Source organism: Bradyrhizobium sp. UFLA05-153 (assembly GCF_054185185.1).
Genome location: NZ_JBBIAM010000080.1, coordinates 1 through 45,461, shown reverse-complemented (window position 1 = coordinate 45,461; position 45,461 = coordinate 1). Strand labels below are relative to the sequence as shown.

General features: G+C 63.1%; 44 protein-coding genes and 2 pseudogenes. 30 read left to right on the top strand and 16 right to left on the bottom strand.

All coding sequences use genetic code 11. The features are described from left to right. The first annotated feature begins 428 nt into the window (after window positions 1-428). Both Q2941_RS34650 and ltrA read left to right on the top strand, forming a co-directional pair. Window positions 429-1,301 (top strand): phytanoyl-CoA dioxygenase family protein, encoded by an 873-nt coding sequence (locus Q2941_RS34650; RefSeq protein ID WP_458195238.1) that lies wholly within the window; start codon window positions 429-431, stop codon window positions 1,299-1,301. A gap of 572 nt (window positions 1,302-1,873) precedes the next feature. After that, a complete protein-coding gene (ltrA, locus tag Q2941_RS34645) occupies window positions 1,874-3,424 on the top strand; it encodes a group II intron reverse transcriptase/maturase (RefSeq protein ID WP_458195237.1) in 1,551 nt (516 codons plus the stop codon). A 59-nt stretch (window positions 3,425-3,483) separates the two neighbouring features. On the opposite strand, the gene Q2941_RS34640 is transcribed toward ltrA, so the two are convergent. Further along, window positions 3,484-3,873, bottom strand: a complete 390-nt coding sequence (locus tag Q2941_RS34640) for a hypothetical protein (RefSeq protein ID WP_027526227.1) — start codon at window positions 3,871-3,873, stop codon at window positions 3,484-3,486. A gap of 169 nt (window positions 3,874-4,042) precedes the next feature. Between Q2941_RS34640 and Q2941_RS34635 the strand changes: the two are divergent. From Q2941_RS34635 to Q2941_RS34620, 4 genes and pseudogenes are all read left to right on the top strand, one after another. Next, window positions 4,043-4,180 (top strand): annotated as a pseudogene (locus tag Q2941_RS34635) (IS5/IS1182 family transposase); the annotation flags it as partial. 275 nt (window positions 4,181-4,455) lie between these two features. Continuing rightward, window positions 4,456-5,295, top strand: coding sequence for a shikimate dehydrogenase (locus Q2941_RS34630; RefSeq protein WP_254108227.1), 840 nt, complete (start codon window positions 4,456-4,458; stop codon window positions 5,293-5,295). Between the two features lie 13 nt (window positions 5,296-5,308). Continuing rightward, window positions 5,309-6,151, top strand: coding sequence for an amidohydrolase family protein (locus Q2941_RS34625; protein WP_458195236.1), 843 nt, complete (start codon window positions 5,309-5,311; stop codon window positions 6,149-6,151). 22 nt (window positions 6,152-6,173) lie between these two features. Further along, entirely contained in the window at window positions 6,174-7,325 is a 1,152-nt protein-coding gene (locus Q2941_RS34620) for an ABC transporter substrate-binding protein (RefSeq protein ID WP_254108225.1), read from the top strand. 29 nt (window positions 7,326-7,354) lie between these two features. Here the strand turns inward: Q2941_RS34620 and Q2941_RS34615 are convergent, their stop codons facing one another. From Q2941_RS34615 to Q2941_RS34600, 4 genes are read right to left on the bottom strand one after another with little or no spacing between them, the layout of a single operon-like run. Beyond that, window positions 7,355-7,882, bottom strand: a complete 528-nt coding sequence (locus Q2941_RS34615) for a DoxX family protein (RefSeq protein ID WP_458195235.1) — start codon at window positions 7,880-7,882, stop codon at window positions 7,355-7,357. Continuing rightward, window positions 7,879-8,670: an HvfC/BufC N-terminal domain-containing protein gene (locus Q2941_RS34610; RefSeq protein ID WP_458195234.1), complete on the bottom strand. Its 792-nt coding sequence runs from the start codon at window positions 8,668-8,670 to the stop codon at window positions 7,879-7,881. The genes Q2941_RS34615 and Q2941_RS34610 overlap by 4 nt, the downstream gene beginning before the upstream one ends. Further along, window positions 8,660-9,577 (bottom strand): MNIO family bufferin maturase, encoded by a 918-nt coding sequence (gene bufB, locus Q2941_RS34605; protein ID WP_458195233.1) that lies wholly within the window; start codon window positions 9,575-9,577, stop codon window positions 8,660-8,662. The genes Q2941_RS34610 and bufB overlap by 11 nt, the downstream gene beginning before the upstream one ends. 41 nt (window positions 9,578-9,618) lie before the next feature. Beyond that, entirely contained in the window at window positions 9,619-9,924 is a 306-nt protein-coding gene (locus Q2941_RS34600; protein WP_027526234.1) for a BufA1 family periplasmic bufferin-type metallophore, read from the bottom strand. 323 nt (window positions 9,925-10,247) lie between these two features. On the opposite strand from Q2941_RS34600, the gene Q2941_RS34595 reads away from it, so the two are divergent. Both Q2941_RS34595 and Q2941_RS34590 read left to right on the top strand, forming a co-directional pair. After that, window positions 10,248-12,359: an adenylate/guanylate cyclase domain-containing protein gene (locus tag Q2941_RS34595; RefSeq protein ID WP_027526235.1), complete on the top strand. Its 2,112-nt coding sequence runs from the start codon at window positions 10,248-10,250 to the stop codon at window positions 12,357-12,359. Between the two features lie 121 nt (window positions 12,360-12,480). Further along, window positions 12,481-13,425, top strand: a complete 945-nt coding sequence (locus Q2941_RS34590; protein WP_458195232.1) for a DUF6492 family protein — start codon at window positions 12,481-12,483, stop codon at window positions 13,423-13,425. Window positions 13,426-13,436: 11 nt separating this feature from the next. Here Q2941_RS34590 and Q2941_RS34585 read toward each other — a convergent pair whose 3' ends face one another. Together Q2941_RS34585 and Q2941_RS34580 are read right to left on the bottom strand one after the other, a co-directional pair. Beyond that, entirely contained in the window at window positions 13,437-14,501 is a 1,065-nt protein-coding gene (locus Q2941_RS34585) for an endo-1,4-beta-xylanase (protein WP_458195231.1), read from the bottom strand. An 11-nt stretch (window positions 14,502-14,512) separates the two neighbouring features. Then, entirely contained in the window at window positions 14,513-15,502 is a 990-nt protein-coding gene (locus Q2941_RS34580; RefSeq protein WP_051390018.1) for a glycosyltransferase, read from the bottom strand. 387 nt (window positions 15,503-15,889) lie between these two features. Between Q2941_RS34580 and Q2941_RS34575 the strand changes: the two genes are divergently transcribed. Further along, on the top strand, window positions 15,890-17,326 hold the full coding sequence (locus Q2941_RS34575; protein WP_458195230.1) for a lipopolysaccharide biosynthesis protein: 1,437 nt from the start codon (window positions 15,890-15,892) through the stop codon (window positions 17,324-17,326). A 9-nt stretch (window positions 17,327-17,335) separates the two neighbouring features. Here Q2941_RS34575 and Q2941_RS34570 read toward each other — a convergent pair whose 3' ends face one another. Next, window positions 17,336-19,009 (bottom strand): Na/Pi cotransporter family protein, encoded by a 1,674-nt coding sequence (locus Q2941_RS34570; protein WP_027526239.1) that lies wholly within the window; start codon window positions 19,007-19,009, stop codon window positions 17,336-17,338. A 528-nt stretch (window positions 19,010-19,537) separates the two neighbouring features. Here Q2941_RS34570 and Q2941_RS34565 point away from each other — a divergent pair. The 13 genes from Q2941_RS34565 (at window position 19,538) to Q2941_RS34505 (ending at window position 30,899) form a co-directional block, all read left to right on the top strand. Continuing rightward, a complete protein-coding gene (locus Q2941_RS34565; protein ID WP_458195229.1) occupies window positions 19,538-20,896 on the top strand; it encodes an ABC transporter substrate-binding protein in 1,359 nt (452 codons plus the stop codon). A 72-nt stretch (window positions 20,897-20,968) separates the two neighbouring features. Beyond that, window positions 20,969-21,943, top strand: a complete 975-nt coding sequence (locus tag Q2941_RS34560; protein ID WP_458195228.1) for a carbohydrate ABC transporter permease — start codon at window positions 20,969-20,971, stop codon at window positions 21,941-21,943. After that, window positions 21,940-22,902, top strand: a complete 963-nt coding sequence (locus Q2941_RS34555) for a carbohydrate ABC transporter permease (protein WP_254108215.1) — start codon at window positions 21,940-21,942, stop codon at window positions 22,900-22,902. The genes Q2941_RS34560 and Q2941_RS34555 overlap by 4 nt, the downstream gene beginning before the upstream one ends. After that, on the top strand, window positions 22,899-23,099 hold the full coding sequence (locus Q2941_RS34550) for a hypothetical protein (protein WP_458195227.1): 201 nt from the start codon (window positions 22,899-22,901) through the stop codon (window positions 23,097-23,099). Before Q2941_RS34555 ends, Q2941_RS34550 begins: the two co-directional genes overlap by 4 nt. A 10-nt stretch (window positions 23,100-23,109) precedes the next feature. Then, the gene (locus Q2941_RS34545; RefSeq protein ID WP_458195226.1) at window positions 23,110-24,207 is read left to right on the top strand and encodes an ABC transporter ATP-binding protein; all 1,098 of its coding nucleotides are present in this window, start codon (window positions 23,110-23,112) and stop codon (window positions 24,205-24,207) included. After that, a complete protein-coding gene (locus Q2941_RS34540) occupies window positions 24,200-25,225 on the top strand; it encodes an ABC transporter ATP-binding protein (protein WP_027526245.1) in 1,026 nt (341 codons plus the stop codon). Before Q2941_RS34545 ends, Q2941_RS34540 begins: the two co-directional genes overlap by 8 nt. A gap of 10 nt (window positions 25,226-25,235) precedes the next feature. Continuing rightward, window positions 25,236-25,859 (top strand): dihydroxyacetone kinase subunit DhaL, encoded by a 624-nt coding sequence (gene dhaL / locus Q2941_RS34535; protein WP_027526246.1) that lies wholly within the window; start codon window positions 25,236-25,238, stop codon window positions 25,857-25,859. Next, window positions 25,856-26,248, top strand: coding sequence for a dihydroxyacetone kinase phosphoryl donor subunit DhaM (gene dhaM / locus Q2941_RS34530; protein WP_027526247.1), 393 nt, complete (start codon window positions 25,856-25,858; stop codon window positions 26,246-26,248). The genes dhaL and dhaM overlap by 4 nt, the downstream gene beginning before the upstream one ends. Window positions 26,249-26,282: 34 nt before the next feature. Then, on the top strand, window positions 26,283-26,591 hold the full coding sequence (locus Q2941_RS34525; RefSeq protein ID WP_063621770.1) for an HPr family phosphocarrier protein: 309 nt from the start codon (window positions 26,283-26,285) through the stop codon (window positions 26,589-26,591). Window position 26,592: 1 nt separating this feature from the next. Further along, window positions 26,593-28,203 carry a phosphoenolpyruvate--protein phosphotransferase gene (gene ptsP, locus Q2941_RS34520; protein ID WP_458195225.1) on the top strand — a complete coding sequence of 537 codons (1,611 nt, stop codon included), beginning with the start codon at window positions 26,593-26,595 and terminating at the stop codon, window positions 28,201-28,203. Next, a complete protein-coding gene (locus Q2941_RS34515; RefSeq protein WP_027526250.1) occupies window positions 28,200-28,625 on the top strand; it encodes a hypothetical protein in 426 nt (141 codons plus the stop codon). The genes ptsP and Q2941_RS34515 overlap by 4 nt, the downstream gene beginning before the upstream one ends. A 24-nt stretch (window positions 28,626-28,649) precedes the next feature. Beyond that, window positions 28,650-29,633: a dihydroxyacetone kinase subunit DhaK gene (gene dhaK / locus Q2941_RS34510; RefSeq protein WP_027526251.1), complete on the top strand. Its 984-nt coding sequence runs from the start codon at window positions 28,650-28,652 to the stop codon at window positions 29,631-29,633. Between the two features lie 363 nt (window positions 29,634-29,996). Then, the gene (locus Q2941_RS34505; protein WP_458195224.1) at window positions 29,997-30,899 is read left to right on the top strand and encodes an N-acetylmuramic acid 6-phosphate etherase; all 903 of its coding nucleotides are present in this window, start codon (window positions 29,997-29,999) and stop codon (window positions 30,897-30,899) included. Window positions 30,900-30,950: 51 nt separating this feature from the next. On the opposite strand, the gene Q2941_RS34500 is transcribed toward Q2941_RS34505, so the two are convergent. From Q2941_RS34500 to Q2941_RS34490, 3 genes are all read right to left on the bottom strand, one after another. Continuing rightward, window positions 30,951-31,535: a hypothetical protein gene (locus tag Q2941_RS34500; RefSeq protein ID WP_084801660.1), complete on the bottom strand. Its 585-nt coding sequence runs from the start codon at window positions 31,533-31,535 to the stop codon at window positions 30,951-30,953. Between the two features lie 448 nt (window positions 31,536-31,983). After that, a complete protein-coding gene (locus Q2941_RS34495) occupies window positions 31,984-32,832 on the bottom strand; it encodes an IclR family transcriptional regulator (RefSeq protein WP_027526254.1) in 849 nt (282 codons plus the stop codon). Beyond that, window positions 32,829-33,248: an acyl-CoA thioesterase gene (locus Q2941_RS34490; protein WP_458195223.1), complete on the bottom strand. Its 420-nt coding sequence runs from the start codon at window positions 33,246-33,248 to the stop codon at window positions 32,829-32,831. The genes Q2941_RS34495 and Q2941_RS34490 overlap by 4 nt, the downstream gene beginning before the upstream one ends. A 149-nt stretch (window positions 33,249-33,397) precedes the next feature. On the opposite strand from Q2941_RS34490, the gene Q2941_RS34485 reads away from it, so the two are divergent. The 5 genes from Q2941_RS34485 (at window position 33,398) to Q2941_RS34465 (ending at window position 39,442) form a co-directional block, all read left to right on the top strand. Then, the gene (locus Q2941_RS34485) at window positions 33,398-34,546 is read left to right on the top strand and encodes an FAD-dependent monooxygenase (protein ID WP_458195222.1); all 1,149 of its coding nucleotides are present in this window, start codon (window positions 33,398-33,400) and stop codon (window positions 34,544-34,546) included. Window positions 34,547-34,567: 21 nt separating this feature from the next. Next, window positions 34,568-36,220, top strand: a complete 1,653-nt coding sequence (locus tag Q2941_RS34480) for a benzoate-CoA ligase family protein (protein WP_254108205.1) — start codon at window positions 34,568-34,570, stop codon at window positions 36,218-36,220. Window positions 36,221-36,295: 75 nt separating this feature from the next. Further along, on the top strand, window positions 36,296-37,651 hold the full coding sequence (locus tag Q2941_RS34475) for an MFS transporter (protein WP_458195221.1): 1,356 nt from the start codon (window positions 36,296-36,298) through the stop codon (window positions 37,649-37,651). Between the two features lie 32 nt (window positions 37,652-37,683). After that, window positions 37,684-38,742, top strand: a complete 1,059-nt coding sequence (gene gtdA, locus Q2941_RS34470) for a gentisate 1,2-dioxygenase (protein WP_458195240.1) — start codon at window positions 37,684-37,686, stop codon at window positions 38,740-38,742. Continuing rightward, window positions 38,735-39,442: a fumarylacetoacetate hydrolase family protein gene (locus Q2941_RS34465; RefSeq protein ID WP_254108202.1), complete on the top strand. Its 708-nt coding sequence runs from the start codon at window positions 38,735-38,737 to the stop codon at window positions 39,440-39,442. The genes gtdA and Q2941_RS34465 overlap by 8 nt, the downstream gene beginning before the upstream one ends. 352 nt (window positions 39,443-39,794) lie before the next feature. On the opposite strand, the gene Q2941_RS34460 is transcribed toward Q2941_RS34465, so the two are convergent. The 3 genes and pseudogenes from Q2941_RS34460 to Q2941_RS34450 all read right to left on the bottom strand — a co-directional run. Next, window positions 39,795-39,920, bottom strand: a complete 126-nt coding sequence (locus Q2941_RS34460) for a hypothetical protein (protein ID WP_458195239.1) — start codon at window positions 39,918-39,920, stop codon at window positions 39,795-39,797. A 53-nt stretch (window positions 39,921-39,973) separates the two neighbouring features. Next, window positions 39,974-40,300: an ABC transporter permease gene (locus tag Q2941_RS34455; protein WP_458195220.1), complete on the bottom strand. Its 327-nt coding sequence runs from the start codon at window positions 40,298-40,300 to the stop codon at window positions 39,974-39,976. A gap of 85 nt (window positions 40,301-40,385) precedes the next feature. After that, a pseudogene (locus Q2941_RS34450) lies at window positions 40,386-40,565 on the bottom strand (ABC transporter permease); the annotation flags it as partial. 49 nt (window positions 40,566-40,614) lie between these two features. On the opposite strand from Q2941_RS34450, the gene Q2941_RS34445 reads away from it, so the two are divergent. Then, window positions 40,615-41,460 (top strand): FkbM family methyltransferase, encoded by an 846-nt coding sequence (locus Q2941_RS34445; RefSeq protein ID WP_027526261.1) that lies wholly within the window; start codon window positions 40,615-40,617, stop codon window positions 41,458-41,460. A 145-nt stretch (window positions 41,461-41,605) separates the two neighbouring features. On the opposite strand, the gene Q2941_RS34440 is transcribed toward Q2941_RS34445, so the two are convergent. Next, entirely contained in the window at window positions 41,606-43,492 is a 1,887-nt protein-coding gene (locus tag Q2941_RS34440; RefSeq protein WP_458195219.1) for a tetratricopeptide repeat protein, read from the bottom strand. 291 nt (window positions 43,493-43,783) lie between these two features. Here Q2941_RS34440 and Q2941_RS34435 point away from each other — a divergent pair, with 291 nt between their 5' ends. Beyond that, window positions 43,784-44,044: a hypothetical protein gene (locus Q2941_RS34435; protein WP_458195218.1), complete on the top strand. Its 261-nt coding sequence runs from the start codon at window positions 43,784-43,786 to the stop codon at window positions 44,042-44,044. Window positions 44,045-44,484: 440 nt separating this feature from the next. Here Q2941_RS34435 and Q2941_RS34430 read toward each other — a convergent pair whose 3' ends face one another. Beyond that, a complete protein-coding gene (locus Q2941_RS34430; RefSeq protein WP_371932929.1) occupies window positions 44,485-44,988 on the bottom strand; it encodes a DUF1214 domain-containing protein in 504 nt (167 codons plus the stop codon). A gap of 191 nt (window positions 44,989-45,179) precedes the next feature. On the opposite strand from Q2941_RS34430, the gene Q2941_RS34425 reads away from it, so the two are divergent. Continuing rightward, on the top strand, window positions 45,180-45,461 hold a 282-nt coding region (locus Q2941_RS34425), incomplete at its 3' end, for a transposase (protein WP_458195217.1).

Here is a 45,461-nt window from a genome sequence, read left to right as displayed (position 1 = left end):
CTCCCTTAAGTGGTGCTCAACACGTCCACTTTGGCACATCGATGCCGTCGGGCGGGGCGTCCACCCCATCATAAATCTTCGTCGATGTCCGGTTCGCCCCGACACCGACCGCCTTTGTACAACCGCAGCAAGTGTCGCGATGGGCCAGATGCGGACTCTTGATCTTTGGTCTTGCACCTATTGTCGGCCTCAAGTCGTGCATTGATCCTTCACCCTATCTGTGCCAAGCTGAATTATCATGATGATCCGCGCATCCGATATCGCTTCGGTCTTCTTCCTGAGCCGTTAACGGCGCCTGCTTCGAGCGGGCGGAAGACGAGAGCGTGCTGGGCAGCCGCCTAGCCGTCCCATCTTACATTACTGGACCAATAGGTCGCACCAACGTTGCATCGCGCAGCGATAGGTGACCAGCCTAGAGCGATATGAGGATGATCTTCATGCCTGCTGATGAGATGCGCGCGCTCAGCGACGATCAGATACAGCGATTCGTTCGCGACGGATTCGTCCGCATCGACCGAGCCTTTCCGCGCGAACTTGCCGATGAAGCCCGCGCCATCCTGTGGCGCGATACCGGCTGCGATCCTCACGATCCGGGGACATGGACAAAGCCGGTGATCCGGCTTTCCGGCTACAAGGACCCGCCGTTCCTGAAGGCCGAACGCACACCGGTGCTGCACGCCGCGTTCGACCAAATCGCCGGCAAGGGTCGCTGGCGCCTGGGGTCGCTGGGCTTCGGGGGCACGTTTGTGGTGCGCTTCCCGCATCCGGATGCGCCCGGCGACGACGGCTGGCACATTGATACAAGCTTTTCCCCCGATGGCGGCGATCCGAACGAGCGGCGCGCGAACGTGAGGTCGCGCGGCCGCACCCTGTTGATGCTGTTCCTGTTCTCCGACGTCGGCCCGCACGACGCCCCGACGTGCATACGGGTGGGATCGCACATCGACATGGCGCGCCACCTTGCGACGGCCGGCGAGGCGGGGATGTCACATGAAGATATGATGCTGGACCAGATGGGTGCCGACCGGCCCGAAGCGCTGGCGACCGGCGAGGCCGGCGATGTCTACCTGTGCCATCCCTTCCTCGTCCACGCCGGGCAACGGCATCAGGGGACGACACCGCGGTTCATGGCGCAGCCGCCGCTGCATCCGCATCCGCAGGACCCTGTCCGGCTCGACCGCGAGAACGGTGATTACTCGCCGGTCGAGATTGCGATCCGGCAGGTTCTTCAGGGAGAGGGGCTTAACGACCCAGGTCCGACCGGACCCGAAACGTCGGCCGGCGGCCAAATGAATCGCTGAGAGGCTGACTTTCCCACTGGTGCGAACTTCTTCAATTTCGCACCAGTACCGGAGCGAAGGGCGAGGTCCGCCTCGGGTGTGCGCCGTGACAAGGCGGCGCTTTCCGGTGGGTGCAAGCCCCACCCGGCAAACGCTCCAGCCGGAAGCAATCGGAGCAGTCATGGAGGTAACGAAGTGGCTGAAGCCTTCGATTAGCGTGTCACGAATTGGTGACAGCGCGAGTGTGCAGGCCGTAATGCGAGTGAACGCCGAGCAAGCCTCGAAAAGGACGATGCGCAGGCCGACCCGACGACCCTTTCGGGGAAGGCTGACACGGCTGGAGGAAGTGAGCGAAGCAGTACCTCCAGTCGCTGCGCCGGGGTAGTGGCGACAGCATGTACACAAGGAAAGCGTATGCAACACGGGAGGCCCCACGACGTGGTCAGGGATGACCAACCGGACGCCCGCGAGGGACAGGCCGGGCGCCGTGGGGATGCGGAGAGGTTCGCAGTACCGGTGAAGCCGGGTAACGCCGGGGGAGGGAAGGGGCCTCAGTTCAAGACGAACGCAAGACGTAGTGAGGGACCTGGGGATTGGGCAACCTATCAACTCCGAAGAGTGTTCAGAAACTGCAGACGGCGTTGCACGCGAAAGCGAAGGCAGAAGCCGGCTACCGCTTTTACGCTCTGTACGACAAGATTAGCCGGGAAGACATCTTGGCCCATGCCTATGCTCAATGCCGCTCCAACAAGGGCGCACCGGGTGTGGACGGCCAGGACTTCGCGGACATCGAAGTGTACGGGGTGCAGCGATGGCTTGGCGAACTGGCGCTTGCGCTCAGGCAGGAGACGTATCGACCGGACCCTATCAGACGAGTGTACATACCGAAGGCCAATGGCAAACTCAGGCCATTGGGCATCTCAACCTTGCGCGATCGAGTCTGCATGACAGCAGCAATGCTGGTGCTGGAACCGATCTTTGAGGCCGATCTTCCACCAGAGCAATATGCCTACCGCCCCGGGCGAAATGCCCAACAGGCGGTGGTCGAGGTGGAAGCGCAGCTGTTTCGAGGCCACCCGGAAGTCGTAGACGCCGACCTCGCGGACTACTTCGGAAGCATTCCGCATGCCGACCTTCTCAAGTCGGTGGCGCGCCGGATTGTTGATCGGCGCGTGCTGCATCTGATCAAGATGTGGCTGGAATGTCCCGTGGAAGAAACCGACGATCGAGGAAGGAAGAAACGGACGACGGAGGCCCGGGACAAGCGGCGCGGCATCCCGCAAGGCTCACCGATCTCACCACTGCTGGCGAACCTCTACATGCGCCGGTTTGTGCTGGGATGGAAGATGCTCGGGTTGGAGCGAAGCCTCGGCTCTCGCATCGTGACCTATGCCGATGACCTCGTAATCCTGTGCAGGCGGGGCAAAGCTGAAGAAGCCTTGCGACAACTGCGCGTGATCATGGGAAAGCTGAAGCTGACGGTCAACGAGGAGAAGACACGAATCTGTAAGGTGCCGGAAGGAGAGCTCGACTTCCTGGACTACTCGTTCGGGCGGATGTACTCAGCGAGAACCGGCCAGGCGCGCCTGGGGTACCGGCCATCGAAGAAAAGCATCAAGCGCATGGTGGAGACCATTCATGCGCTGACGGCTCGAACCGGGTTAGGGCAAGACACCACAGAGCTGGTGGCGAAGTTGAACCTCACGCTGCGCGGATGGGCGAACTACTTCAATGTGGGCACCGTCATCAAAGCGTATCGGGCGATCGACAACTACACCGCCGTGCGGTTGCGCCGGTGGTTACGCAGCAAGCACAAGGTCAGGCGACGCAGGGGGCGGGACCTATCCACTCTCGCACCTCTACGGGCACTTCGGGCTCGTACGTCTAACCGCGCTTGGGCGCGACCTTCCGTGGGTGAAGGCGTGAGGTCTTGTCCGAGAGCCGGATGCGGGAGATCTGCCTGTCCGGTTCGACGAGCGGGATGTGGAAACGGAGTCACGGCTGCACCACTAAGGCACCGCCAGACGAAAGAGGCGGAAACAGATATGTGCAGCCTAAAGCCACCGCGCCACATCTCGACTCTACCATCCTCGACGCTTCTGCCCGGGCCGGCAAGGCTGCCCATTTCTCCAGCACCTCGATAGCGGCCACGGGCGAGCGCGCAGCAAGGCGAACTTGGTCGGCTGCCCGATCGCTGCCTTCCTCAGCCGTTCATGTAGGCCTTGTAAGACAGGAAAGCCCCGATCACGAGAAACACGACGGCCTCTCCCACAATAAGCCCCGTGCTGAGGCTGAGGGTCGCAGCCATTCCAGCGAGCCAGATCGGAAACAGCATGCGAACCAGGCCGCCGATCAGCAGAAGCCAGCCGAAGATCGTGACAAGAACCGCCCAGTCTGCGGCCCAGTGATTGTGCACGCGCACGACAGCGAGCCCGGCCACGAAGGAAACGACCCCTGAGACCAGCACGACCGCCGGATCGCGCGAGACTGCCTCGACCAGTGCCGACATCGAGCCCAGATTGATGAGCAACGCGGCCGCAAGCGCGATCAGAGACGGGCCGATTAGACCAGCGATCGCTTTTGAGTTTGCCATGGGTAGTCTCCCGGCGCGGCGCCGTTGTGCACCGGTCCTGACAAAAAAACACACAGCGCGAAGCAATCCGCTCCGCCCCAGCATGATAGCCCAAAAAGCTCGGCGCCGAGGAGGCGACATACCAGTGTGGGCGGCAGCCTGTGCAGGATTTCGATCCGACCAATGTCGTCCGTATCTCCACCGCGCCCGCAACCGGGTCGAGCGGTTCTTCAACAGGATCAAACAATGTCGGCGTGTGGCGACACGCTATGACAGGCTCGCCGTAAATTACCTCGCGTTCGTACAGCTTGCTTCAATCCGGCTGTAGCTGTGTCTTAATGACTCCGCGTCCTAGCGCTTCCACGGCATTGCTCAGGGCCTGCCGAGGGACGGCTAGAGCCGGCGCTCGCCCGTATCTCACAATATGCGCGATACGCGGCCGGGCTTTGGGCCCGAGATTCAGATTGCCTGCGATTGGCGTTCCGCCTAATAGTCTTGTACAGTTGACCAAGAACAGAGATCCGCCGGCCGCTCTTCGCGCCGGCAAGGGCCGGCCGATGCGCGGAGAGCGCGTATCGCGCCAACGGAGGATGGATCGAAAGCATGTCCGCAAACGGCTTTGGACTCGCCGGTATCATCGGAATGCCGGTCGCGCATTCGCGCTCGCCGGTGATTCACAATTATTGGCTGAATGCCCACGGCATCCGCGGCGTCTATGTGCCGCTCGCGGTTCAGCCCGAGCGGCTGAAGGACGCGCTGCCGGGTCTCGTCGCGCTCGGCTTCCGCGGCTGCAACGTCACCATGCCTCACAAGCAGACGGCGATGGCGCTGCTCGCCCGCGTCAACGACACCGCGCGCCGCATCGGTGCCGTCAACACCATCGTCGTCGAAGAGGACGGCACGCTCTCAGGCTTCAACAATGATGGCAACGGTTTTGTGCAGAGCCTGCGCGATGCGCGTGAGGACTGGCGTGCCGACGAGGGACCGATTCTGCTGCTCGGCGCCGGTGGAGCCTCACGTGCGGTGGTCGTGGCGCTGCTCGAAAACGGCGCGCGCGAGATCCTGATCGCCAACCGCACGGCGGACAAGGCGGAAGCCTTGGCGAAAGAGTTCGGCGCAAATGTCCGCACCGTCGCCTGGGCGGACCGCAGCGCTGCGGTCGCCGACAAGGCGCTGGTCGTCAACTGCACCGATCGCGGCATGGTCGGCAAGGATGCACTCGAGATCGACCTGTCGCGGCTGAAGCCGTCGACCCTGGTTGCCGATCTCATCTACACGCCGCTCGAGACGCGGTTCCTGGCTGAGGCCCGCACGCGCGGCTGCAAGACCGTGAACGGGCTCGGCCTGCTGCTCAACCAGGCACGGATCGCCTTCAAGGCCTGGTTCGGCGTCATGCCCGACGTGACGCCCGATCTCATCAAGGCCATCGAAGCGACCTTCTAGAAGTTTTTCCGCCATGACCATCCCGGCGTGTCCCAAGATCGATTGCCACATCCACGCCATTGATCCCGCGCGGTTTCCGTACGTGTCCACAACGCCCTATCGGCCGAGCGGGCAGGAGATCGCGCCGGCCGCGCAGCTTCTCAGCGTGTTCGACGTCTTCGACGTCAGGCACGCGCTCGTCGTCGCCACCAACACCGGCTATGGCAGCGACAGCCGCATCCTGCTCGACACGCTCGCGCAAGGGAAAGGCCGCTTCAGGGGCGTCGCGGTCGTCGAGAACGACGTCGATGTGAGGGAGCTCGAGCGCCTGAGGGCGGCCGGCGTGATCGGCGTTGCCTTCAACGTCCCGTTCCACGGCGCCGAATACTATCGCAACACCGCGCCGCTGCTGACGAAGCTGACCGATCTTGGCCTGTTCCTCCAGATCCAGGTCGAGCAGGATCAACTGCTCGCTTTGCTGCCGCTGATCGAAAAATCGAACGTCAAGCTGGTGATTGATCATTGCGGGCGGCCGCCGGTCGAGCAGGGCCTGAACGGCAAGGCCTTCCAGGCGTTGCTGGCGATCGGCCGCACGCGCGATGCGCACATCAAGCTGTCGGGCTACTACAAATTCTCGCAGCGGCCGCATCCTTACGAAGACGCCTGGCCGTTCATCGCAGCGCTGGTCGACGCCTTCACGCTCGATCGCTGCGTCTGGGGCTCGGACTATCCGTTCCTGCGTGCCCAGGAGCGGCTGGATTACGGGCCGCTGCTCGCGGTGCTGAGCCGGCTGTTTCCCGATCCGGCCGATCAGCACAGCCTGTTGTGGCGAACGCCGACAAGGCTGCTCGGCTTCGACCCAGATCAATCAGCATAACGAGAAATAGAGGGAGGACGTCATGAAGGCCTTGGGAAAATGGGGTGGCATCGTCGCTGCTGCGTCGCTGTGGGCGGGCCTCGCGCAGGCGCAGACGACGGTCTACATCCCAGATGTCGTCGAGCTGTCCGGCCCCGGCGCGGTCTCCGGCACCAACTGGCGCGACGGCGTTGCGCTTGCGATCGACGAGATCAACGCCTCCGGCGGCATTCTGGGCCGCAAGATCGAAACCGAGCATCTCGACACCCAGAGCAATCCCGGCGTCTCTCGCGCCCAGGTGCAGAAGGTTTTGGACAAGGACCCGTATGTGGTGCTCGGCCCGATCTACTCCGGCTCGGTCAAGGTCAACATGGCGCTGACCCAGGCGGCCGAGATTCCGCAGATCGTCGGCGCCGAAGCCGCCGACATCACCACGCAGGGCAATCCGTTCGTCTTCCGCACCGCCTTCGGCCAGCAGTTCTCCATGCCGAAGATCGCCAACTATCTGCACGACAAGCTCAAGGTGAAGACGGTCGCGCTGGTCTGGGTCAACAATGATTTCGGCAAGGGCGGCCACGACAATTTTCTGAAGGAGATGAAGGCGCGCAACATCGACATCGCGGCCGATATCTCGACCGAGCAGGGCCAAGTCGATTTCGGCTCCGACGTCATCAAGCTGAAGAGCGCCAAGGCCGATGCCGTGTTCGTCTACACCAACGAGGAGGAGAGCGCGCGCTTTCTGATCGAGGCAAGGCGGCAGGGCCTGTCGACGCCGCTGTTCGGCGAGACCACGCTGCTCAGCCAGAAGGTCGTCGAGCTCGCCGGCCCCGCCGCCAACGGCGTGCGCGGCCATGTCGGCCTTTCCGCCGATGCGCCGGTGCCTGCGATCCAGGACTTCGCCAGGAAATTCAGCGCGCGCTACAAATACTGGCCCGACCACAACGGCATCAAGGGCTATACGGCGGTCTATCTCGTCAAGTACGTTACCGAAAAGATTGGCAAATTCGACAGCAAGGCTTTCGGTGCGGCCATGAAAGGCCTGACGCTGACGCCGGACAAGGCGCCTGGCATGCTGATGGAAGCGAGCTGGGACCAGAATGGCGACATCGACCGCGCGAGCTTCCTCGCCGAGATCGTCGACGGCAAGCAGAAGATCGTTGAGACGCTGCCGAAGTTGAAGGGCGGGAGGGAGTGAAGGGGCTGACGCGTTTTGCGTCCTTGCCGTTACTCCCCTGAGTGCGCGGTCTTGGTCACCCGAACTGCGCGGCTCACCAGATGATCCAGCGAAATCGGCCCAGGTCCGTACGCCATGATTGCGAGGGCCATCGCAGCCCAGGTGATGTGCACCGGCCATCCGTCCGGCACCGTGAGCTCGACGATCACGGTCATGAACAGGAGGCCGAGCGCTGCGAACCGGGTGCCGAGGCCGAGCACGAGCAGGATCGGAAGCAGGATCTCGCCAGATCCAGACAGGAAGGCCATCACCGTCGGCGCCGGGAAATGATAGGGCCCGCCCGGCAGGTGCAGCATGAACTCATCGCTGAACAGCGTCACGGCCGTGTCGTTGAGCCTCAGAAAGCCGCCCCATTTGAGGATGCCCGAGCGCCAGAACGGCACCGCCAGCGCGACGCGCAAGACGAGCTGGACGAGAGAGGGCGATGCGATCGCCTGCACCAGATGATCGGCCTTGCAGGCGAGATGTCCGAGAGAAGGCAGAGTGTTCCCCGCTGCAATATCTTGGTTCGTGATCATCGTCCGTCTCCGAAAGTCGCTGGCGCGATAGAGGTGAATGCACCGGCCTCGATCAGACCGGCGATATTCGCGGCAATATCGAATGTGGGCGCCTGCTTGAGCGCCATAGCTGCGGCTTCGCCGAGCGGACATCCCGCCATCAGGCACGAGATGAAGATCGCGCCACCCGGCGGGAGCTGCCGCACCACGACCTCGACATCCGGTCGCGTGATCAATGCGTCCTCGGGCGTTGACGCATCGATGCGGCCGACGGGCTCCGCACTGCGGTTGGCGGCAAAGATCGTGACGGCTGAATAGGGCGAGCGCACCAGCCGCGTTGCCGGATGCGCGGCAAAGACGAGGCTGGCAAGCCGTTCCGGCGCGATCCTCGCCAGAGCGTGCGGCGCAAGCGGCACCGCATCGGCGGCATGATAGGCATCGAGCCAGGCGCGTTCGACGCGCGCGACATCGGCGAGCCAGGGCAAAGACTGCGCGTATTCGTAGCGTTTGATGAACGCCGGAAAGTCGCGGCCATATTCGAACAGCAGCGGCGATCGTGGCGGGCTGCTGCGGATGTAGAAGCGCGCCATGGCACGGAAGAAGTCGTTGCCCGTGATACGCAGCACGGCCGCATAGATCGCCGCGAGCGCCTCGATCAGGCTGACCGTGACGTTGTTGCGGTAGACGCCGAGGCGTTTCTCGGTCGCCTTGCCGTTCGGTCCGATGACGACGGTCGGCACAGCGCGCGTCGGATCGAGCAGCGCAGGAGCGATGGCGGCTGCGTAAGATGTGGAGGGCTCAGGCGGCATGACGATCATCCGAAACTGCGGCGGCGTGGGCACGATCCAGGATCGCCTGCGCCCGCGCGGCTTCGGCTTTGAGGACCGGCCAGTCGGGAATGCTGCTGTCCCACTCGATCAGTGTCGGAACCGGACCGCGGCGCTGGATGACGATTTCGAACAGCTTCCACACGGCATCCGCGACCGGGCCGTCATGGCTGTCGATCAGCAGCGGATCACCCTCGTCGTCACTCTGCTCCACGTGCCCGGCAAGGTGGATCTCGCCGACCCGCGACAATGGGAAGTCGGCCAGATATTCGAGCGCCGCGAAGCCGTGATTGGTGGCGGTGACGAACACGTTATTGATGTCGAGCAGCAGGCCGCACCCTGTGCGGTCCGCCACGCTGCGAATGAAATCCGTCTCGCTCATCGTTGAGGTGGCAAAGGCGACATAGGTCGACGGATTTTCCAGGAGGATGGGCCGCCGGATCGTCTCCTGCACCTCGTCGATGTGATCGCAGACGTGCTGAAGCGTCGCCGCGGTGTAGGGCAGGGGCAAAAGATCGTTGAAAAAGCCGGTCTCATGCGTCGACCAGGCGAGATGCTCCGACACCAGCGCCGGCTGGTAGCGCGCGACGAGGCCGCGAAAGCGCGCAAGGTGTGTCCGGTCGAGCGCTCGCGGGCCACCGATCGACATGCACACGCCATGCAGCGACAACGGATGATCGCGGCGCATGGCCTCGAGCGCGCGATGAGGAGCGCCGCCGGCGCCCATGTAGTTCTCGGCATGGACTTCGAAGAAGCCGCGCTGCGGCCCTTCGGCAAGGATCGCGGCGAGATGCTCGTGCTTGAAGCTGGTGCCGGCGAGCCCGCCGATCGGCGGCGAAAAGCGGAGAGGCATGGTCGCAGGCGCATCTAGCCTGATCGCAATGGTCATGATGCTCCTCCGCTCTCTGTTGTCATGATGAGCTGGCTGCCTCAGATCGGCTTGAGCGAGCCGTGCTTGCCGTTCGGCAGCTCGATATTGGCGCAGGTGCCGCCCTGGACGAATTTCCAGGCATTGCCTTGGAAGTCGGCCGTCGACGTGCCCTGACAGGTCGTGCCCGGTCCCGCGGCGCAATCGTTCTGGCCTTTCAGTGCAACGCCAAAACACTTCTCCTTCTTGGCGGCGACGGCAGCATCGGCCTCCGCCTTGGTGAGTGGTGCGGCCGCGGCGAGCGTCGCGAGCGCGGTCGAGACCGCGCCGGCGAGCATGAGCGAGCTGACTAGGGTCTTGGCAGACATGAAATTCTCCTCTCGAGGGTTGCTCCGCTTGGCAAGCGAAGGTGCATGACTTCATTCGTCGCGGCGGCCTCCGTTGTTACGGGCAACGCCGCTCACGAGTCCGTGAAACCGTTTCGATATCGCGCACGACGTCGTACGCTTGGGACGCGATTAGCGAGGAAGCGGCGGGGCAAATCCAATGCCTTGTTCCTATCGCCACATTAGCCGGCGGGCATTGGCCGGGTGCCGAGACATTTGCGAGACGTAACGGACGGCGCAGGCCCTGCGTATGTCGATATCAGCCGGCGCAATGCGCCGCGCATGGCTCGAGGGCAGAACCAAGGATGATCGCGAATCCTGGACGATATCGTCGACCGACGTCCCTGTCGGCCCTCAACCGGCTCACCGTCAGCATTCGTCTCGCGGTGTCGGCGCTGGTGCTGACCGCAATCCTTCTCACCGCCGCGCTCTCGAGCCTGTTGTGGTGGCGCACGGCGGAAGCGACCAGCCGGCAGCTCGCCAGCACCATCAACGAACAGATCGTGGCCGCCGTTCGCAAGGAAGTGTCGGCGATCGTGGATGAGGCGCGCGCCGCCCATACCGCCATTCGCACGCTGTTCCTGCAAAACGTGCTCGACACCCGCGAGGCGGACAAGCGCGAATTCGTGTTCCTGTCCCAATTGCAGTCGCAGGCGACGATCTCCTGGGCGGCGTTCGGCTGGCCCGACGGCTCGTTCTTCGCCGCCCACAAGCTCGGCGACCGCCATCTGGAGATGATGGAGATTTCGCTGACCGATCATCCCGGCCAGCGGCGGGTCGACGAGTATGAGGTGGTGCCGGGCGACATCGAGTTCACGCATCGCCGCTTCGAGCCGACCGATTTTCGCGTCGCCGAGCGCGACTGGTTCAAGACCGGCATGGCCGCGGAGCAGCCGCAATGGTTCAAGGTGACCGACTACCCGATCGGCGAGCGGCCGTCGATCGCCTTTGCCGGGCCGATCGACGTCTACCAGGAACGCCAGGGCGTTCTTGCCATCGTCATCGAATACACCCGGCTTGCGAGGTTCCTGGCGCAGCTCGAGGTCGGCCGCACAGGCACTGCCTTCATCTTCGACGGCAGCGGCGAACTGGTCGCCGCGCCCGACAAGGACGCCGACGAACTGCATCCCGTGCATGGCGAGCAGCCGCTGCTGCCGTTGGCGCGGACGGCGCTGGCGAAAGCCAGCGAGGAAGGCGGGAAGGATGCATGGCGAAGCCGACTCGCCGCCGGCGGCGCGGCCTATGAAGTCGCGCTCACGCCGCTGCCGTTTCCAGGCTGGCGACTTGCGACCGTGATTCCCGAGGCGGAGTTTCTGGGTCCCGTCGAGACGACGTTGCGACGCCTCATCGTCGGTCTCGCGGTGGGAGCGGTGCTGGCGGCGCTCGCGTCGGCCGTGCTGGCGCGGTCGGTGATCGCAGCGCCCCTATCCCGCGTCGTGGGCGAGCTCCGCCACGTCGAAAGCTTTGCGTTGGAGCAGGTTCGGCGGCATCCCTCGCGGCTGAAGGAGATTGCGAGCCTGTCGGGCGCAATCGCCGAGATGGCCGCGGGCCTGTCCGCCTTCCGCAAGTTCATTCCGGCCGATCTCGTCCGCTCGCTCCTGCGCCAGGGTGTCGAAGCAAAACCCGGCGGCTCCATTCAGGAGCTGACCGTGATGTTCATCGACGTTGCCGGCTTCACACGACTCTCTGAACGCATGGGCGACCGCGTCGTGCCGCTGCTGTCAAGCTATCTCGATCTTGCCTCCGAGATCATCGTCGCTCACGGCGGGACCATCGACAAGTTTATCGGCGATGCCGTGATGGCGTTCTGGGGCGCGCCCCAGCCGCAGGTGGATCACGCGCTGCTGTGCTGCCGGGCCGCGCTCGCCTGCCGCCGCGCGATCGAGTCCTCCGGTCTCATCGACGATCTCGGCCATCCCCTCCAGATCCGCATCGGAATCAATTCCGGCCTCATGCTGGTCGGCAATATCGGCTCCGAACTGCGCCTCAACTACACCGTCATCGGCGACGCCGTGAACGTCGCAAGCCGCCTGGAGAGTGCCAACAAGCATTACCTGACGCAGATCCTGATCGGCGAGACGACGGCGCGCCTCGCGCGAGGAGACGTCGTGACCCGCGAGATCGACAGCATCGCCGTCTATGGGCGCGAGGAAGGGCTCGCGGTGCATGAACTGGTAGGGCTGACGGGAGAGGCCGACGCGGAGCGTCAGGCGGCGAGCTGGATTGCGCGCTACGAGCAGGGGCTCTCCAAATACCGCGCGCGCGATTTCGCCGGCGCTGCCGCCGATTTCGAAGCGGTGCTCGGGGAACGGCTGCGCGATCGTCCCGCGGAACTGATGCTGGAGCGTTGCCAGCAGTTGCTGCGGTCGGGTCCGGATCAGGCGTGGCGCCCAGTCGCCACGCTGAACTCGAAATAGCCCTCGGTGTCCCCGGGATACAGCGGGGCTTTACCTTGATTTGGAATGTGAGTTCCCCGCCGTAGGCGGCCCCGCTAAGTTGACCCGCGATGCCCCCTGACAACCCGGCCTGAGCGCGTTCATGCATTCTGTTGCACTGCTGACAGCCAGCTACGCCAAGGATATCGAGCGCTTCTCGCTGCTCGCCGAGAGCATCGACACGTGGTTAACGGGATACACCAGGCACTACGTCGTCGTTAACGACGAGGACGTTCCGCTATTCGCGCAGTTCGCCTCCGACAAGCGCGTCATCGTGCCGGTGTCGCGTTATCTGCCGCGATGGTTGTTTGCCGCGCCGTCGTTCCTCCAGCGGGGCAACCGGAAGGTCTGGCTCTCGCTGTTGTCCTCTCCGGTGCATGGCTGGCACATCCAGCAGATCGTCAAGATCGCGGGCGTGCTTGGCGCGTCCGAGCAGCGCGTCTGCATCCTGGATTCCGACAATCTGTTCTTCCGCGAGTTCGACGTCGGCCGATATGCGGGCTCCGCGAAGGCACCGCTGTTCGTTACGCGCGGTGCGATCGGCGCCGAGACGCCGTTGCACTGCCTTTGGCTCCGCACCGTCGATCAACTGCTCGGCATGCCCGATACGCCCTTCCCGGCGGACGACTATGTCGGCAATGCGCTGGTCTGGGATAAGGATTCCGTGCAGGCGATGACCGACGCGATCAAGTCGGCGACGGGAACGAACTGGATTCTGGCGCTGTGCCGCCGCAAGAAATTCTCCGAATACCTGCTCTACGGCCATTTCGTCGCCAGTTCGCCAAAGCATCTGGCGGCGCATGAGATCACCGAAGACAGCATCGCGGTGTCGCATTGGGATGACAGCCGGCTCGATCGCGCGGCGATCGAAGCGATGATGGGCGCCGCTTCGCCCCGGCAGGTCGCGCTGTGCATCCAGTCCTACTCGTCGACCTCGATCGAGGACATCCGCGACGTCTTCCGCCTGCGCTCACGCGCGCCGAGCCTTGCGCCCGGCGATCACGTCGGTGATGGCGCAGGGATCGAAGCGCCGAAAATGGCGCGATAGCCGGTCGCCGCTCAGGCGGGCTTCAGGAATTTGCCCATCACGTCCATCAGCGGCTTCGGCTGAAAGTTGCCGTCGAGCGGCAGCGGCCGGTTCGGCTGCTTGTCGGGTCGCTTGAACGTCCCGTTGATCCAGCTGTAGCGATCCGAGATGCCCCAGCTCAGGATCGAATTGAGCGGGCCGCTCGCGGTGATCGCCGTCAAGAGGTCGTCCACGCGCTTCGCCACGATGGCGTCGCGCTGCGCCGGATCGCCGGGTAGTTTTTGGTCGTCGACGTCGAGCTCGGTGACGAGGATCTCGAGCCCCCACGAGCGCATCTCGGCGACGAAGGCGGCAAGCCCGTCCTTGTCGATCTCGAGCTCGGCATGCAGATGCGACTGCAATCCGACCGCATGCAGCGGAACGCCCTGATCGAGCAGGTCCTGGATCAGGTTGCGGTAGGCCGCGCGCTTGGCGATGAAACTGTCCTTGGCGGACTCGATGTCGTACTCGTTGATCGCGAGCTTCACGAACGGATCGGCGGCCGAGGCGGTGCGGAAGGCGAGGGGAATCCAACGCTCGCCCAGCATGCCCGACCAGTAGCAGTCGCGCCGATCGGTGATCTTGCGCGGATTGTCGGGGATCGGCTCGTTGACGACGTCCCACGAGGTCAACTTGTCCTTGTAGTAGGCGACGACGGTCGAGATGTGATCGACGAAGGCCCGCTCGGCCGCCTTCGTCTCCTTGATCTGCTTCGTCCAGTCCGGGATGTCGTGGTACCAGGCGAGCGCGTGGCCGCGCATGGTCAGGTCATTTTGCCGCGCGAAATCCAGGATCGCATCGGCGCGCTCGAACGCGAAGGTGTGCGGATCCGGCCGCAGCATCGGCCATTTCAGTTCGAGGACCGGAACGACCTGCGTGCAATACGTGCTGATGGCCTCGCCGAGCCGCGGGTCGGCCTGCAAATCCCACAACGTGGCCGCGGCGCCATAGCCGGGGCGGCGGCTGAGCTGCCTTGAGGTCTGGGCGCCGGCCGTGGAGCGAGCCGCGATCGCCGCTGTCGCGCCCAGAAGAAATTCGCGTCTGTCGAGGCTCGCCATGCCGCGTAGTCCTAACGCGCCGATAGACGCTGCATCACGGCTTGTGCGATCTCGTAGTAGTGCAGCGCCCCTTTCTCGAGCGTGAGATTGTCGAGGACGTAATCGCGGGGCTTGAAGTCGCCGGCTTCGCTGTGTGCCCAGAACTCCGCCCAGCGCGACTTGAAACCTTCCGCGTTGGCGAACTTCATGCCGCAGCGCTCGTCCCAATAGGGCACCGAGGTGACGCCGCCTTCAAAGCGGACCTTGTGCGGAAAATAGCCGGGGTCCTGCCACGCGCCGCCGCGCTCCCAGGCGAGGACGGGAACGTTGCTCGCGAGTGCCTGCTGGCAGGCGATGCCCTGGCTCTCGTGCTCGCAGAGGAAGATCATGGTCCGGCAGCGCGCGAGCGCGGCCTTGTAGTCGTCCTCCTTGTAGCTGCCGTAGCGAACCTCCTCGAAGGAAAGACCGCTCGCCTTCAGATGCGCGCGGATCGGCTCGATCAGTTCGGTCTCGTAGCGGTCGTGCTCCCAGCGGACCTTGTCGTAGAGCAGCACGTCGACGCTCTTTTGTTCAGCAGGCAGCGACGTCCAGACATCGGTGTCGATGCCGACCGGCCAGGCCTCGACATTCGGCCAGCCCGGCCGGCACATCTCGACATACCACTGGCAGGGCACCACGATGTGCTTGATCGGCGCGCGCTTCAACAGGTCCGGATCGTCGATCGGGTGATTGTACATGGCAACGCCGAGCAGGATCGGATTCTTCCACGCGATGCGATCGAGCACGAAAGGCCGCCCGATGATGCAGGCGAGTTCCTCGGGGTGCTTGCGAATGTGGCGATAGTCGTTGACGCGATAGCGGATGCCGAGCCTGTCGAGCCCTGCGCACAGATTGAGGAACACGCGTTCCTGCCCGCTGATCCACGGCTTGCCGAACAAGAGGCGCCTGAGTAGCGGCCGCAGATGCCGGTCGCCGCGAAACCAGCGATCGTCCCTCTCCTCGAAGAAGAGGTTGAGCACCATCCGCTCGCCGCGCGCGATTTCCGGCTGTATCGGGGGCAACGCTGCACTCTTGCTCTGGCCGGCTCCCCTGCGGCCAGCCTCGGAGAGGCACACATCGGCCCGAGCACGTTCAACAACTTCCATGTCAGTCGGATCCACACCTGGCGACGATCGGCGACGCTCGAAACCACTGTTTCTATTGGGTGATCGAGCCTACGAGTTCAAGGCAACCGCAAATTTAACGCTAACGTACGAAATAGAGCCTAACGGGGAATTCGCCGGTCCGATTAGCCCGTTTATGTGAGTATTCTCGGACATGCTGCGGCGCAGTCGTCAACATAGCCCAACCAAGGTCCGACTGATTAACGAAGCGTTAATTGGCTGGAACAGTCACGCTCCCGTGCTCGCATGCTGAATCGCCATTTCTCCATCTATCTCGCGGCCTACATCCTGCCGGCGGCCGTCGGCTTTTTCGCGATCACGACCTACACGCGGCTCCTGAGCCCGGCGGAATATGGCGTCTACGTCGTAGGCCTCAGCATCGCCAGCATCCTGGGCGCGATCTTCTTCGCCTGGATCAAGCTGTCGGTCTCGCGCTACCAGGCGATGTCGCCGGAGGTGGATTTTCGCGGCACGGCGATGGTTGCCTTCGCGCTGACCGTCTCCGCTCTCTGCGCCACGGCGCCGCTGACGTTCCTCTTCCATCGCGACGTCAGCTTCGAGTTGCTGCTCGCCAGCGTGTTCGTTGCCATCACCGCGAATGCGGTCGATGTCGGTCAGGAATTCGAGCGCGCCAAATTGCGCCCGTACAGGTTCGCGGCAATTGCGATCGTGCGCAGCCTGGCGAGCGTCGGCTTCGGGCTGCTCGCGATCTATTTGGGTTGGGGCGGGCTGGGTCTGCTCGCGGCGTTCGGGCTCGGCTCGCTGACCGGCATCGTTCTCAATCTCGCGGGCGACCAGACCAGGATCGCGCCCTGGCAGAAGAGCCAGCTCACGCAACTCGCCCGCTACGGCTTGCCGCTGACCATCGGCGGCCTCTCGGTCGCGCTCTATTCGACCAGCGACCGGCTGATCGTCGCCTATCTTCTCGGCAAGGATGCCGCCGGAATTTTCGGCGTTGCCGCCGATCTGCCGCGGCAGTTTCTGGTGATGCTGGCCTCGAGCGTCGCTGCGGCCACCGTGCCCATCGTGTTCCGGACGTTGAGCCAGGAGGGCCATGCCGCGACCCGTGAACGACTCAACGAAAGCCTCGAGCTCCTGCTCGTCGTGATCATGCCGGTCGCGATCTGGCTCGCGCTCGCTGCGGACCAGGTCGCCGGAACGCTCGTCGGCGTCGACTTCCGCGCCGGCGTGTCGGCGCTGCTGCCGATGCTGGTCGTCGCGCGGGTGCTCGGCATCGCCAATCAGTTCTATGTCCAGATCAGCTTCCAGCTCGCCGAGCGGCCCTTCATCCTTGCCGCGCAGTCGTTCCTCACGCTGGTGCTGAGCATCGCGCTGATGTTCGCGCTGATTTCGGGCTTCGGGCTGTATGGCGCAGCGCTGGCAACGTTCGCGACCGAAGCCATCGGCTTCGTGGCCGCGGTCGTCCTGATGCGCCGCGCCTATGTGCTGCCGTTCGATCCGGGCCGGCTCGCGGGCGTAGGCGCCTCGGCCGCGATCATGGCGGCGGCGATCCTCGTGGCCCGCTCCCAGGTCAACGGCACCGGCCTGTTGTCGCTGATCGTGGTAAGCTTGGCCGGCGGCGTTGCTTATGCCGGCGCAGCCTGGCTGCTCAATGTCGCGAACGCCAGAACGCTGACGCTGCGGCTGTTGCGAAACTTCAACCGGAAGGCTCTCGGCGTCTAGCCGATACGACTAGCCGCGACCGACGAGATGCGCCGCGGAGCGCCAGGCATGATGCGACAGCACCTGGAGGCTGCGGACCGTTTCGACGCGAACGAGTGCGGTGTCGGTGGTGAGCGTTGCATTGGCGACTGCGCCGAGTGTCGCGCTGCGGTGGCGGCGCAGCACTTCGCCAAGTTCCGTCGTGCAACGCTCGAGCTCGGCGATGGCTTCGTCGGTCTGGATCGCGCGCGGACCGGCCATGGCGTCGACGCCATGCGGGACTGGCACGACCGGCTGCGATGGTGCGGCCACGCCGCGGGCGAGCGCAGCTGCGCTTCGCATCACTTCGGCGCAGAGTTCTCCTGCACGGACGTCCTCCGGTCCATCCCTCACTGAAGCGAAATTGATTCCGCCATTCGCCACGTCCGTCAGCCGAGACGCATGGTCGAGTGCGTGCAGTGTGCTGGTCAGACTCCGTTGCTCGTCCTCGGTGTCAGGCGGTCCGGCCACCTCCGACAAAAATATCTGTGCCTGTCGCAGGGCGTCGGCGGCGTCCTGCAGCGATACGGCGGCTCTCCCGAGACGGACTGGTGCAGCTCGGCCAGCCAGTGCCGCCTCGACCCAGGCGCAGACCGTTACGAGCACGCGCGCGATCGTTCGGCGTACCGCTTCGACGGCCACGATTGGGGTCACGAGCGCCGAGGGATCGAGACACCGCGTGAGCGGCGAGCCGCGCTCGGGCAGGATACGCTCGACCAGACGTGTGAACTGGTTGATCAGCGGCAGCAGGACCACCACGCCGACGACATTGTACGCGGTGTGATATCCGGCCAGCAGCGTGACGCCATCGATGCTGTTCGAGGCGCGCACGAGCAGTGGGATGGTGACAGGAAAGAGCACGAGCGCGATGACGGCGGCGATCAGCTTGAAAAGAACATAGGCAATGGCCAGCCGCTTGGCGGTGATGCTCGCGCCAATCGCGGCGAGGGCGGAGCTCGTCGCCGTTCCGATATTCTGGCCGATGATCAGCGCACAAGCCTGGTCCAGCCCGATCGCACCGGCGAAGTGACCGGACAAGGTCACCGCGACGGCGGCCGTTGACGACTGCATCAGGGCGGTCATCACCAGTCCGATCACGACGAGCACCAGCACGCCGAGCAGGCCCGACCACCACCGCCCGTCGGGACCCGCGAGAACGGCAGGAAGGTCCGCCGGGTGCAATCGTTCGGCGAGCCCGCCCATGCCCTGCTGCAAGGTCGTCAGCCCGAAAAGCACGAGCCCGAATCCGGCGAGCGCTGCGCCTGCGCCGGATATTCGCCCGCGCGCCAGAAGCTTGGTCAACGCGCCAGCGAAGATCATCGGCAGTGCCGCGGCGGTAAGCGAGACACGGACGCCAATGAGCGCGACCAGCCAGCCGGTGCCCGTGGTGCCGATATTGGCGCCGAACACCAATCCCAAGCCTTGCTGGAACGTCAGCAGGCCCGCGCTGACGAGGCCGATCGTCGTCATCGTCGTTGCACTCGACGACTGCACCAGGAGCGTGACGACGGCGCCCCAGAAGGAGCCGTGAAGCGGCGTCGCAGCGGCCTTGCCGAGCACGGTGCGCAGGGCGGAGCCGGCCAGCGCCTTCAGGCCTTCCGTCATCACGGTCATGCCGAGCAAGAAAAGACCGACGCCGCCGAGTACCGAGATTGCCGTGGACATGCGGGCTCCCGAAGTGAACGACGATCAGCCAGCCCCCTCTGACTGTAGCGCAGTTGCCGAAGTGAAGGCAGTTGACGACACAGCGTGGGAACTACGCGGCATTGAACGTTCAGTAAAACAGTTTGCTAAACAACTTCGCTTGGCTTCGATCGCGTTGGCGTCGCGGTGATTGGCGCGGTCTGCGTTCAATGGCGAGAAGCAAATTCACCGAAATCACGGCGCTTGTGCTGCTTTGCAGCAGGCTTCCGGCGAATGCGGCCGCGGACGAGCTTTTTTCCGGGCGCGCCAGAAACCAGCTTGACGGCTTCGAGAATTTAGTAATAGGTTTAGTACTATAAAAAAATAAACATCGCGCATCGAGCTGATGTGTGGGAGGAGCCCAACCCGTCCGGACCCGTTTCCGGGCGCGGTCCGTCTCGTTCTCCATCATCTCATCGCTCATCAACTCGGTTTCAGGGTCTTGGCGTTGCTCCGGAAAAGGCGCGCGCCGGGCGGGTTCGGTGGTTCAACGATAGAGAGGAAACGGACATGCGAAGACTCAAATGGCTAGGTGGTGCAGTGACGTCTGCGGTCCTCGGGGCCGCCGCGCTGGTGGCCGCGGGCGGCGGTGAAGCCGCGGCGGAAGAGAAGCAGCTCACGCTGTGCTGGGCGGCATGGGATCCGGCCAACGCCCTGGTCGAACTCGGCAAGGACTTCACCAAGCAATCCGGCATCGAGATGAAATACGAGTTCGTCCCCTGGACGAGCTATGCCGATCGCTTCCTGAACGAGCTCAACTCGCACGGCAAGCTCTGCGACCTGATCATCGGCGACAGCCAGTGGATCGGCGGTGCCGCCGAGAACAAGTGGTACGTCAAGCTCAACGACTTCTTCGACAAGGAGAAGATCTCGATGGACGATTTCGTCCAGGCGACCGTCGTCGGCTATTCGCAGTGGCCGAAGAACTCGCCGAACTACTGGGCACTGCCGGCGATGGCCGATGCGGTGGGCTGGACCTATCGCAAGGACTGGTTCTCGCGTCCCGACATTCAGTCGGCCTTCAAGGCCAAGTATGGCCGCGATCTCGCGCCGCCCAAGACCTTTGACGAGCTGAAGGAGATCGCCGCGTTCTTCCAGGGCCGCGAGATCGACGGCAAGAAGGTCTACGGAGCCTTCATCTTCACCGAGCGCGGCTCCGAAGGCATCACGATGGGCGTGACCAACGCGCTCTACAATTACGGCTTCAACTATGAGAACCCAAAGAAGCCGTACCAGATGCAGGGCTTCGTCAATTCGGCGGATGCCGCCAAGGGACTCGAGTTCTACAAGGAGCTCTACAAGTGCTGCACCGCGCCGGGCCTGACCAACGCCTACATGCAGGAAGGTCTCGACGCCTTCAAGTCCGGCCAGGTGGCGATGCAGATGAACTGGTTCGCCTTCTTCCCCGGGCTCTACAAGGACCCGAACGTCGGCGGCGACAAGATCGGCTTCTTCGTCAATCCGGCCGGTCCGAACGGACACTTCACCCAGCTCGGTGGGCAGGGCATCTCGGTCGTCGCGACATCTGACCACAAGGAAGATGCGCTCGCCTACATCAAGTGGTTCGCGCAGCCGACCGTGCAGCAGAAGTGGTGGCAGCTCGGCGGCTACTCGGCGCTGAAGGCCGTCGTCAACGCGCCTGACTTCCCCGCGAGCGCGCCGTTTGCTCCGCAGTTCCTGGAGTCGATGGCGATCGTAAAGGACTTCTGGGCCGAGCCGTCCTACGCCCAGCTGCTCCTCGACATGCAGAAGCGCGTGCATGACTACGTCGTCGCCGACAAGGGAACGGCGCAGCAGGCGCTCGATCTCCTGGTGAAGGACTGGACCAAGGTCTTCAAGGAGCAGGGCAAGCAGGTCGCCTCGCAATAAACGAGACTGCCCGCATCGACCTCACTGGTTTCCCCGGGGACGTGTCCCCGGGGAGGCCGAACCAGCCAGCCGATGGACAAGATGACGACCATTTTGCAACCCGAACATGTTACGATCCCCGGCGTGAGCGAGCCCGCCAAATCTCGTGCCACGCGGCGCGTCCGCGGCCTGTCGGACCGGGCCATCGCCTGGCTGTTCGTCGCGCCGACGATCGCGCTTCTGCTCGCGATCAACATCTTTCCGCTGGTCTGGATGATCAGACTCTCCTTCACGAGCCTCAACCTCAGCATGTCCTATCTGCCGCTGCGGTTCGTCGGGCTGGACAATTTCACCGACATCTTAACCGACGAGGATGTCTGGATCAGGCTCCAGACCACGGCGCAATTCGTGATCTCGTCGGTGGCGTTGCAGGTGGTCATCGGATTTGGGCTCGCGCTGCTCATCAACCGCCAGTTTCGCGGTCACAGCTTCTGGACCACGATGATCTTGCTGCCGATGATGCTGTCGCCTGCGGTCGTCGGCAACTTCTGGACCCTGCTGTTCCAGCCGCAGATCGGACCGTTCAATTACCTGATCAGCCTGTTCACCGGCGTGCCGCCGAGCTCGTTCAGCATGACCGGCGAGGTCGCGCTGGCACCGTGGACGATCGTCCTCGTCGATACCTGGATGTGGGCGCCTTACGTCATGCTGATCTGCCTCGCCGGGCTGCGCTCCATTCCCGACTACATCTATGAGGCTGCCGAAGTCGATCGTGCCTCGGCCTGGCGCCAGTTCTGGTCGATCACGCTGCCGATGACGGTGCCGTTCCTGATGCTCGCCGTCCTGTTCCGTGCGATCGAGAACTTCAAGATGTTCGACATGGTCAACCTCCTGACCTCCGGCGGACCGGGATCGACCACCGAGCTGGTCTCGATCACGCTGAAGCGCGCGGCATTCGAGAAATGGCGCACCGGCTATTCCTCCGCGCTCGCCATCATCCTGTTCGTGACCGTGTTCGGTGCAGCCAACATCTACGTCAAGGTGCTCAACAAGGTGAAGCAACGATGACCGCCGCTATCGCCAAATCCACCGCTCACTCCATCGTCGAATCCTCGCCGCGCACAAGGGCGGTGGCCGGAAGCCTGGTCATCCTCTATGCAGTGATCACGATCCTGCCGCTCGTCTGGATCGTCGCCACGGCGTTCAAGTCGCAGAGCGATGCGATTGCCTATCCGCCCAAGGTGCTGTTCCAGCCGACGCTGGAGGGCTATGTGAACCTGTTTACGGTGCGCACGCGGCAGACGCCGGACTTCATCGCAAAGCTTCCGCCACCGGAGACCTGGTACGACAAGCTCGTGCGCCAGCACGACATGGTGATCGCCGGTCCCTCGAAGGTCGTGCCGCGCTTCGTCAATTCGCTCATCATCGGCTTCGGCTCGACCTTCCTCGCCGTCTTCCTCGGCACGCTCGCGGCCTATGCATTCTCGCGGTTTCGCATTCCGCTTGCCGACGACCTCCTGTTCTTCATCCTGTCGACGCGCATGATGCCGCCCGTTGCGGTCGCAATCCCGATCTATCTGATGTACCGCCAGCTCAACCTGACCGACACCAGGCTCGGAATGATCCTGCTCTACACGGCGGTCAATGTCTCGCTCGCGGTCTGGCTGCTCAAGGGGTTCATCGACGAGATTCCGCGCGAATACGAGGAGGCTGCCCTGGTCGACGGCTACACGCGACTGCAGGCGCTGCGAAAGGTGGTGCTGCCGCAGGCGGTGACGGGCATCGCGGCAACAGCGATCTTCTGCCTGATCTTCTCCTGGAACGAATATGCCTTCGCGGTTCTCCTCACCAGCGGCGAAGCGCAGACCATGCCGCCCTTCATCCCCTTCATCATCGGCGAAGGCGGACAGGACTGGCCGGCAGTTGCTGCCGCGACCACGCTGTTCGTCGTCCCGATCGTCCTGTTCACCGTTCTGTTGCGCAAGCATCTGTTGCGCGGCATCACCTTCGGAGCTGTACGCAAATGAGCGGTTCTGCGATTGCCAATGGTGGCGTGACGCGCTGGTTCCGGCGCGGGCCCTGGGAGACCGGAGCGACGATCCTGATCGGCGTCGGCATCGTGATGCTGGTGCAGCCGTTCTCGCTCGATCTCTACAGCTATTCGTTCGTGACGATCCTGGCCGGCACGCTCGGCTACGTCATCGTGAGCCATTTTCCGGAATAGGACGGCAGACATGGCACAGATCCGCGTCGAAAACCTGCGCAAGTCGTTCGATCAGTTCACCGCCGTCGAAGGCTCGAACTTCACCATCGATGACGGCAACTTCTTTGCGATGCTCGGCCCCTCCGGCTGCGGTAAGACGACGACGCTGCGCATGATCGCCGGCCTCGAGCTGCCGACCGAGGGCAAGATCCTGCTCGATGGCGAGGACGTGACTTTCGAGCGGGCATCCGCCCGCGACATCGCCTTCGTGTTCCAGCTCTTCGCGCTCTATCCGCACATGAACGTCGCAGGAAACATCGGCTTTCCCCTGAAGTGCCAGGGCATGGGCCGCCGCGAAATTCGCCAGCGCGTCGAGGAAACTGCGCGGCTGCTGCGGATCGAGCATCTGTTGTCGAGCAAGACGTCAAAGCTGTCGGGCGGTGACCGCCAGCGCGTGGCCCTCGGCCGGGCGATGGTGCGGCGGCCGAAGGCCTTCCTGATGGACGAGCCGCTCGGAGCCCTCGATGCCGAGTTTCGCCATCTGATGTGCGGCGAGCTCCGTGATCTCCACGATCGCATCGGCGCGACCACGATCTACGTGACGCACGACCAGCTCGAGGCGATGTCGATGGCGGACCAGATCGCAGTAATGAATAGGGGACGCGTCGAGCAGATCAGCTCGCCGCAGGAGATCTATGATCGGCCCGCGAGCATGTTCGTTGCCGACTTTATCGGCTCACCGTCGATGAACTTCCTGCGCTTTGAGGGCGGCCTGCATTGCGGCGACCGCGCGGTCAGTTTCCATGACACCGACATTGCCGTGCCGGAGATACGCGAGGACCGTGCCAGCGCCCCGCTGGTGCTCGGCGTGCGCCCGGAACATATCCGTTTCACCGATGCTGCGCCGGTTCGCGGCGAGGTGTTCGGCGCGGAATATCTCGGCACCAACCAGATCGTCACTGTCGACACCGCGCATGGGCGCGTTGCGGCTCGGCTGCCGTCCGCCACGCCGGTGCGGATCGGCGAGACGGTCGGTCTCGAATTCCACTCCGAACGGCTGGCGCTGTTCGATGCCGGCAGCGGCCTTGCGATCCGCACCGCGAACGGGGGAGGCGCTCGCCATGGCTGACGTCATTCTGCGTAACATCAGCAAGCGTTTTGGTGCTGTCGAGGCCGTGCGCGAATTGTCGCTTGCGGTCAACGACGGCGAGTTTCTCGTCCTGCTCGGCCCGAGCGGCGCCGGCAAGACCACGACGCTGCGGCTGATCACCGGGCTCGAGCAACCCGATTCGGGCTCGGTCATGATCAACGGCCGCGACGTCACGCTCGATCCTCCGGGGTCGCGCGACATCGCGTTCGTCTTCCAGCAATATTCGCTCTATCCGCATCTGTCGGTTTACGACAATCTGGCGTTTCCGCTGCGCTCGCCGGCGCGGCGCGTTCCGGAACCGGTCATCCGCCAGCGCGTCGAACAGACCGCGGAGCTCCTGCATATCGCCAGCAAGCTGAACAATCGCGCCACCCGCCTGTCCGGCGGCGAGATGCAGCGGGTCGCCATCGGACGCGCCCTGGTGCGGGATCCGTCGATCTACCTGATGGACGAGCCGCTGTCGTCGCTGGATGCGAAGCTGCGCGCCGAGCTTCGCCTCGAGCTCAAGCGGATCCAGGTCGAGCTCGGTGCAACCATACTCTATGTGACGCACGATCAGGTGGAAGCCATGACCATGGCCACGCGCATCGGCGTGATCAAGGACGGCCAGCTTCTCCAGCTCGGCACACCGCGGGAGATCTACGAGAGCCCGTCCAGTACGTACGTCGCGTCACGGCTCGGCACGCCCCAGATCAACCTTCTTCCGGCTCGCCTTGCTTCGGAGATAGTCCTTCCACCCGGGACTGAGACCATCGGCATCCGCACCGAGCATCTGCAGATCGCCGCGCGCAATGGGGGGCGATTGATCGGCCGCGTGCATCGGGTCGAGCACCTGGGTGAGCAGAATCACGTACACCTGGACTACAAGGGCCAGACGCTGGTGACGCTTGCGGACCCGCGCCAGCCGCTCCAGGTCGGTCAGGAGGTTGAATTGCACCTGAAGCATCCGCTTTACTTCGACGGCGTCGGGCAACGCATCAACGCCATGGTTCACTGAGGATAATTCAATGTCGCTGCAACCCGAGACATTCAAGTCGCTGCTCAAGGTGGCCGCCGAACAGGTCATCGCCAGCGCGCCGGAGCTCACGACGCTGGATCAGGCGATCGGCGACGGCGATCACGGCACGAACATGAAGCGCGGTTTCGAGGCCGTGCTCGGCAAGCTCGATGCGATCTCCGCGCAGCCGTTCGACGAGGCGCTGAAGACCATCGGCAAGACGCTGGTGATGACCGTCGGCGGTGCCTCGGGGCCGCTCTACGGCAGCTTCTTTCTTGCCGCGGGTGAAGCGCTGTCGCATGACAAGCATCTGCCGGACGATCTCGCGGAAGTTTTTGCGAGCGGGGTCGACGCGGTGAGCAAACGCGGCCGCTCCCACGCCGGCGAGAAGACCATGCTCGACGTGCTCGTTCCCGTCCTGGAGGCCTTGAAGACCGATGCCGGGCGACCCGACATCGTCGAGCGCATTCGCACCACGGCCGCCGAAGCCGCCGAGCGGACTGCGCCGATGCAGGCGACCAAGGGACGCGCGTCGTTCCTCGGGCCTCGCAGCGTTGGACATGTCGATCCCGGTGCACGGTCGAGCTGCGTCCTTCTGCAAGCGGTGTGCGCGAGCCTGGAGGGGCGGCCGTGAACGACACCGTGAGCATCGTGATCGTCTCGCATTCCAAGGACATCGCCAAAGGCACCGCCGACATGGTGCGGCAGATGGTCGGCAGCGAGGTCAAGGTCGCCTTCTGCGGCGGCAACCCCGAGGGCGGACTGGGGACCAGCGTCGCCCTGATCGTCGATGCCATCAATGACGCCTGGTCGCCGAAGGGTGTTGCGATTCTCGTCGATCTCGGCGGCGCCGAGACCAACAGCGAAATGGCGGTCGAAATGCTGGACCCCGAGCGGCGTGATCTTGTTGTCGTCTGCAACGCACCGATCGTCGAAGGCGCCGTGATGGCGGCGACTGAAGCCGCGGGCGGCAGCTCGCTGGCCGAGGTGCGGGCCGTGGCCGAGGAACTCTCTGCCGACTGACAACAGTTCGGCGAAGCGAAGATGGAATATGACGATGCTGGAAACCTCAAATGTGAACGGACAGATCTTCACGGGCAACGTGCAGCTGGTGCACGCGGTCGGCATGCATGCGCGTCCGGCGGTCAAGCTGACCAAGCTCGCCAAGAAGTTCGAGGCGCAGATATCGGTCCGCGTTGCCGGCGCGGCCGAGTGGATCAATGCCAAGAGCGTGGCCAAGATCATGGCGATGCGCGCCGCCCACGGCAGCATCATCGAGATCAAGGCGCTGGGCAGTGATGCGGAAGCTGCCGTCGCCGCGCTGATCGATCTGATCGCGACCGATTTTCCGGATGGGACCGCTTAACATGCGAGACAGCGCTTCACGACTGGCCTACCGCGGCAGAACCGCCTCGATCGGTTTTGCCCAGGGCCCGTTCGTCCGGGTCGACGCGGGCGCGAACGGCGAACGGGTCGCCGGCACCCTGGTCGATGAAGCGCTTGCGCTGCGAAGTGCGATCGATACCGCGAGCCGGCAGATCGCCGAGCTCGCCGCAATCGCCGGCGGCGAAGCCGCGCAAATCCTGGAATTCCAGGTCGCGCTGCTGGAGGACGAGGATCTGGTCAGCGCGATCCTCGCGGCGATCGGCGAAGGCGAACCCGCGGACGCCGCCTGGCGCGCGGTGCTCGACGAGCAGATCGCGGACTATAATTCGGCGCCGGACGAATATCTGAAGGCGCGCAGCTCGGATCTTGCCGACCTTCGCGATCGTGTGTTGAACATCTTGCGCGGCGGCGAAGGCCATGCGTTGAGAATTCCGAGCGGTGCGGTCGTCTGCGCCGACGATCTGCCGCCTTCGCGCTTCCTCGAGATCGACTGGTCCGATGGCGGTGGCCTGGCGCTGCTGCGCGGCAGTCCGACGAGCCACGTTGCGATGCTGGCGCGCGCCCGCGGCATACCGATGGTGGTGCAACTCGGCGCGGTCCCGGCAGGCAGCACGGCGCTGCTCGACGGCGAGGGCGCAACGCTCGAGCTCGATCCCAGCATCGAGCAGATCGGCCTGTTCGAGAAGCGGCGGGAGATCCACCGCAAGAGCAGGGCTTCTGCGCGAGCCATCCTGCGGCGGCCGGCGGCGTCCTGGCGCGGCGATCGGATCAAGCTCCTCATCAACATCCAGCGCGTCGAGGACCTCGACTATCCGGATGCGCAATATGCCGACGGCGTCGGCCTGATGCGCACCGAGTTTCTGCTTTCGGAGCGCGGCCTGCCCGACGAGGAGACGCAGTTTCAGGTCTACGACCAGGTCTTGCGCTGGGCCGAGCGGCGTCTGGTGACGATCCGCACCTTTGATGCGGGCGGCGACAAGCCGGTGCCGGGCTTCACGCCGGATGGCGAGGCAAACCCCTTCCTCGGCGTACGCGGCCTTCGTCTTTGTCTGGCTCGGCCCGAGATCTTTGCGGTCCAGCTCCGCGCTCTGGCGCGCGCGGCGGTGCGCGGAAATCTCAAGGTCATGTTCCCGATGGTCACCTCGGCCCACGAGGTCGAGGCGGCTCGAAAGCTGTTTGCCGACATCGTGCAGGACTTGCAGGCGAAAGGCACTGCCGCGATGCTTCCCGACCTCGGAATCATGGTCGAGGTGCCCGCGGCGGCGCTTTCGATCGCCAGCTTCAAGAGCGCCTTCTTCTCGATCGGCTCGAACGACCTTGCGCAATACGTCCTTGCCTGCGACCGCTCGAATGGAGCTCTCGCACCCCTGGTGGATCCCTTGCATCCCGCTGTTCTCGAACTGATCACGCGGACCGCGGAGCACGGCCGGCGCGCCGGAATTCCCGTGAGCCTGTGCGGCGACATGGCGAGCGATCCGCGCTGCATTCCTGCGCTGCTCGATTGCGGGCTGCGCGAGCTCTCGGTGAATGTTTCGGCGCTTGCGCAGATCAAGCAAACGATCGATCGTCTGGGCAGCGGAGGTGGGACTTGACTGACGCCGTTGTCGATGAACCGGCGGAAGCCGGTGCCGTTGCCGTCTACAAGCGCATTTTCAAGGAGGTGCTGGACAAGCGCCCCTCGGGGATGCGGCTGCGGCTCGCCCATGCCATGGGAAAGAACCGGAGCTTCGTCAGCCAGATCTCCAACCCGGCCTATCCGGTGCCGATCCCGGTGCAGCATCTCAACACGATCTTCGACGTCTGCCACTTTCCTCCGCAGGCGAAGGCAGCCTTTCTGCGCGCCTATGCGCGCGCCCATCCGCGCAGGATCAGCCGGCTGACCGAGGGACCGCACGAGCGGACCTTGACGCTGCATCTGCCCGATCTCGGCAGCGGCAAGCGGAATGCTCAGCTCGACGCGCTGCTCCAGGAGTTCGCGCGCCGACTGATTGCCATCATGCAGGAAAAAGAATGAGGCATAAGTGATGGGGAGGGTCGCATGAAGAAGTTCATCAATTCCGTCGACGACGTCCTGGCCGAGAGCCTGGACGGGTTTGCCGCGGCGCATGCCGATCTCGTGACGCTGGGATCCGAACGCAAATTCGTGCGCCGCCGTGAGCTCAACCCGAAAAAGGTGGCGCTGGTCTCGGGCGGCGGCAGCGGGCACGAGCCGCTGCATGCCGGCTTCGTCGGCTATGGCATGCTCGACGCCGCCTGTCCGGGGCAGGTCTTCACGTCGCCGACGCCGGACCAGATCGTCGAGGCTGCCCAGGCTGTCGCGGGTGACGCCGGCGTGCTGTTCATCGTGAAGAATTATGCCGGCGACCGCATGAATTTCGAGATGGCGGCGGAGATCGCCGAAGGCCGGATTGCTACCATCGTGACGGATGATGACGTCGCGGTTGAGAACTCTACCCACAGCATCGGCCGCCGTGGCGTCGCCGGGACGCTGATCGTCGAGAAGATCGTTGGCGCGGCCGCTGAGAAGGGCCTTGATCTCGCCGGCTGCGTTGCGCTCGGCGAGCGCGTCAATGCGAAAACGCGCTCGATGGGCGTGGCGCTGACGAGCTGCACCGTCCCGGCCGCGGGCGGGCCGACTTTCGCGCTCGCCGAGGACGAGATGGAGATGGGCGTCGGCATTCACGGCGAGCCCGGGCGCCGCCGCGTCAAGTTGGAGCGGGCCGACGCCATCGCCTTCGAGATGACGACGGCCATCGCGGAGGATCTCGACGCACGGGAGGGGGCCGAGGCGCTCCTGCTCGTCAACGGCTTCGGCGGCACACCCACGATCGAGCTCTATCTGATGTACCAGGCGGCGCGAAAGCTTCTCGAGAAGCGCGGCCTGCGCATCACCCGCTCGCTGGTCGGCAGCTACGTCACCTCGCTCGACATGGCCGGCTGTTCGCTCACGTTGAGCCTGCTCGATGCCGAGACGACGGCGCTGTGGGACCACCCGGTCCGCACCGCAGCCCTCAAATGGTGAGCCTCGCCTGATATGGACCACTGAGCGATCCTGAACTCCGCCGCGATGGAATGCCGGCCCCGCTAGCGGGCTGTCCATCGCGCCGGTTTGCTCCCTGAAACTGGCCGTGCCATCAGGCACGGCATTTTTTTGCGAAACGCTCGCGACTCAATTTTCCGTGTTTTTTTAGATTTTTGTTGGGAGCTCGATCGGACTGCCTGCGCGGCCGGTTGCGTCTACCGAACTGGAACCCATGTACCAGGATCCATGTTAGTTTGCCGGTCGCGCTGGCATTCCCAAGGATGCGATGAACGGCGACCTGCCTTTGGCTCGCGTCAGGCCGGCTATTGGCAACTCAGCGTCACGCTACGGTGGTACGAGCCCATGAAACGAACGGATCGCGCCAATGCAACTGAAGCTGTCGATCCCCGCTTCACGGATTTGGACGCTTGGTCGGGGACCGCGGCATTGGAAGCGATGTGGGAAGGCCAGCTCGCGGCCGTCGCGGCCGTCGGCCAGTGTCTTCCCGCGCTCGCCGCGGCGACGGCCGCCGCGGCGGACGCGCTCGGGGATGACGGGCGCCTGGTCTATGTCGGCGCAGGAACGTCGGGCAGGGTGGCCATCCAGGACGGCGCCGAACTGACGCCTACCTTCGCGTGGCCTCAACAGCGGGTTCACTTCATCATCGCCGGCGGAGAGAGCGCGTTTGTCACCAGCGTCGAAGGCGCGGAAGACGACGTCGATGACGCAATCGCCCAGATCGATGCCGCAAGGCTGTCGTCACACGACGTTGTCATCGCGGTTGCGGCGAGCGGCACGACCCCGTTCACCGTAACCGCATTGCGCCAGGCCGGCCGATACCAGGCCGTGACCGTCGGCATCGCCAATAATCGCCAGGCCCCGCTGCTTGAAGCCGCGAAATATCCGGTCCTCGTCGAGACCGGGCCCGAGCTCATCGCCGGTTCGACGCGGATGAAGGCCGGCACGGCCCAGAAGATCGTCCTCAACCTGATGTCGACCGGCATCATGCTGCGTCTTGGTCGCGTCTACCGCGGCATGATGGTCAACATGCTGCCCACGAACGCGAAGCTGAAGCGCCGTGCCGAGGCGATGGTCGCCCACATCACAGGTTGCAGCGAAGCGCAAGCTGCCTCTGCCCTGGAAGAGACCGGCGGCGACATCAAGCTGGCCGCGCTCGTCGTGCTCGGATACGACAAGACGGAAGCGGCGAACCTTCTCGCCGGCCACAAGGGCAATCTTCGTCGCGTGTTTGATGATCTGGGGTGAGGGCGCGGCAGGCGGCATACTCACCGCAGCAGCCCCGAAGTCCGCCCCTCGTCAATTGGGCCCGATCACGGCGTCAACCTGGCGGCTACCGTTCCGGGTAACGGCGATGACGCCGTTGCGAATGGTAAATCTGGCGCCAAGCAGTTTCCGCACCTTGTCCGTGATCGGAGAAGGAAAGGGGATGGTTTCTCCCGCGACGGGATCGCCGACCTTGATCGGCTCAGTCGCGGACGGCGCAATCGGGGCAGGCTTGATAAAGTCTCTGATCAGCTGAATCTCTTCGCGCGAGAGGATGAGCAAGCCCTGGTCAGGACGGGGCTCCGCCGCTGGCTTGGGTGTTTCGCTGCTTTGCCTGTCACGTGCCTCGTTGGCGATCTGATCGAGCCTGGCGACGTGCAGCTTGAGCGCGATGATCTCGCGTTGCAGCGTTGTGATCTCTGCTTTGAGCGACGTGACCTGCGTGAAGACGATGGTCACGCAAACGCAGCTGACGATCACGAGGACGCTCAACAATGCGAGCAACCAGCGCTCGACATTTCCTCCCGACGGCCTCGTCGCCTCGGGGGCCTGATCGCGCAGGACATGGCCACGCCAGATGCTGCGTGCTCGCCCCACCCATCTGGCAAAGGCGGTCATGTCTCCCGCCTCATCGCCCCCGGAACCGAAGTGCACGGACGACACGGCAGAGGCCTCGTGGGCCGGGTGAACCGCGGGTGCTCTGCTACTTTGCCCGGTGCCTGACCCCAGCTCCTGGTCCTCTGGAACATGATCCTCCGGTGGAGGACGAGCGGCGGCGTGCAACGGATCACGCTCCATTCGCAGATCAAGCCGGCCGATATCCGTTCTCGATGGAGCCATCTGTCAACTTCAGCAGCTGCGCCGATGCGGCTTGAGTGCCCCGAGGGTCGTGTTGCGACGCTGCGGTTTGCGTGCCGACGCCGCCGAATCGGCAACTCGTTCCCGCATGTTTCACGGACGTAAACCGTGCCGATAAGCAAGGCCCGTGTCAATTGGAGGCGACGGCGGCTGTGTGGGGCCGAGCTTGCTCGTGAATTCAGGTTGTCAGCCAAGGCGCACGCGCCAGCTATCGCTCTGGCACGCCGCTCGAATTGCCGAGTTGGGCCGGCGGCACGATCGAATGACGGGCGGCAAAATCGATCAAGGCGCCTCGCGCGGGACTATCAGGCTGCAGCAAGTCCCTGTGCGTGCCGAACAAGGTCACGGCGACCTCGATCTCGCCTTGCCAGTTCGTGATCGCGGATGAGATCGCGCTCAGTCCCGGAATGTAGCGTCCATCGACATAGGCAATCCGCTCGCGCCGGATTTTCGTCGTCAATGCCTCGACGCTTTCCGGGTTGGGATTGAGATCCGGCCAGCTGACGCCGACTGACGCGGCACGCTCGAGTTCGTTTTGCAGCCGCCCGGCCAGTTGTGGGGACGGCAGGTAAGACAAGAAGACGCGTCCGGTCGCGGAGTCCAGCAAGGGAAACGTGCTGCCGAGACCGATCGACGTGGTCGTCAGATGGGGACCTCTCTCCATTCGGACCACGGTCGGGCCATTGTGGCTCCAGACGGCCAGCAGCGCAGCCTGGCCCGTCGTCGCGGCCAATTCCTCGAGCTCGTCGGAGGCGCGGACGACGAAGTTGTTCCGGCTGATGGCCGCAACGCCCAACTCCGCGGCTTCGCGGCCGAGGTCGTACCGGCCGGAGCGCTCCTTCTGCACGGCAAGTCCCGCATGAATGAAGCTCGCCAGGTAGCGATGCACCTTGCTCGGTGGCATCCCGGCTTCGCGCGCGATATCCGACAGTGTCGCCGGCCCGTCAAAGGATCGCAGGACTCGCAGGACCGAAAGCGCGGCGTCGAGAGCCTGGATACCGCCGGGAGCCGTCCCGCCGCTCTCTTCGCCAGTGTCTTTCGGAGGCGTCCGTTTCATTTCAGCAATTCCCTGAACTCTTGCGGCACGCTGGCGCCGCGGAGTTCGCCCGTGTCCGTGACAGAGGCCCAGGCGCGCTGTTCGAAGCCGCTCGCAATCTGCATGTTTCCGACCGACAGCTTGTAGTCGATTCGAAACTTTCGCTCTCGCCACTCGGCGATTTCAGCGCGGACCACCAGCTCATCGTCGTAGCGGGCAGGTCCGACAAACTGGGCGCCGACATTGACGAGCGGCGTGACGCTTTTGAAGCGGCGCTTGAGCTCCCGCTGGCTCAAACCGTGCTTACGCAGCCAGCGCTGATAAGTGCAGTCAAACCAATAGAAGTAGTTGGGATAAAAGACGATTCCGGCTTCGTCGCAATCGCCCCACTCGATCGTGAAAGCTGTCTCAAACATCCGAAAACCCTCCTGTCGCACGACGCCGGTCCGAAGCTTAGCTTCGGCGGCTTCATTCCCTATAAGAAAAATGTTTCCTCACTGCGCAAAAAATATATTGCATATTGAGAAATTGATTGCATAATACGCAATAAGAAAACGGCAAGCAAACCAACAGGGAAGGGAAGGTCATGCGGCTCGGTCGCATTGCTGTGATGGGGGGCGGTCCTGCGGGGCTGTATTTCGCCTACTTGTGGAAGCGTCGGCACCCCGACACCCGCGTCGACGTCTTCGAGCAGAATCCGGAAGGTGCGACCTGGGGGTTTGGCGTCGTCTTCTCCGACAAGGCGCTCGACTTCCTTCGCGCCGATGATCCGGAAACGGCGGACGCCGTCTCAGCGCGCATGGAGACATGGCGCGACATCACGCTCGTTCATCGCGGCGAGAGCGTCGCGCTCGACGGCGTCGGCTTCTCCGCGGTCGGACGGCTCGATTTCATCACGCAACTGACCCAGCGTGCCCGATCCGCCGGTGCGGATCTGCATTTCGGCACGATCGTGCGCTCGGTCGACGAGCTCGCGGGATACGATCTGATCGTTGCTGCCGACGGCGTGAACTCGCTGGTTCGAAGGAGCTACGAAGGCGACTTCAAGACGTCCCTTTCATATGACGACAACAAGTTCGCCTGGTACGGCACCACCAAGCGCTTCGAGACGCTGACCCAGACCTTCGTCGAAACCGAGTTCGGCAGCTTCAACGCCCATCATTACCGTTACTCGCCGACGATGAGCACGTTCATCGTCGAGTGCGATCGCGCAACGTGGCTGCGCGCCGGTTTTGCGGAGAAGACCGAGGAAGAGAGCAGGACTCTTTGCGAGAAGGTGTTCGCCGACACGCTCGAAGGGCATCCGCTCGTCAACAACAAGTCGATCTGGCGGAATTTCCCGTGGCTGTGGAACGATCGCTGGTCACACCGCAACATGGTGCTCGTGGGTGACGCGCTTCACACCGCGCACTTCTCGATCGGATCGGGCACGCGCCTGGCGCTCGAGGACGTCATCGCCCTCGTCAATGCGCTGGACAGTGAACCGAACGATCTCCGCCGCACGCTGGAAGTCTACGAGGCTCTGCGCCGCCCGGTGGTGGAGAAGCTGGTCAAAGCGGCAAGGACGAGCGCGGCCTGGTACGAGCGCTTTGCCGAGCACATGAAGCTAAAGCCGCTGGATTTCGGCTACAGCTACATCACCCGTTCGGGGCGGATCGACGACAATCAGCTCCGCGCGATGTCGCCGCGCTTCATGGCGCGCTACGACGCCAGTTCATTGGTCCCAAGCACGTAAGCGATGATGAGGAGCGCTTCCATGACGAACGGAATCGGCCAGGTACTCGCGGACGCGATCGTGGACCAAGTGCCCGACAATGCGCCGGGCGCACAGGAGATCGGGTTTGAAATCGCCGAGCGCTACAACGCCAGCGAAATCCTCTTCGACAATCTCGGGGCGGGTCGTGCCGATAAGGTCGCGATCTTTGCCGCGACCGGCAACACCAGCTATGCCGAGCTGTGTGTCAAGGCCGCCAAATGCGGAAACGCGCTCAAATCGCTCGGGCTTGCCGCCGGTGAGCGCGTGCTCCTCCTGCTGAACGACACGGCCGCTTACCCTGCGGTGTTCTTTGGCGCGATCCGTGCCGGCTTCGTGCCGATGCTGATCAATACGTTGTCGCCCAAGGACCTCATCGGCTTCTACCTTCAGGACTCGGCTGCGCCGGCGGCGGTCGTCGACGCCGAATATGCTGCCCTGTTCGACCAGGAGACGGTCGCGGGAACGCGGCTGCGCGCGCTGGTCGTCGTCAATGGCGATGCCGCGTGCGAGCCGTCCTCGATCAAGGTTCTGAATGGCGACCAATGGTTTGCCCAGTTTCCTGAAGAGCTGGACGCAGCACCCACGCGTCGTGACGACATGGCGTTCTGGATGTACAGCTCGGGCAGTACCGGCCGGCCGAAAGGCATCGTGCATCTCCAGCACGACATGGCCTACACGGCTGATAGTTTCGGGCGTCACATCCTGGGAATCGAAGAGAACGACATCTGTTTCTCGGTGCCGAAGATCTTCTTCGCCTACGGCTTCGGCAATTCGATCACGTTCCCGTTCTCGGTCGGCGCCAGCACGGTCCTGCTCGCCGGGCGGCCCGAGCCAGGCGCTGTCCTGGACATGATCGAGCGGTTCAAGCCGACCCTCTTCTTCGGCCTGCCGACGCTTTACAACGCGTTGCTGCATCATCCTCGCATCGAAACTGCCGACCTGTCGAGCGTGCGCTTGTGCCTGTCGGCCGCCGAAGTGCTGTCGCAGGATATCTTCAACGACTGGCGGCGACGCTTCGGGCTCGAGATCGTCGAAGGACTCGGATCGACCGAGGTGCTGCACATCTATCTCTCGAACACGCGCGAACGGAGGAAGACCGGGACCGCCGGCAAGCGCGTTCCGGGATACGAGATCCGACTGACCACGCCCGAAGGAGAGCCCGTCGCGCAAGGCGAAGAAGGCGTGATGTGGGTCCGCGGTCACTCCAACGCGCCGTGCTACTGGAACAGGCCCGACAAGACCGAACAGACCATGCGCGAGGAGGGGTGGATCTGGACCGGCGACAGGCTGGTCGAGGATGCCGACGGCTTCTTCACCTTCGTCGGTCGCGTCGACGATCTCATCAAGGTGAGCGGGCAGTGGATCTACCCGGTCGAGATCGAGCTCTGCCTGTCGGATCATCCCGCGGTCCGGGAATGCGCGGTCCTTGGCCTCGAGCTTCCCGATCGCCGCATGACCACGAAGGCATTTGTGATCCTTCAGGACGGTCATACGCCGAGCGAGTCGTTGACGCGTGAGCTGCAGGATCACGTCAAATCGAAACTGCTCCCCTACAAATATCCACGCCTGATCGAATACTGGTCCGATTTGCCGAAGACGGGAACGGGCAAGATCGATCGGCAGAAGCTGCGTAGCGCCCCGTTGGGGGCCTGACCAAGCAGCCAGCTCCGCCTTCTCACATACTTGAACTGTCACCGGCTTAGAAACACAAGCTCACTGGAGTTCGTGATGTCCGCTGCGAATATTGTAGACGTTACCGAGGTCATCGAAGAGGCGCGGTTCGGACGCCTCCAGCTTCTGATCCTCGTTCTTTGCGCGTGGATCGCCCTGCTCGACGGTTTCGACACTCAGGCGATCGCCTATGTCGCGCCCGTCATTGCCGAGCAATGGGGGATCGCCATGGCCGGCTTCGGCCCGATCTTTGGTGCGGGCCTCGCCGGCCTCACGGTCGGTGCTTTCGTCCTGAGCCCGGCGGCGGATCGCTTCGGTCGAAAAGGCGTGATCCTGCTCTCGGTGCTGCTGTTCGGCATCTTCGCGCTCGTCACCGCGCGCGCGACCACGCTGAACGAGCTCCTGGTCTACCGCTTTCTGACGGGCCTTGGCCTCGGCGGTGCGATGCCCAACATCATCGCTCTGACCAGCGAATACGCGCCGAAGCGGATGCGTGCGCTGCTCATCGCCATCATGTTCTGCGGCTTTCCGCTGGGGTCGACGATCGGCGGCGTGATCAGTGCGCCTTTGATCGGTGCGCTCGGCTGGCAGGCGGTCTTCGTCGTGGGCGGCGTGCTTCCTCTCGTCACCCTGATCGTGCTGTTGATCTGGCTGCCCGAGTCGATCCGCTATCTGATGACACGCGACGTTGCAGACGAAAGAATAGGGCGTCTCGTCGCCAGGCTCGATCCGACCATCTCCCCGACTGCGGTGAGCCGCTATGTCATGCATGGTTCGAAAGCATCCGGATTTCCGGTGACGAAGCTTCTCGGGGAAGGCCGCGCATCCATGACGGTGCTCCTCTGGATCGCGTTCTTCATGAACCTGCTCGTCATGTACTTCCTGGTAAACTGGATGCCCTCGCTGCTCAAGGCGAGCGGGCTGCCGCTCAACATCGCGATCCTCTCGACGGCGGTGCTGAACGCCGGAGGGGTCGTCGGCGCGGTCGTTCTCGGCCGCTTCGTCGACCGGCTCGATCCGTATCTGGTGCTCGGCGGCGCCTATTCCGCTTCGGCGCTCTTCATTGCGGGCATCGCATTCGGGTCCGCCAATGTGTGGACGCTGATGATCTCGACCTTCCTCGCCGGGTTCGGGGTGGTGGGTGCGCAGATCGGCATGAACGCGCTCGCGGCCAGCCTCTATCCGACTGAGATCCGATCCACCGGTGTGGGCTGGGCGTTGGGCGTGGGCCGCATCGGCTCGATCATCGGCCCGGTCGCAGGCGGCGTGCTGCTCGGCTTCGGATGGACTGCGCAGTCCGTCGTCTTGACGGCGGCGGTGCCGGCAATGCTGGCGGGACTGGCGGTGATCGCGCTTCGCAGACGAGAGCCGGCGCTTGCGCTCGTGTCGTCGGCCGCGACACTTCATCATTAACAGCGAGACAGACAATGTCCCAACATTCGATCATGGCCCCGACCGCCGATACGCCGGAGCGACGGGCCTTCTACGACAAGATCGACAAGAGGAACCTGACGGCCCTGTGGCTGTCACTGGCCGATCTCGTCACGCCCGAACCGAGAAGCGCGTGTCGCCCCGCATCCTGGCGCTTTGATGAGATCCGCGCCTATATGCTCGAGGCCGGAAGTCTCATTACCGCCAAGGAGGCGGAGCGGAGGGTCCTGGTCCTCGAAAATCCCGGTCTTCGCGGCCAGTCGAAAATCACGACGGACCTCTATGCCGGCGTGCAGCTCGTCATGCCGGGTGAGGTTGCGCCGGCCCACCGCCATACGCAATCCGCGCTGCGGTTCATCCTCGAAGGCGAGGGCGCCTACACGGCGGTGAACGGCGAACGCACCATCATGCACGAAGGCGATTTCATCATCACGCCGCCTTGGGCCTGGCACGACCACGGCAACCCCAGCCCCAATCCGGTGTTCTGGCTGGACGGTCTCGATATTCCCGTCATTCAGATGCTGGATGCGTCCTTCGCCGAACATCTCGACGTCGACGAGCAGCCGATTATCCGCCCCATCGGCGACAGCGACGCTCGCTATGGCCACAACCTGCTTCCCGTCGATCACAGGGGAGGCGGCGGCACCTCGCCGGTGTTCAACTATCCCTATGCACGAACCCGCGAGTCGCTCGAGCGCTTGCGACGCGCCGCCGCCTGGGACCCCTGCCACGGTCTCAAGATGCGCTACACCAACCCGATCACGGGCAATCACGCCATGGCCACCATGGCGACCTTCATCCAGCTCCTGCCAAAGCGTTTTGCGACCGCGGCCTACCGCTCGACGGACGCGACCGTGTTCGTGCCGATCGAGGGCAGGGGCCGCAGCGTCATCTCGTCGCGATCCGGCGAGGACTTCGTGGTCGAGTGGGGCAAGCGCGACATCTTCGTCGTCCCCTCCTGGCATCGTGTACGTCACGAGGCGATCGACGGCGACGCCGTGATCTTCTCCTATTCCGATCGACCCATTCAGGAAGCCCTGCATCTTTTCCGGGAGGACCGCGGCAATGCTTAACGCCAATACTCACTCCGATTTCGTTCTGCCGCCGCCGCCGCACGCCTCGGTCGCGGTCCACGATGTGGCGGCGCGCTTTCCGCTGCGCCGGATCATCTGTGTCGGCCGCAACTACGCGGCGCACGCGCGCGAGATGGGACGCGATCCCGATCGCGAGCCGCCGTTCTTCTTCATGAAGCCCGCGGACACGGTCGTGGACGACGGGACGACGGTTCCCTATCCGCCGCAGACCAGCAACTTCCACTACGAAATCGAGCTGATCGTCGCGATCGGCCAGGGCGGCACGGACATTCCCGTCGCGCGCGCGCTCGATCATGTCTGGGGCTACGGCGTCGGCATCGATCTGACGCGCCGCGACCTGCAGCTTCAGGCCCGCGAGCAGGGCCGGCCCTGGGACTGGGGCAAGGGTTTCGATCTCTCGGCGCCGATCGCCCCGCTGCGACCGGTCTCGGAGGTCGGCCATCCAAACGCCGGGCGCATCTGGCTTGCCGTCAACGGCGCGCTCAAGCAGGACTCCGACATCTCAAAGCTGATCTGGCCCGTGCCGGACATCATCTCGATCTGCTCGCAGTCGATGGCACTCAAACCCGGCGACATCATCATGACGGGCACGCCGGAAGGCGTCGGCCCCGTGCAGCGGGGCCAGGTGATGACGGGAGGAATCGACGGGCTGGGCGAAATCAGGATAGGTGTCGAATAGCAACCACACGGCAAGTGGGCGACGAGTTGTTTCTGGTGCGAAACTGGTGCGGTACCTCCGGACGGCTGTGGTGCTCACAGGTGTTGCTTTCCGGCCTTGGTCGCGTTCTTGAGATCGCTGATCGCAAACGGGCCAAAGCAGCGGAACATTGCATCATGCAGCGGCTATTCGAAGCGTAACGCGACGATTGGATCGAGGCGGGCTGCTCGTCGCGCTGGATAATTGCCAAACGCAATTCCGACCAAACCGGCAAAACAGCAAGCGACTATGATTGGCCAAGGGGTGATCATGATTGGCCAGCCCGCCCTCCACGCGATCGCGATGGCCGCGGCAACCCCCGTTGCAGCGCCGATCAGGCCTCCCATCGTCGCCAAAATGACAGACTCGACAGGAATTGCCGCTGGATATCGCCCTGTGTCGCTCCGACGGCCATGCGCAAGCCGATTTCGCGCGTCCGTTCAGTGACCGAAACAAGCATGATGTTCATGATGCTGATGCCGCCGACAATGAGTGAAACCGATGCGACCGCGATCAGCAGAATTCCCAGGTCCGTACCGCGGTCTCCCGCGCAACGAGAACATCCGCGGGGTTGTCGATACTGAAATCGCTACGCGCATCGGGGCGAAAATGGTGTCGCTGCCGAAGCAGTGCTTCGATCTCGTTTTCCACCGCTGATCTTGCAGCGGCATCTGAAAACTTGACGGCGATGAAATCCAGGGCCTGGCGGGTTGCGCCGTGTACGGAGCCAAGCACACGACTCTTTGCCGTCGAGATGGGAACGAAGACAACATCGTCTTGACTGCGGCCAGCCGCTCCAATCCCCTTTTTGTCCAGCACACCAATGATGGTAAAGGGCACGTCGCCAATCCGGAATATTCTTCCCGACTGCCGGACGCGAGTCGTAGAGTTCTATAGGAATGACTGTCCCTACGATGGCGACCTTGGCACCGGAATTGATCTCGGTACTGTTGAAGGAGCGACCATCCAATATCGTCCATTCACGAGCGACTAGGTAATCGGGTGTGATTCCGGCAACTAACGTCCTCCAGTTTCTGTCAGTTCGCCTGGCGGCATGGCCAGTAAAGAACTGCCGGAAGCCATTGTCGGGACCAGCTTCGCACAAGCGGGCATTGGGATAGTGGGATCGATTCTAGGTTAAAGGAGATTCTGCAATGCCTATCGCTGGGCAAAAGCTGGCCTTTGTCTTGGCCTCGTCCAACCATGGAACGATGATAGTCAATCGATTCGACTATCGCATGGTCAGTCCTGACCGCGGCTACGGCGTGGGGTTTCAGATCCTCGAAACGGCCGCTTTCGATCCAGGCGAAGTCAGGGCCGCTCTCGAATTGTTGGCATTGCGACGGCGGTACCACGGTGACGGGGTGATCGCCATTGACTGTGGCGCGAATATCGGCGTGCACACGATCGAATGGGCCTCGTCGATGACGGGCTGGGGTTCGGTGATTGCGATCGAAGCCCAGGAACGGATCTACTATGCGCTGGCGGGCAACATTGCCATCAACAACTGCTTCAATGCGTTAGCGGTGCATGCTGCCGTTTCCTCCGAATCCGGCACGATGCAAATTCCAAATCCAAACTATTTTACGCCTTCCAGCTTCGGCAGCCTGGAATTGCGGCAGCGTCCGGGTAACGAATTTATAGGTCAGTCGATCAACTATACCGACAACACCGTCCCTGTACAAAAAATGACGCTGGACGAGCTCAACTTGCCTCGAGTGGATTTCATCAAGATTGATATCGAGGGAATGGAGATGGAGGCCCTTGCGGGTGCTCGGGAGACAATCAAAAAGTATCGCCCGATGCTGTTCATCGAAAAAATCAAGACGGATAACCGGCAACTTGAGCATTGGCTACGGGACAACGGCTATCAGTCCTTGGCTCTCGGCATCAATATTCTCGCAGTACATCAAAGCGATGAGAGTTCGAAGGATATCAACGGACTTCAAGGCGCCGGCCAGCATGCTGAAGCACGCAGCTTTGCGGAAGCAAATGTCTAGAGCATCATCCGGACCCGAAGGGGCGCGTTAGCGCAAAGTGTGAAGCGGTTTTCCCTCGCGACAAACGTGGAACGCGTTTGCGCGGAGGTCATGCTCAAACAAGCGACCTGAGCGCGATGACGATTCATCCTAATCTCATCGCGCTTTAGTCTGCGCCGATCGTCCTTTTTTTCGCCGGGCTCCAGCCAGCAATGACTTTGCGCAGTTCGGTGCGCACCTGCTCGACAACTCCCGACCATTCGCGCGGCGCGTTTTGCCTGAACAGCCTCATTGACCGATACCACGGGCTGTCGTCGCGGTTGAGCAGCCAGCGCCAATCCGGGCTGAATGGCACCATCGTCCAGACGGGGACGCCCAGCGCGCCGGCAAGGTGAACGACGCTGGTGTCGACCGAGATCACCAGATCGAGGCAGCAAACCAGCGCCGCTGTTTCGCTGAAATCCGTAAGATGTTCCGTTAAGTCTACGATGTCACAACGTTCGCGGAGAAAGGCCTGATCCTGATCCCGGACGCCTTTTTGCAGGCTGACGAACTGGACGTCGCAATCCAGGAGAGGAGCAAGCGTGCGCAGTGCCATCGATCGATTGTGATCGTTCTTGTGAACCGGATTCCCCGACCAGACAAGTCCGACGCGCAAGCGATTGCGGGGGCCAATCCGGTCTTCAAGCCGGTCTTCCCAGGCCTTCACGCGCGCCGCCGCAGGCGCAGGAAGGTACGCTTGCGCGAACGGGATCGTATCGAGCCGCGTCCCGAACGCCAGCGGCAGGCTTCCAAGAGGACAGTGCAGGTCGAACGACAGCGACGTTGTAGACGTTCGGACGGTACACGTTGCGACGCCGGGCACCCCAGCCAGGAGCCGCTGGATTGGCGGCTGGACCTCCAGGATGAGTTGAGCCCCGAGCGCGGCCACCATGGGCACATAGCGCGCAAACTGAATTGCATCGCCCAATCCCTCGTCGGCATGAAGCAATATGGTCTTGCCTTCGAGCGGTTGGTCACCAAGCCAAAGGGATTGGGGAAAACCGCGATCGGGCAAACCGAAAGAAGGAATTCTCCAACGCGCTTCGCGCCCAAGCCAGCCTCGCTCAAAATCTCCGGTCAGCAGCTGAAGCGTCGCCAAATTAAAGGCCGCCGGCGCATGATTTGGGTCGACCGCCAAGGATCTGTGAGAGGTCGCGAAGGCTTCATCCAGCAATTGCAGATTCAACAATAGGAATGCTTTATTGGAAAGCGCTGCGGCAAAATCCGGTCGAAGTTCAAGCGCCCGTTCGATGCTAGCAAATGCCTGCTCCATCCGGCCAAGTCTCGAATGAAGCGAGCCGAGGTTGTTGTGCGTTTCCGCCAGGCCGGAGTCCAGCGCGATGGACTTCTCGTAGTCGGCCTCCGCTTCCTCAAACCGGTTCGTCTCCTGGAGGCAAACGCCGCGCATTTGATACAGAGCTGCGGAATTTGGATTCAATTTCACGGCTGCGTTGAAGCAGTCCAGGGCTTCCGCATGCCGGCCGAGATCAAGCAGCAGCAGCGCGAGATTCCGGATCGTGTCCGCATTGCCCGGGTCGATCGCCAGCGATTTGTGAAGGACCACGAGAGCTTCATCCCGCAATTGCAGGTTCCTCAACGCCCGTGCCTTTTCGTTAAGCGCTGCGGAAAAATCAGGACGAAGTTCGAGCGCGCGATCGAGACTCGCTAATGCCTGCTCCATCCGGCCAAATCTTGAATGAAGCGTGCCAAGGTTTTTGTGCGTCTCCGCCTCGCCGGGGTTCAGCGCAATGGACCTCTCGAAGTCGGCCTGCGCTTCCTCGAACCGGCCCAACCGTTGGAGGCAAAGGCCGCGTGTTTGATACAGAGGTGCGATATTTGGATTGAGCCTATCGAATGCGTTGAAGCATTCCAGGGCTTCGGCATACCGGCCGAGATTGAACAGCAATTGGCCCTGTTTCGCGGCCTCCAAACTTTGTTTCGCGGCCTCCAAATTTTGCGGTGCGACCTTTTGGGATTGTTCCGCCGCGGCCCGGCACTCTTGACGATTCATAAGCTGACCAGAAAAAAGTGGACAACGTCAGATTGCTCGCCGACTCTAAGTCACGCGGGAAGGAGGTGTCCGTCGCACTTGCCGTCTCGTTCCATCAGTTCGCATTGAGCTGTGCTGGCGGAGTCCACCCACCGAGCGCGGCCGTAGCGTCCCATGAAGTCGTTTATGGTGCGAAGCTGGCGCGAGGCTGGCGCGGCCTGCACCTTCCATATCCTCATCTGCCCTTGCCAGGGAACGGAGCTGACGTCAGGAAGCTCCGCTGTGGTCTAGTTCTCGAAGGATTTGATCGCGGTGCGCAACGAATTGCGTTTGCGTGCAGAGGAATGTTTCCAAGAGAGCGCGGGCCAAGGTTGTGTCATGCCCATGATGCTCAAGGTCCTCGATACGCTGTTCTTGGTCGAAAACATTCTGCTCGCCACGCAACAGGTGGCGCTCAGCTTGTTCAAGATGTTGAAGTTGCCGGGACCGATCCATCTCGCTCTCCTCGCTATAGGCGGGAGCGCGCTCGGTCTCTCAGCCACCGACGCCTACGGGCAGAGCCTTGGCCGGTGATGGTGATCAAACTAGCACAGCCGGGGTTGGTCCAAAATTAAACATTAAGTGCGCGGCCACCCTCACCCCCCGGTGTGGCAGCCTTAATGGAAGAGGCGCTTGCCCAATTTCCTGACGATTTCCCCGAGATCGTTCGCGTACTCCTCAACAACCCGGCGCGCTTCCTCCGTGCGCGACGGCTTCGGTGTTGGCTCATGTTCTTCCGGGCATGATCTTTCGGTAGGTGTCATGGTTCGACGGTCGGACAGAGGCAAACTGCTACCCTTGAGCTAGATCAAGGTTGCTTTCGCATGGTGACGCCCTTTTGGCGGGCTCATGTAGGTCCTCAGGCTCGGGTCCTCTGGGCCGCGTCGAAAAAGCGGGGGACGCGCGACCGCATCTATCGAGGATATCTGATGCGCCAAAATTGCTGGTTGCAGTTGTAGGAGAGCGGTGCGCCGTCACATCGGCTCTATCTCTCCCGGCCTCCAACTCTTGTCGAACCATGCTTCGAGCGGCCCGTACAGGCGGAGCAGGGTGCTCCAGCCCTTGCCGGGGACCGTCCGGACCCAGTTGTTTTCCTTTCCGGCTGGAGCCTTCGGACCGAAGTAGACATCGACTGACCCATCCGCATTCACCAGTAGTCCTTTGGTGAGGCTACCAACAGCAGGGAATTCTTGATCCGTCTGCAGCATCGAGCGTGTCTGATTGTCGTACACCGTGAACGACCAGAAATCTTTGGCGGGAACTGGTGAAGTCATGTGTATCTTATAAGTCTTCGCTCCATCGAGGGGATCGCCCTTGGCATCTACGAAAGCGCCGGCATACTGTGAGCCTTCTCCAACCATCTTCTCTGTCATCGCCGGTGTAATGCCCGTGGCGTAGAAGAAGAACATGGCCTTCGCGTCCAGATTGACGGCGCCATTCTGCTCGAACTTGTAATTTCCGCCGATGAACACGGTCATCCAGGCGCTGTTCGGATAGAAGTACGCGTCCTTTATTCTGGCCCGAGTAGGGACAGCCGCTGCCATGTCGGCTGCCTACGGGAAACCGGACGCCCGCGGTCGTCATCAGGCTATTTTGCCGCTTTTGACCCTGGCTGTGTGAAAAGCCACGAGTCGGCTAGGATTCCTCCGTTTCCTGATGGGGGATACGGATGGGACGCTTCGTTGAAGGCGCGGACAGATCCCAGCTGACGCTCTTGCCGGAATGTCTGGAGGATTGGGTAAGCGAGGAAAACGCGGTCCATGTGATCGATGTGTTTGTCGAGGCGCTCGACCTGCATGGAATGGGGTTTGAGCGTGTGATCGCCAAGGAGACGGGCCGGCCCTCCTATCATCCGGCGGTTCTTCTGAGGCTTTACATCTACGGCTATCTCAATCGGGTGCAATCCAGTCGTCGTCTAGAACGTGAAGCGTGCCGCAATATCGAGGTGATG

Excerpts from the sequence above, each read along its gene's own strand:
- Q2941_RS34585 (WP_458195231.1), bottom strand. The coding sequence starts at position 14,501 with ATGGCGAGCCTCGACAGACGCGAATTTCTTCTGGGCGCGACAGCGGCG.
- Q2941_RS34560 (WP_458195228.1), top strand. The coding sequence starts at position 20,969 with ATGGACAAGATGACGACCATTTTGCAACCCGAACATGTTACGATCCCC.
- Q2941_RS34595 (WP_027526235.1), top strand. The coding sequence starts at position 10,248 with ATGATCGCGAATCCTGGACGATATCGTCGACCGACGTCCCTGTCGGCC.
- Q2941_RS34465 (WP_254108202.1), top strand. The coding sequence starts at position 38,735 with ATGCTTAACGCCAATACTCACTCCGATTTCGTTCTGCCGCCGCCGCCG.
- Q2941_RS34570 (WP_027526239.1), bottom strand. The coding sequence starts at position 19,009 with ATGTCCACGGCAATCTCGGTACTCGGCGGCGTCGGTCTTTTCTTGCTC.
- Q2941_RS34505 (WP_458195224.1), top strand. The coding sequence starts at position 29,997 with ATGAAACGAACGGATCGCGCCAATGCAACTGAAGCTGTCGATCCCCGC.
- gtdA (WP_458195240.1), top strand. The coding sequence starts at position 37,684 with ATGGCCCCGACCGCCGATACGCCGGAGCGACGGGCCTTCTACGACAAG.
- Q2941_RS34615 (WP_458195235.1), bottom strand. The coding sequence starts at position 7,882 with ATGATCACGAACCAAGATATTGCAGCGGGGAACACTCTGCCTTCTCTC.
- Q2941_RS34590 (WP_458195232.1), top strand. The coding sequence starts at position 12,481 with ATGCATTCTGTTGCACTGCTGACAGCCAGCTACGCCAAGGATATCGAG.
- Q2941_RS34620 (WP_254108225.1), top strand. The coding sequence starts at position 6,174 with ATGAAGGCCTTGGGAAAATGGGGTGGCATCGTCGCTGCTGCGTCGCTG.
- Q2941_RS34540 (WP_027526245.1), top strand. The coding sequence starts at position 24,200 with ATGGCTGACGTCATTCTGCGTAACATCAGCAAGCGTTTTGGTGCTGTC.
- Q2941_RS34625 (WP_458195236.1), top strand. The coding sequence starts at position 5,309 with ATGACCATCCCGGCGTGTCCCAAGATCGATTGCCACATCCACGCCATT.
- Q2941_RS34650 (WP_458195238.1), top strand. The coding sequence starts at position 429 with ATGATCTTCATGCCTGCTGATGAGATGCGCGCGCTCAGCGACGATCAG.
- dhaK (WP_027526251.1), top strand. The coding sequence starts at position 28,650 with ATGAAGAAGTTCATCAATTCCGTCGACGACGTCCTGGCCGAGAGCCTG.
- Q2941_RS34575 (WP_458195230.1), top strand. The coding sequence starts at position 15,890 with ATGCTGAATCGCCATTTCTCCATCTATCTCGCGGCCTACATCCTGCCG.
- bufB (WP_458195233.1), bottom strand. The coding sequence starts at position 9,577 with ATGACCATTGCGATCAGGCTAGATGCGCCTGCGACCATGCCTCTCCGC.
- Q2941_RS34545 (WP_458195226.1), top strand. The coding sequence starts at position 23,110 with ATGGCACAGATCCGCGTCGAAAACCTGCGCAAGTCGTTCGATCAGTTC.
- Q2941_RS34550 (WP_458195227.1), top strand. The coding sequence starts at position 22,899 with ATGAGCGGTTCTGCGATTGCCAATGGTGGCGTGACGCGCTGGTTCCGG.
- Q2941_RS34630 (WP_254108227.1), top strand. The coding sequence starts at position 4,456 with ATGTCCGCAAACGGCTTTGGACTCGCCGGTATCATCGGAATGCCGGTC.
- Q2941_RS34525 (WP_063621770.1), top strand. The coding sequence starts at position 26,283 with ATGCTGGAAACCTCAAATGTGAACGGACAGATCTTCACGGGCAACGTG.
- Q2941_RS34445 (WP_027526261.1), top strand. The coding sequence starts at position 40,615 with ATGCCTATCGCTGGGCAAAAGCTGGCCTTTGTCTTGGCCTCGTCCAAC.
- Q2941_RS34475 (WP_458195221.1), top strand. The coding sequence starts at position 36,296 with ATGTCCGCTGCGAATATTGTAGACGTTACCGAGGTCATCGAAGAGGCG.
- Q2941_RS34430 (WP_371932929.1), bottom strand. The coding sequence starts at position 44,988 with ATGACCGTGTTCATCGGCGGAAATTACAAGTTCGAGCAGAATGGCGCC.
- Q2941_RS34565 (WP_458195229.1), top strand. The coding sequence starts at position 19,538 with ATGCGAAGACTCAAATGGCTAGGTGGTGCAGTGACGTCTGCGGTCCTC.
- ptsP (WP_458195225.1), top strand. The coding sequence starts at position 26,593 with ATGCGAGACAGCGCTTCACGACTGGCCTACCGCGGCAGAACCGCCTCG.
- Q2941_RS34440 (WP_458195219.1), bottom strand. The coding sequence starts at position 43,492 with ATGAATCGTCAAGAGTGCCGGGCCGCGGCGGAACAATCCCAAAAGGTC.
- Q2941_RS34580 (WP_051390018.1), bottom strand. The coding sequence starts at position 15,502 with ATGGTGCTCAACCTCTTCTTCGAGGAGAGGGACGATCGCTGGTTTCGC.
- Q2941_RS34460 (WP_458195239.1), bottom strand. The coding sequence starts at position 39,920 with ATGCTTGTTTCGGTCACTGAACGGACGCGCGAAATCGGCTTGCGCATG.
- Q2941_RS34610 (WP_458195234.1), bottom strand. The coding sequence starts at position 8,670 with ATGCCGCCTGAGCCCTCCACATCTTACGCAGCCGCCATCGCTCCTGCG.
- dhaL (WP_027526246.1), top strand. The coding sequence starts at position 25,236 with ATGTCGCTGCAACCCGAGACATTCAAGTCGCTGCTCAAGGTGGCCGCC.
- Q2941_RS34640 (WP_027526227.1), bottom strand. The coding sequence starts at position 3,873 with ATGGCAAACTCAAAAGCGATCGCTGGTCTAATCGGCCCGTCTCTGATC.
- Q2941_RS34480 (WP_254108205.1), top strand. The coding sequence starts at position 34,568 with ATGACGAACGGAATCGGCCAGGTACTCGCGGACGCGATCGTGGACCAA.
- Q2941_RS34485 (WP_458195222.1), top strand. The coding sequence starts at position 33,398 with ATGCGGCTCGGTCGCATTGCTGTGATGGGGGGCGGTCCTGCGGGGCTG.
- Q2941_RS34600 (WP_027526234.1), bottom strand. The coding sequence starts at position 9,924 with ATGTCTGCCAAGACCCTAGTCAGCTCGCTCATGCTCGCCGGCGCGGTC.
- Q2941_RS34495 (WP_027526254.1), bottom strand. The coding sequence starts at position 32,832 with ATGAAACGGACGCCTCCGAAAGACACTGGCGAAGAGAGCGGCGGGACG.
- Q2941_RS34500 (WP_084801660.1), bottom strand. The coding sequence starts at position 31,535 with ATGACCGCCTTTGCCAGATGGGTGGGGCGAGCACGCAGCATCTGGCGT.
- Q2941_RS34555 (WP_254108215.1), top strand. The coding sequence starts at position 21,940 with ATGACCGCCGCTATCGCCAAATCCACCGCTCACTCCATCGTCGAATCC.